Source organism: Streptomyces sp. NPDC059003 (assembly GCF_042740445.1).
In the GTDB taxonomy this organism is placed as follows: domain Bacteria; phylum Actinomycetota; class Actinomycetes; order Streptomycetales; family Streptomycetaceae; genus Streptomyces.
Window position 1 is genome coordinate 15,355 of the sequence record NZ_JBHYJH010000025.1, and the last position, 55,242, is coordinate 70,596.

The 55,242-nt window shown below is 71.9% G+C and carries 54 protein-coding genes (1 of these 54 only partly in view); 22 read left to right on the top strand and 32 right to left on the bottom strand.

Annotated features, from left to right (window positions below; genetic code table 11):
* Positions 1-115 precede the first annotated feature (115 nt).
* Positions 116-442 carry a rhodanese-like domain-containing protein gene (locus ACFWZ5_RS12600; RefSeq protein WP_384785267.1) on the bottom strand — a complete coding sequence of 109 codons (327 nt, stop codon included), beginning with the start codon at positions 440-442 and terminating at the stop codon, positions 116-118.
* Positions 443-480: 38 nt separating this feature from the next.
* Here ACFWZ5_RS12600 and ACFWZ5_RS12605 point away from each other — a divergent pair, with 38 nt between their 5' ends.
* The gene (locus ACFWZ5_RS12605; protein WP_384785270.1) at positions 481-1,116 is read left to right on the top strand and encodes a TetR/AcrR family transcriptional regulator; all 636 of its coding nucleotides are present in this window, start codon (positions 481-483) and stop codon (positions 1,114-1,116) included.
* Between the two features lie 24 nt (positions 1,117-1,140).
* Here ACFWZ5_RS12605 and ACFWZ5_RS12610 read toward each other — a convergent pair whose 3' ends face one another.
* The 4 genes from ACFWZ5_RS12610 to ACFWZ5_RS12625 form a co-directional block, all read right to left on the bottom strand.
* A complete protein-coding gene (locus ACFWZ5_RS12610) occupies positions 1,141-2,376 on the bottom strand; it encodes a maleylpyruvate isomerase family mycothiol-dependent enzyme (protein ID WP_384785273.1) in 1,236 nt (411 codons plus the stop codon).
* On the bottom strand, positions 2,373-2,972 hold the full coding sequence (locus ACFWZ5_RS12615; RefSeq protein WP_384785275.1) for a sigma-70 family RNA polymerase sigma factor: 600 nt from the start codon (positions 2,970-2,972) through the stop codon (positions 2,373-2,375). The genes ACFWZ5_RS12610 and ACFWZ5_RS12615 overlap by 4 nt, the downstream gene beginning before the upstream one ends.
* A 197-nt stretch (positions 2,973-3,169) precedes the next feature.
* The gene (locus ACFWZ5_RS12620; RefSeq protein ID WP_384785278.1) at positions 3,170-3,454 is read right to left on the bottom strand and encodes a winged helix-turn-helix transcriptional regulator; all 285 of its coding nucleotides are present in this window, start codon (positions 3,452-3,454) and stop codon (positions 3,170-3,172) included.
* A gap of 145 nt (positions 3,455-3,599) precedes the next feature.
* On the bottom strand, positions 3,600-4,295 hold the full coding sequence (locus ACFWZ5_RS12625) for a class I SAM-dependent methyltransferase (RefSeq protein ID WP_384785281.1): 696 nt from the start codon (positions 4,293-4,295) through the stop codon (positions 3,600-3,602).
* A gap of 116 nt (positions 4,296-4,411) precedes the next feature.
* Between ACFWZ5_RS12625 and ACFWZ5_RS12630 the strand changes: the two genes are divergently transcribed.
* The 4 genes from ACFWZ5_RS12630 (at position 4,412) to ACFWZ5_RS12645 (ending at position 7,821) form a co-directional block, all read left to right on the top strand.
* Positions 4,412-4,984 (top strand): carboxymuconolactone decarboxylase family protein, encoded by a 573-nt coding sequence (locus ACFWZ5_RS12630; protein WP_384785284.1) that lies wholly within the window; start codon positions 4,412-4,414, stop codon positions 4,982-4,984.
* Between the two features lie 211 nt (positions 4,985-5,195).
* On the top strand, positions 5,196-5,987 hold the full coding sequence (locus ACFWZ5_RS12635; protein ID WP_384785286.1) for a PhzF family phenazine biosynthesis protein: 792 nt from the start codon (positions 5,196-5,198) through the stop codon (positions 5,985-5,987).
* A 278-nt stretch (positions 5,988-6,265) separates the two neighbouring features.
* Entirely contained in the window at positions 6,266-6,889 is a 624-nt protein-coding gene (locus ACFWZ5_RS12640) for a TetR/AcrR family transcriptional regulator (RefSeq protein ID WP_384785289.1), read from the top strand.
* Positions 6,890-6,957: 68 nt separating this feature from the next.
* Positions 6,958-7,821: an alpha/beta fold hydrolase gene (locus ACFWZ5_RS12645; RefSeq protein ID WP_384785292.1), complete on the top strand. Its 864-nt coding sequence runs from the start codon at positions 6,958-6,960 to the stop codon at positions 7,819-7,821.
* Positions 7,822-7,824: 3 nt separating this feature from the next.
* Here ACFWZ5_RS12645 and ACFWZ5_RS12650 read toward each other — a convergent pair whose 3' ends face one another.
* The 3 genes from ACFWZ5_RS12650 to ACFWZ5_RS12660 all read right to left on the bottom strand — a co-directional run bounded on the left by ACFWZ5_RS12650 (position 7,825) and on the right by ACFWZ5_RS12660 (position 10,188).
* Positions 7,825-9,057, bottom strand: coding sequence for a serine hydrolase domain-containing protein (locus tag ACFWZ5_RS12650; protein ID WP_384785295.1), 1,233 nt, complete (start codon positions 9,055-9,057; stop codon positions 7,825-7,827).
* A 149-nt stretch (positions 9,058-9,206) separates the two neighbouring features.
* On the bottom strand, positions 9,207-9,530 hold the full coding sequence (locus tag ACFWZ5_RS12655) for a hypothetical protein (protein WP_384785298.1): 324 nt from the start codon (positions 9,528-9,530) through the stop codon (positions 9,207-9,209).
* Between the two features lie 85 nt (positions 9,531-9,615).
* Entirely contained in the window at positions 9,616-10,188 is a 573-nt protein-coding gene (locus tag ACFWZ5_RS12660) for a TetR/AcrR family transcriptional regulator (RefSeq protein ID WP_384785301.1), read from the bottom strand.
* Between the two features lie 147 nt (positions 10,189-10,335).
* On the opposite strand from ACFWZ5_RS12660, the gene ACFWZ5_RS12665 reads away from it, so the two are divergent.
* The gene (locus tag ACFWZ5_RS12665) at positions 10,336-10,935 is read left to right on the top strand and encodes a DUF2867 domain-containing protein (protein ID WP_384785449.1); all 600 of its coding nucleotides are present in this window, start codon (positions 10,336-10,338) and stop codon (positions 10,933-10,935) included.
* A 9-nt stretch (positions 10,936-10,944) separates the two neighbouring features.
* Here the strand turns inward: ACFWZ5_RS12665 and ACFWZ5_RS12670 are convergent, their stop codons facing one another.
* Positions 10,945-11,835 (bottom strand): NAD(P)H-binding protein, encoded by an 891-nt coding sequence (locus ACFWZ5_RS12670; RefSeq protein WP_384785304.1) that lies wholly within the window; start codon positions 11,833-11,835, stop codon positions 10,945-10,947.
* 129 nt (positions 11,836-11,964) lie between these two features.
* On the opposite strand from ACFWZ5_RS12670, the gene ACFWZ5_RS12675 reads away from it, so the two are divergent.
* From ACFWZ5_RS12675 to ACFWZ5_RS12685, 3 genes are all read left to right on the top strand, one after another.
* Positions 11,965-12,849 (top strand): LysR family transcriptional regulator, encoded by an 885-nt coding sequence (locus ACFWZ5_RS12675; RefSeq protein ID WP_384785307.1) that lies wholly within the window; start codon positions 11,965-11,967, stop codon positions 12,847-12,849.
* Between the two features lie 89 nt (positions 12,850-12,938).
* Positions 12,939-14,138: a cysteine desulfurase-like protein gene (locus ACFWZ5_RS12680; protein ID WP_384785310.1), complete on the top strand. Its 1,200-nt coding sequence runs from the start codon at positions 12,939-12,941 to the stop codon at positions 14,136-14,138.
* 211 nt (positions 14,139-14,349) lie between these two features.
* Positions 14,350-15,477: a PQQ-dependent sugar dehydrogenase gene (locus ACFWZ5_RS12685; RefSeq protein ID WP_384785313.1), complete on the top strand. Its 1,128-nt coding sequence runs from the start codon at positions 14,350-14,352 to the stop codon at positions 15,475-15,477.
* Positions 15,478-15,612: 135 nt separating this feature from the next.
* On the opposite strand, the gene ACFWZ5_RS12690 is transcribed toward ACFWZ5_RS12685, so the two are convergent.
* Complete coding sequence (locus tag ACFWZ5_RS12690) at positions 15,613-17,151, bottom strand: alpha/beta fold hydrolase (RefSeq protein WP_384785316.1); 1,539 nt, start codon at positions 17,149-17,151, stop codon at positions 15,613-15,615.
* A gap of 232 nt (positions 17,152-17,383) precedes the next feature.
* On the opposite strand from ACFWZ5_RS12690, the gene ACFWZ5_RS12695 reads away from it, so the two are divergent.
* Positions 17,384-17,899, top strand: coding sequence for a lytic polysaccharide monooxygenase auxiliary activity family 9 protein (locus ACFWZ5_RS12695; RefSeq protein ID WP_384785319.1), 516 nt, complete (start codon positions 17,384-17,386; stop codon positions 17,897-17,899).
* Between the two features lie 173 nt (positions 17,900-18,072).
* Here ACFWZ5_RS12695 and ACFWZ5_RS12700 read toward each other — a convergent pair whose 3' ends face one another.
* Positions 18,073-19,050 carry a zinc-binding dehydrogenase gene (locus ACFWZ5_RS12700; RefSeq protein ID WP_384785322.1) on the bottom strand — a complete coding sequence of 326 codons (978 nt, stop codon included), beginning with the start codon at positions 19,048-19,050 and terminating at the stop codon, positions 18,073-18,075.
* 283 nt (positions 19,051-19,333) lie between these two features.
* Between ACFWZ5_RS12700 and ACFWZ5_RS12705 the strand changes: the two genes are divergently transcribed.
* Positions 19,334-19,954 carry a hypothetical protein gene (locus ACFWZ5_RS12705; RefSeq protein ID WP_384785325.1) on the top strand — a complete coding sequence of 207 codons (621 nt, stop codon included), beginning with the start codon at positions 19,334-19,336 and terminating at the stop codon, positions 19,952-19,954.
* A gap of 117 nt (positions 19,955-20,071) precedes the next feature.
* Here ACFWZ5_RS12705 and ACFWZ5_RS12710 read toward each other — a convergent pair whose 3' ends face one another.
* From ACFWZ5_RS12710 to ACFWZ5_RS12725, 4 genes are all read right to left on the bottom strand, one after another.
* A complete protein-coding gene (locus tag ACFWZ5_RS12710; RefSeq protein WP_384785328.1) occupies positions 20,072-20,365 on the bottom strand; it encodes a hypothetical protein in 294 nt (97 codons plus the stop codon).
* Between the two features lie 196 nt (positions 20,366-20,561).
* On the bottom strand, positions 20,562-21,029 hold the full coding sequence (locus ACFWZ5_RS12715) for a cupin domain-containing protein (protein ID WP_384785332.1): 468 nt from the start codon (positions 21,027-21,029) through the stop codon (positions 20,562-20,564).
* Between the two features lie 109 nt (positions 21,030-21,138).
* The gene (locus ACFWZ5_RS12720; RefSeq protein WP_384785335.1) at positions 21,139-23,511 is read right to left on the bottom strand and encodes an FtsX-like permease family protein; all 2,373 of its coding nucleotides are present in this window, start codon (positions 23,509-23,511) and stop codon (positions 21,139-21,141) included.
* The gene (locus tag ACFWZ5_RS12725; RefSeq protein WP_384785338.1) at positions 23,508-24,200 is read right to left on the bottom strand and encodes an ABC transporter ATP-binding protein; all 693 of its coding nucleotides are present in this window, start codon (positions 24,198-24,200) and stop codon (positions 23,508-23,510) included. Before ACFWZ5_RS12725 ends, ACFWZ5_RS12720 begins: the two co-directional genes overlap by 4 nt.
* Positions 24,201-24,419: 219 nt before the next feature.
* On the opposite strand from ACFWZ5_RS12725, the gene ACFWZ5_RS12730 reads away from it, so the two are divergent.
* Complete coding sequence (locus ACFWZ5_RS12730; protein ID WP_384785341.1) at positions 24,420-25,706, top strand: sensor histidine kinase; 1,287 nt, start codon at positions 24,420-24,422, stop codon at positions 25,704-25,706.
* The gene (locus tag ACFWZ5_RS12735; protein WP_384785453.1) at positions 25,691-26,407 is read left to right on the top strand and encodes a response regulator; all 717 of its coding nucleotides are present in this window, start codon (positions 25,691-25,693) and stop codon (positions 26,405-26,407) included. Before ACFWZ5_RS12730 ends, ACFWZ5_RS12735 begins: the two co-directional genes overlap by 16 nt.
* 24 nt (positions 26,408-26,431) lie before the next feature.
* Here the strand turns inward: ACFWZ5_RS12735 and ACFWZ5_RS12740 are convergent, their stop codons facing one another.
* The 8 genes from ACFWZ5_RS12740 to ACFWZ5_RS12775 all read right to left on the bottom strand — a co-directional run bounded on the left by ACFWZ5_RS12740 (position 26,432) and on the right by ACFWZ5_RS12775 (position 35,824).
* Positions 26,432-27,754 carry an alpha-glucosidase/alpha-galactosidase gene (locus tag ACFWZ5_RS12740; protein WP_384785344.1) on the bottom strand — a complete coding sequence of 441 codons (1,323 nt, stop codon included), beginning with the start codon at positions 27,752-27,754 and terminating at the stop codon, positions 26,432-26,434.
* Between the two features lie 29 nt (positions 27,755-27,783).
* A complete protein-coding gene (locus tag ACFWZ5_RS12745) occupies positions 27,784-28,677 on the bottom strand; it encodes a carbohydrate ABC transporter permease (RefSeq protein ID WP_384785347.1) in 894 nt (297 codons plus the stop codon).
* Positions 28,674-29,627, bottom strand: a complete 954-nt coding sequence (locus ACFWZ5_RS12750) for a carbohydrate ABC transporter permease (RefSeq protein WP_384785350.1) — start codon at positions 29,625-29,627, stop codon at positions 28,674-28,676. Before ACFWZ5_RS12750 ends, ACFWZ5_RS12745 begins: the two co-directional genes overlap by 4 nt.
* A gap of 9 nt (positions 29,628-29,636) precedes the next feature.
* Positions 29,637-30,992, bottom strand: a complete 1,356-nt coding sequence (locus ACFWZ5_RS12755) for an ABC transporter substrate-binding protein (RefSeq protein ID WP_384785353.1) — start codon at positions 30,990-30,992, stop codon at positions 29,637-29,639.
* A gap of 256 nt (positions 30,993-31,248) precedes the next feature.
* Positions 31,249-31,872 carry a hypothetical protein gene (locus ACFWZ5_RS12760; protein WP_384785356.1) on the bottom strand — a complete coding sequence of 208 codons (624 nt, stop codon included), beginning with the start codon at positions 31,870-31,872 and terminating at the stop codon, positions 31,249-31,251.
* A gap of 235 nt (positions 31,873-32,107) precedes the next feature.
* Positions 32,108-33,169, bottom strand: coding sequence for a hypothetical protein (locus ACFWZ5_RS12765; RefSeq protein WP_384785359.1), 1,062 nt, complete (start codon positions 33,167-33,169; stop codon positions 32,108-32,110).
* A 49-nt stretch (positions 33,170-33,218) separates the two neighbouring features.
* Positions 33,219-34,655 carry an aspartate ammonia-lyase gene (gene aspA, locus ACFWZ5_RS12770; RefSeq protein ID WP_384785362.1) on the bottom strand — a complete coding sequence of 479 codons (1,437 nt, stop codon included), beginning with the start codon at positions 34,653-34,655 and terminating at the stop codon, positions 33,219-33,221.
* Positions 34,656-34,744: 89 nt separating this feature from the next.
* The gene (locus tag ACFWZ5_RS12775; protein WP_384785365.1) at positions 34,745-35,824 is read right to left on the bottom strand and encodes an asparaginase; all 1,080 of its coding nucleotides are present in this window, start codon (positions 35,822-35,824) and stop codon (positions 34,745-34,747) included.
* 187 nt (positions 35,825-36,011) lie between these two features.
* On the opposite strand from ACFWZ5_RS12775, the gene ACFWZ5_RS12780 reads away from it, so the two are divergent.
* Both ACFWZ5_RS12780 and ACFWZ5_RS12785 read left to right on the top strand, forming a co-directional pair.
* Positions 36,012-36,467, top strand: a complete 456-nt coding sequence (locus tag ACFWZ5_RS12780) for an Lrp/AsnC family transcriptional regulator (RefSeq protein ID WP_384785368.1) — start codon at positions 36,012-36,014, stop codon at positions 36,465-36,467.
* A 216-nt stretch (positions 36,468-36,683) separates the two neighbouring features.
* A complete protein-coding gene (locus ACFWZ5_RS12785; RefSeq protein WP_384785371.1) occupies positions 36,684-37,364 on the top strand; it encodes a pyridoxamine 5'-phosphate oxidase family protein in 681 nt (226 codons plus the stop codon).
* Between the two features lie 175 nt (positions 37,365-37,539).
* Here the strand turns inward: ACFWZ5_RS12785 and ACFWZ5_RS12790 are convergent, their stop codons facing one another.
* From ACFWZ5_RS12790 to ACFWZ5_RS12800, 3 genes are all read right to left on the bottom strand, one after another.
* Entirely contained in the window at positions 37,540-38,670 is a 1,131-nt protein-coding gene (locus ACFWZ5_RS12790) for an NAD(P)/FAD-dependent oxidoreductase (RefSeq protein ID WP_384785374.1), read from the bottom strand.
* Between the two features lie 58 nt (positions 38,671-38,728).
* Positions 38,729-39,601 carry an RNA polymerase sigma factor SigJ gene (sigJ, locus tag ACFWZ5_RS12795; RefSeq protein WP_384785456.1) on the bottom strand — a complete coding sequence of 291 codons (873 nt, stop codon included), beginning with the start codon at positions 39,599-39,601 and terminating at the stop codon, positions 38,729-38,731.
* Between the two features lie 156 nt (positions 39,602-39,757).
* Positions 39,758-40,759 carry a hypothetical protein gene (locus ACFWZ5_RS12800; protein ID WP_384785377.1) on the bottom strand — a complete coding sequence of 334 codons (1,002 nt, stop codon included), beginning with the start codon at positions 40,757-40,759 and terminating at the stop codon, positions 39,758-39,760.
* Between the two features lie 143 nt (positions 40,760-40,902).
* Here ACFWZ5_RS12800 and ACFWZ5_RS12805 point away from each other — a divergent pair, with 143 nt between their 5' ends.
* Positions 40,903-41,826 (top strand): NmrA family NAD(P)-binding protein, encoded by a 924-nt coding sequence (locus ACFWZ5_RS12805; protein ID WP_384785380.1) that lies wholly within the window; start codon positions 40,903-40,905, stop codon positions 41,824-41,826.
* Between the two features lie 272 nt (positions 41,827-42,098).
* Here ACFWZ5_RS12805 and ACFWZ5_RS12810 read toward each other — a convergent pair whose 3' ends face one another.
* Positions 42,099-42,671: an RNA polymerase sigma factor gene (locus tag ACFWZ5_RS12810; protein WP_384785383.1), complete on the bottom strand. Its 573-nt coding sequence runs from the start codon at positions 42,669-42,671 to the stop codon at positions 42,099-42,101.
* 247 nt (positions 42,672-42,918) lie between these two features.
* On the opposite strand from ACFWZ5_RS12810, the gene ACFWZ5_RS12815 reads away from it, so the two are divergent.
* Positions 42,919-44,235, top strand: a complete 1,317-nt coding sequence (locus tag ACFWZ5_RS12815; protein ID WP_384785386.1) for a hypothetical protein — start codon at positions 42,919-42,921, stop codon at positions 44,233-44,235.
* A 34-nt stretch (positions 44,236-44,269) separates the two neighbouring features.
* Entirely contained in the window at positions 44,270-45,118 is an 849-nt protein-coding gene (locus tag ACFWZ5_RS12820; RefSeq protein ID WP_384785389.1) for a GNAT family N-acetyltransferase, read from the top strand.
* A gap of 53 nt (positions 45,119-45,171) precedes the next feature.
* On the opposite strand, the gene ACFWZ5_RS12825 is transcribed toward ACFWZ5_RS12820, so the two are convergent.
* Positions 45,172-46,203, bottom strand: a complete 1,032-nt coding sequence (locus tag ACFWZ5_RS12825; protein WP_384785392.1) for a sulfotransferase — start codon at positions 46,201-46,203, stop codon at positions 45,172-45,174.
* Between the two features lie 47 nt (positions 46,204-46,250).
* On the bottom strand, positions 46,251-47,699 hold the full coding sequence (locus ACFWZ5_RS12830) for a purine-cytosine permease family protein (protein WP_384785395.1): 1,449 nt from the start codon (positions 47,697-47,699) through the stop codon (positions 46,251-46,253).
* Between the two features lie 68 nt (positions 47,700-47,767).
* Here ACFWZ5_RS12830 and ACFWZ5_RS12835 point away from each other — a divergent pair, with 68 nt between their 5' ends.
* The 3 genes from ACFWZ5_RS12835 (at position 47,768) to ACFWZ5_RS12845 (ending at position 50,991) form a co-directional block, all read left to right on the top strand.
* The gene (locus ACFWZ5_RS12835) at positions 47,768-48,409 is read left to right on the top strand and encodes a TetR/AcrR family transcriptional regulator (protein WP_384785398.1); all 642 of its coding nucleotides are present in this window, start codon (positions 47,768-47,770) and stop codon (positions 48,407-48,409) included.
* A gap of 120 nt (positions 48,410-48,529) precedes the next feature.
* Positions 48,530-50,155 carry an amidohydrolase gene (locus ACFWZ5_RS12840; RefSeq protein ID WP_384785401.1) on the top strand — a complete coding sequence of 542 codons (1,626 nt, stop codon included), beginning with the start codon at positions 48,530-48,532 and terminating at the stop codon, positions 50,153-50,155.
* Positions 50,156-50,409: 254 nt separating this feature from the next.
* Positions 50,410-50,991, top strand: coding sequence for a snapalysin family zinc-dependent metalloprotease (locus ACFWZ5_RS12845; protein WP_384785403.1), 582 nt, complete (start codon positions 50,410-50,412; stop codon positions 50,989-50,991).
* Between the two features lie 80 nt (positions 50,992-51,071).
* On the opposite strand, the gene ACFWZ5_RS12850 is transcribed toward ACFWZ5_RS12845, so the two are convergent.
* A complete protein-coding gene (locus ACFWZ5_RS12850; RefSeq protein WP_384785407.1) occupies positions 51,072-51,968 on the bottom strand; it encodes a LysR family transcriptional regulator in 897 nt (298 codons plus the stop codon).
* A gap of 87 nt (positions 51,969-52,055) precedes the next feature.
* Between ACFWZ5_RS12850 and ACFWZ5_RS12855 the strand changes: the two genes are divergently transcribed.
* Positions 52,056-53,384 carry an aspartate aminotransferase family protein gene (locus ACFWZ5_RS12855; protein ID WP_384785410.1) on the top strand — a complete coding sequence of 443 codons (1,329 nt, stop codon included), beginning with the start codon at positions 52,056-52,058 and terminating at the stop codon, positions 53,382-53,384.
* A 15-nt stretch (positions 53,385-53,399) separates the two neighbouring features.
* Here ACFWZ5_RS12855 and ACFWZ5_RS12860 read toward each other — a convergent pair whose 3' ends face one another.
* Positions 53,400-54,542 carry a hypothetical protein gene (locus ACFWZ5_RS12860; RefSeq protein WP_384785413.1) on the bottom strand — a complete coding sequence of 381 codons (1,143 nt, stop codon included), beginning with the start codon at positions 54,540-54,542 and terminating at the stop codon, positions 53,400-53,402.
* A gap of 95 nt (positions 54,543-54,637) precedes the next feature.
* Positions 54,638-55,242, bottom strand: partial view of an MMPL family transporter gene (locus ACFWZ5_RS12865; RefSeq protein WP_384785416.1) — the final stretch only. Its footprint extends 1,636 nt past the window's final position; 605 of the gene's 2,241 nt are visible here — the last part of the coding sequence; its start codon lies off the right edge, out of view; it ends in the stop codon at positions 54,638-54,640.

Here is a 55,242-nt window from a genome sequence, read left to right on the forward strand (position 1 = left end):
CCCCGGGGCGTCGCGGGCACCCGTCCACCACCTTGTGGGGGGCCTCCCGGCGGCTTCACGGGGGGGGTCGGCCTGGTCTCCCGCGTGCCCGTCCCCCGGCGTCGGTCAGTCGGAATCAGGCGGACTCGGTGGGGAGACCTGCCTCCACCCAGTCCTGGATGCCCTCGCGGTACTTGCGGACATTGGTGTAGCCGAGAGCGGTGAGACGGTCGGCGACCTGCCCGCTGTTGGCGCACCCAGGGTTGGAGCAGTACGTGACGATCGCGGCGTCGCGGTCGGGAAGCAGGGCGGGCGCCTGGGCGCCCACGTCGGCCAGGACCAGCTCGACGGCGCCGGGCAGGTGCTGCTTGGCGTAGTACTCGCCGCCCAGGGTGTCGACGACCGTCACGGTGCCCGCGTCGATCGCTGCCTTCAACTCGTCGCGCGTGATGAGTGCAGTCATGCCACTACCTTTCGAGGAAATTGGACTATAGTCCGGTTGTGGCTCATGACAGTAACGGACCGCAGTCCGATTCCGCAATCCCGTTGGAACTCCTGCGCACCCCACCGCCCAAGGAGCGCTCGGACGCGGCACGCAACCGCGCCGCCGTCCTGGACGCCGCGGGCAGGCTCTTCGCCGAACACGGCGTCGAAGCGGTCTCCATGGACCAGGTGGCGGCAGCCGCCGGCGTCGGCAAGGGCACCCTGTTCCGCCGCTTCGGCGACAAGTCCGGGCTTGCCGTCGCGCTCCTGGACTCCCGGGAACGCGTTCTGCAGGAGGCGCTCCTGCACGGCCCGCCGCCCCTCGGCCCCGGCGCACCCGCCGGCGAACGCCTGACCGCGTTCATCGACGCCTACTTCGACTACCTCATGGAACACCTGAGCCTGATCCGGATGTCGGAGACCGCAGCACCCGGCGCCCGGTACCGGATCGGCGCCTACCGCTTCTGGCACCGCCACACGGCGATCCTGCTCAGCGCCACACCCGACCCCGACCACACCGCTCACGCCCTGCTCGCCGCCCTGGGCGCCGAGCACGTGGCCGCGCTCCTGCCGGAACTCGGCGAACAGCGGATGCGAGCGGGCCTCATCCGGCTCGCGCAGTCGGCGCTGCAACCCTCCAGTCCACAGAGCTGAGTCGCCTGCACTTCCCCTGAACGGTCAGGGACCTGCGAAGGCAGGTGCGGCGGCGAGGGCCGCGTCCGCCAGGGCCGTGTCGCCGGTGACACGGGTGTGCGCCGCGGTCTCGGCGGGGGTGCGGCGGGCCGCGGTGAGCAGGCAGAACTCCATGGCTCCCACGACGAGATGGGTGTCGGGTGGGCGCTCGGAGGAGGGGTTTTCAGGATCGGTGAGGTGCCAGGTGTCACCGCCGGGGCCGGTGAGTTCGACGTGCAGCACGCGATGGCCGAGGGGGGTGCCTCGGTGTCGCATGGCGAAGGGGAGCTGGCGGGCGCCGAGGTCGGACATGCGGGTCAGGGACCGGGCGGTGGGTGGCGGCAGCCGACGCCCGGTGTGCAGGGCGAGGTCCCGCGTGTGGATCCAGGTCTCGAACGCGCGGGTGGTGGCGTGGTCAGCGAGGGTCAGACGAGGGCCGTCGGCGAGGCCGAGCCGGTCGCCGGGAGTGTATGGGCCTTCGGCGGCGGGGGTGTTGGGTGCGGCTTCGCGTACGAGGGTGTCGCGCAGGAGGTCCGCCTGTGTACGCCAAGCTGCGTGGACGGACGCCGGGGGCTGATCGACCGCCCAGCTGGTGAAGGCGCGGGTGCGGGCGGGGACGGTGTCGCCCGGCAGGTCCAGGGGGCCGCGGGCCGTGGCGTCGAGGGTCTCGGCCAGGAGGCTGTCGGTCGCGGCGAGGTGGGCGACCAGCTGGGCGACGGTCCAGCCCTCCACGGTTTGGGTGTTCCACTCCTCGGCGGCCAGGTCGCGCAGTACGGCGTCCAGGGTGGCCACTTGGTCCGCGTACGGGCGGATGTGGGGCGGGAGATGGCGGGGGGCCGGGGGGCGGCGGGCGAAGGCGAGGGCGGTGATGTCGCCGTGCGTGGACGAGGCCGAGGACAGCGGCAGGGACAGAGGCTGGGAGCGGTGCGAGCCGTCGTCGGGCGAGGCAAGGTTCTCGTACCCTGCGGGAATCTCGTACGAGACATGATCCTCATACGCGGCGGCATCCTCGTACGCCATGAGATCCGCGTACGGGGCGGGATCCTCGTACTGCGGCTGGCTGGTCAGTGACGTGACCGCGGGGTGCAGGTCGCGCATCTCCGCCGCGCAGAGGGCGCAGTGCTTCACGTGGGCCGCCATGGCGATCCGTTCCTGTGCCGAGCAGGCGTTGAGGAGCCAGGCGCCCAGGAGGGAGCACAGCTCGGGGTGTTCGTCGGGTGCGGGGCGGGGGGCACCGCTCATGGTGTGATCCCTTCCTCCGCGAGTGCCGCGGCCAGTGCGCGCAGTGCGGCCCTCAGCCGAGTCTTGGCAGTCCCTTCGGGGATGCCGAGGTCACAGGCGACTTGACGGTACGTACGGCTTCCGTAGTAGGCGAGGAGCAGCGGGGTGCGCAAGGGTTCCGGCAGCCGGACTGCGGCGGAGCGGACGCCGAGCGCTTCCAGGCGGGCGGTCACGATGTCGGCTGTCTCGTCGTGGGCGGGCGGTGCGGGACGTTCGACGGCCCGGCGGTGGCGTTCCTCGCGGCGGACCCAGTCGACGGCGCGGTGGTGGGCGACCACGCCGAGCCAGGCGCGCAGGGGGCCGCGGGCCGGGTCGTAGGACAGCGGGCGCTCCCACAGCCGCGCGAAGACCTCTTGGACGACGTCTTCGGCGGCGTTGCGGTCGCGCGTGATGCGGGCCGCGAGGGCGCGCACTTGCGGGGCGTACCGCTCGTAGATCTCGCGGAACGCGTCCTCGTCGGCGGCCAGCAGGCGGGCCTGGACCTCCAGGCGGTCCTCCGGGACCGCCGCGGTGAGCTCGGGCCCGCTCTGCGGCCGCGCCTGATGGGAGGCGGCCATGGCCGAAGTGTCCCCCGAAGAAAAGGTTCCGGGACCCCTTGGCACGGTACCGGGGCGGTGACGCCCGTCACGGCCCGTACCTCTGTCGCGGCTTCGTGTCCCAACTGCCCCGAGAAACGGGGCCGGCTTCGGCTGGCGCGTCCCGGAGGGCCTTGCCCTCACGGAGGAGGACCAGTTCCGGGGTGGGCCTCCGCCGACTACTGCTCCTGCTCCTGCTCCTGCTCCTGCTCCCAGGCGATCGCCCATTCGTCGAGCGGGCGCAGGGCGTCCCCAAGAGCCGCCCCCAGCCGGGTGAGTTCGTAGCCGTCGGGCGAGGCGGCGATGATCCCGGTCGACGTGAGTTCGCGGAGCCGCTGGTAGAGGACACTGGACGACAGGCCTTCGCAGCGCGACAGCAGCGCGCGGGCGCCGAGCGGGCCCGCGCGCAGCTCCCAGAGGATGCGCAGCGCCCAGCGTCGGCCGAACAGATCCATCGCGGCCATGATCGGGCGGCCCGTCGTCGAGCCACGGGCCGGTGTTCCTGGGCGCGGTGCCGGTGCTGGTTCTCTTCCGACCTGGCGAGCGGGTGGCTCCGGTGAGCTGGGGCTCGCCATGTGCTGTGAGATCTCCATCGGTTGTCTTTCTCATTCACTGGGGCGGCTTGCGGGGCGGAGCCGTCCAGGACATGGCCAAGGCGAAGCCGAGGTCATCGAACCGGGCCCCCGGGAAGACCTTCCCGTAGAGCTCGCGGAACTGCTCGCGCGAGAGGTAGCGGTCGCTGAGGAGATGCGCCAGCCAGGGACGGCTGTGCCAGAAGCGCAGTTGGAACCATGCGTCGCGAAGCCCCACACGTCGGATCTCACCGGGGAAGCTCCACAGCGCGGGCCAGGTGTACGCCCTGCGCGGCGGCGTCGGATACCGATCGGACACGTTGTCGATCAGTGCGACGGTGCCGCCGGGCCGCACCAGGCTCTTCAAGTGCTCCAAACCGGCCCGGTAGTCCTCCAGGTGGTGCAGCGTCGTGTGGCTGTAGACCAGGTCGAAGCCGTCCTGGTCCTCCAGGTCGAACAGGTCCTTCACCAGGTAGCGCACGTGGGGCCGTGCCCTCTTGGCCCTGGCGATCTCGATCAGGGGGCCGCTCAGGTCCAGGCCGATGACTTCCTCGAAGCCGTCCGCCAGGGCCTCGGCCGCGTGTCCCGAGCCGCAGCCGGCATCCAGCGCACGTTCCCCCTTCAGGCCGAGGCCGAGCAGCCAGGCGGCGTTCTGCCCCGGGAGCAGGCTCACGAAGCGGTCGTAGTCGAGGGCGAACCGGTCAAAGGACTGAGCGTCAGCTCTGTGCGTCACGCCTCTCCCGTACACGGCATGCCCCTCCTTGCCCCTCATCCTTGCGTTTCGTTATTCGAAACACTAGCATTCAGTCGCGTTTCTGATTCCGAAACACCGACGCGACGGGAGCGACGATGCCGCGGATAGCTCTCCTTGAACCGCCCTACACGGAAGAGGCCGGCGCCCAGCTCGCGCGCATGATGCCTGCGGGAGCTCCGCCGATCGGGCTGTTCCGGATGTTCGCCAGGAACCTGCCGCTGGCCGGCGCCATGCACCCGTGGGGCCGCTACGAGTTGGGCCGGCAGCTGACCTTGACCATGCGGGAGCGTGAGATCGTCATCGACCGGACGTGCGCGCTGTGCGGCTGCGAGTACGAGTGGGGCGTCCATGTGATGACGTACGCCGAGCGCGTCGGTCTCACCCGCGAGCAGACGGCGTCGCTGGTCCACGGCGGCCCCGCTGACGCGTGCTGGACGTCCGAGCGGGAACGGCTGCTCATCCTCGCCGTGGACGCGCTGCACGAGCGCTGCGACATCGACGACGCGTTGTGGGCACGGCTCGCATCGGCCTTCGACGAGCTCCAGTTGCTCGACCTGCTGCTGTTGTGCGGCTGGTACCACGCCGTCAGCTTTGCCGCGCGCGCCGCGCGGGTGCCGTACGAGCCGGGCGCGCCTCGCTTCGCCGACGTCCTCCCCCGCACCCGATGAGCCGTCCAGAAAGTCATCCAGGAGGTCGTCCGGGGAGCTGTCCGGGGAGCCACCCCTCCCAGGCCGCAACAGGCCACGGCCACCCGTCCGTCACGATCGTGCACGCGTGCCTGCGCGACGGACGCGGCGGCAGTCCGACCGCAGTCCTGGACGAGACGCCGTCACCGGCCCGGGCCGACAGCCCGTTGACCGATCCCGGGCCGACAGCCCGTTGACCGATGACGAGCGCCGCCGCGTGCCCGGCCTGGCCGGTACCTCGCACGCGGTCTTCCTCTCACGCGACCTCGATTCCCGTGCCGAACGGCCCGTCGTCTCGGTGCGCTTCTTCACCGCAGAGGGGGAGCTGCCCGCGTGCGGCCACGGCACCGTGGCCGCCCTGGCCTTCCTCGCCGCGCACGCGGACGGCGAGGAGTACCGGGCCGCTCTGCGGGTGGCGGGGCGAGTCGCCGAGGGGCGCGTGCGCCGCGGGGCGTTGTCGTCCGCCGAGGTCACCTTCGGGGCCGGGCCGGTGCGTCTGCGCGCGGCCGCGACAGCGGAACTCGCGCTGCTCCTTCCTGCTTTGGGGCTGCCGCCCACAGCGGTGGGGTCCGGAGCCCGTATCGCCACTCTTGGACGGCCACGGCTGCTTGTCCCTGTCGCGACCCCGTCCGCCCTCGCCGCCATGGCCCCGGATCCCGGTCGACTCGCCGCCGCTTGTGACCGGCTGGACCTGCTGGGCTGCTTCGCCCACTCCCCCGTGTCCATCTCCGGCCGGGTCGCGGCCCGTATGTTCGCCCCGTCGATCGGCGTACCGGAGGACATCGCCAACGCGAACAGCTCCGCCTGCCTGGCCGTCGACCTTCTCGCCCGTCAGGGCGTCACCGAGGTCGCCGTCGACATGGGTGACGCCCTGGGCTGTCCTTCCACCGTCACTGCCGGCGCGCGCCCCACCACCGGGGCGGGGCTGCTGGCCGATGTCACCGGCGCCGCGCGGATCGGGCACGTGCTCCGCCTGCCGCGGTGATGCCCCGCCCCGGCCTGGTTGCGACGCGGCCGCGCAGACCCCCGCGGAGACACCAAGGCCCCGAACTCATCGCCGAGTTCGGGGCCGATCGCGCATCCACGGGGGAACGGATGCTGGTGCACGCGATGCCCACTCAACGCGCGCTCGCGCGTACGGTTACGCCACGCACCGCGGCCGACGTACTGGCATCCTCCGATCCCTTCCCGACGGTTGACCAAGCCCAGAGGGGTATCTATTTTTAGATAGCTCTCTAAATTTTGGCGAAGGGATGTGCGCTGATGCAGGTGGGCGAGGGAGGGCTCCGCGAGCGGCACAAGGCCCAGCGACGGATCCGGATCCTTGAAGCGGCGCGCGAACTCCTGCGGGACAGCCCGGAGTCGGCGCTCAGCACCGAGCGGATCGCCGCGCGGGCGGAGGTCGCCCCGGCCACCGTGTACAACCTGATCGGACCGCGCGACAAGATCTGGGAGGCGCTCGCTGTCGGGTTCATGGACGAACTCGAGCGCCGTCTGGCGGTGCTGGGAGCGGATGACCCACGGGAGGTCGTCAGGTCGACCGTCCTGCTGTTCGTGGACGACCCGGTCGTGTCGCGTCGCATGGTGCGCGAGTGGGAGGAGAGCGGCCTCGTGCTCGACCGCAGTCCGCTCACCCAGCTGCGCCGGGCGTTGGCGGACGCGCGGACACGAGGGCTGCTGCGCGCCGACATCGACACGGACGCGCTGGCCTCCGTCGTCGGCACCTCGTGCGTGGGTGCGCTGCATCAGTGGGTCGCCGCGCTGATCGACGACGACCGGTTCCTCGCGCGCGCCCTGTTCGCGTTGGACGTCGCGCTCGCCGCGGCGGCTGCGGATCCCTACCGCGACCAGCTGCTTGCGCCGCTGCGGATCCGAGGCGCGGAATGACGGCCGACCCGGGGCGTGCAAGGACGGCCGACGCGAGGCGCGGAGCCACAGCCGACGCGAGGCGCGGAATGACGGCCGACGCGCTGCCGCAGCCCCGACGGTTCGTGGGCCGCGGCGGCATCCAGCTCACGGCGGACGTGTGGGGCGAGGCGTCCTCGCCCCCTCTTGTCCTGCTGCATGGCGGCGGCCAGACGCGGCACGCCTGGGACCGGACGGGCCCGCGACTGGCCGCCCTGGGATGGCGGGTGATCGCCCCCGACCTACGCGGGCACGGCACCAGCGCATGGTCGGCCGACGGTGACTACGACGTCGACCTCTTCGCCGGGGACGTCCGGGCGCTCGTCGCCGAACTCGGCGGCCGACCGGTGCTCGTCGGTGCCTCGCTCGGCGGCCTGAGTTCGCTGCTCGCCGCCGGAGAGGCGCCCGGGGCGGCGGTTCGCGCCCTGGTGCTCGTCGACGTCGCCCATCGACCGGATCCGCGTGGGGTCGACCGGATCGTCGAGTTCATGCGCCGGCGGCCCGACGGATTCGCCAGCGTCGGGGAAGCGGCCGCGGCGGTCGCCGCCTACCTTCCGCACCGCCCGCGTCCGGACGACCCGGAGAGGATACGGAACAACCTGCGGCGCCATGGCGATCGCTGGGTCTGGCACTGGGACCCCCGCCTGCTGGCAAGCTTCGAGGGCCGGATCGATCCGCCCGGCATGGCGGCGCGCCTTCTCGACGCCGCGCGCCACGCCGACGTGCCGATCCTGCTCGTCCGCGGCGGCGTCAGCGACATCGTGCGCGAGGACATCGCCGAGGAGTTCTGCGACGAGGTCCCCCACGCGCGGCGCGTCGACGTGACCGGCGCGGGGCACATGGTGGTCGGCGACCGGAACGAGCACTTCGTCGACGCGATCGTCCCGTTCCTGGAGGAGATCCGGCGGGCGTGAGGCTCAGCCGGTACCGCCCGGTGCCTGAGCGGAGCGAACGGTGGTCGTCGAGGGCGGGACCGTTCCGCAGAATTCCGCGAGGAGCACATACCCGGCCGCGTCGGTGTCCCCGGCCCAGTCGGTGTTGAAGTTGGCCACCAGGCGGTGCCGCCCGTCCCGGGTGGTGTACGCCATGCTCTGCGAACCGGGCATGAAGCCGGTGTGCCCCCAGATTTCCTTGCCGCAGGGCAGTTTGGCGCGGAAGATCCCCAGGCCGTCGTCCTGGCCGTCGCCGAAGTCGGGAGAGGGGACCGTGGTGGTCATCTCCTTGAGCTGGGCTGCGGGGAGCAGCTTTCCGCGCATCAGGGCGGCGAGGAAGCGGTCGAGGTCGGCAGTGCTGGTGATGATTTCACCGGCGGACCAGCCCCAGGAGGGGTTGAACTCGGTGATGTCGTAGATCTTGTGCTGCGGGTCGTCCGGGAACCTGGTGTACATCCGCCCGCTCGGCTGGGGAATTCTGGTGTGGGTGCCGGGCAGCCTGGTGGCGTGCAGCCCGAGCGGCTTGAAGATCCGCCGCTCGGCCTCCGAGGCGTAGGTGTGGCCCGTCACCCGTTCGACGACCATCGCGGCGAGGACGTACTCGGTGGTGGTGTAGTTCCAGCTGGTTCCGGGCGCGAAGTTCGGCTCGTGGTCCATGGCGAGGGCCACGAGCTGCTCGGGCTTCCAGGTGTCGTAGCGGTGGGTCAGGTACTCCTTGCCCTGGATGTGCAGGCGGGGGTCTTCGGTGTAGTCGTAGATGCCACTGGTGTGGTTGAGGAGCTGTCGCAGGCTGATCCCGCGGCCGTCGTGGCCGTGGCCGCGGACCACGCCCGGCAGCCACTTGTCCACCGTGTCCGACAGGCTCAACTCGCCCTCCGCCTCCAACTGGAGGAGGACCGTCGCGATGAACGTCTTGGAGATGCTGCCCGCCCGGAACCGGTCGACCGGCAGGGGCGGACGCCGTGTGGTGAGGTCCGCGACCCCGGCGGCGCCGTGCCACGTGCCGTGCGCGTCGTGCGCCCGCGCCAGGGCGCCCGGGACTCCTGCCCCGACTGCCCCGACGGCGGCGTCCAAGGCGGCCTGGGTCTGCCCATGTCCCCGGGCCGGTACGGCGGGTGCGCCTGCCGCCGTCGACGGGGCGGCCAGTCCGGTCGCGGCGGTCATCGAGGCCGCCGCGATCACGGCGGCCAGCGCGGTCCGTACGGTACGCGTTGCCATGGGAACCTCCCTCTCGCCGGAAAGCCCCATGCTGCCTGGGCGACGGCGGGATCACCGGCGCGGTGCGCGTCCGTGTCGAGGCCGCCCGGCGCACCAGGACACGGCGCACGCGCCGGGCGCGCGATGCGAGTACTCGGATCGGTAGCGGCTCACCATGTTTCGCGGCCCAGGTGCACCAGCCCTTCGATGGCGCACAGGCGAGCGCGCACGCTGGGCTCCGGGGTCGGGGCGGTGCTGAGCAAGAGCACCTGGATCGTTGGGGGTTCCGGGGCGTAGAGATCGTGCCGGCCGTCGTCGCCGGGGATGGCGTTGGGCTGGATCTCTATGCTTCCGCCGCCGAGATCGGCGAGGTAGTACACGCCCCGGTAGCCGCTGTCACGTTCGGCGAAGGCCACATCGAGATGGCCGGTGACGAGCCGGGCGAGTTCGCTCGGAGTGTGCGTGTTCGTGCCGTAGGTGTCGCAGTCGGTCATCGCGGCCTGGCCCTTTCGCCGTTGCGGGTCTTTCCGTGCGCGGCCTTGGCGTCCTCGTCCAGCGGCGGTGGATCCCCTCGCTCCGTCAAGAGGCTGGGTCCTCGCTCGGGCCGTTGATGATGAGGTCCGCGGCGCGGGCGACGACCTCGTCGCGGGTGCGGTCGGGGTGGTCGGCGGCGAGCAGGTGCCTGCCGATCGCCAGGCAGAAGGCGAGCAGGCAGCGGGCCTCGACCTCGTCCGGGTCGGCGCAGACGCTGCTGAGCGCGTCGCGCGAGAGCTGCATGCGCCGGTTGTCCACGCGGCGCAGGCGTTCGGCGACGTCCGGGTCGTGGCGGGCCCAGTCGCGGATCGCCAGGTCGATGGGGAGCACGCGGTCGCCGGAGAAGGTGAGTTGGCCGGCCAGCCGGAACTGGTCGAGGATGCCCCCGCCCTCCCGCTCGATCCGGTCGAGGACGTCGTCGACGCTCTCGCGCTCCCAGGTGTCCAGCATCTCCGTCAGGAGCGCGTCACGGTCGGCGAAGTAGCCGTAGAAGCCGCCCTTGGTCACCCCGAGTGCCTTGGCCAGGGCCTCGACGCGCACCGCGTGCACACCGCCCTCGGCAAGGACCCGCAGCCCCTCCTCGACCCACTTTTCACGCGGTGTGCGCAACGCCCCCATCAGGTGGTCGACCTCACTCTCACGACCGGTTGTACGGCGACGTACAACCGCTCTATGTTCGACTTGTACGGGATCGTATAACGCTAGAGGGGACAGCGTCATGATTCGGTTTCGGCACCTTCCACTGACGGAACGGCTGTGATGTCGATGCGGCTTCCCGACACCGAGCACACCGCCCGCCCGTGGCGGATCCACGAACTCACCCCCGACTTCCGGCTCGAGGACGTATGGGCCTACCGCACGCCCGGCGCCGGGCCGGACGACTTCCCCGCCATGCTGGCCGCGCTGCGGGCCGCCGGCGGGCTCAACGAGAACCCGCCGGTGGTCCGGTTCCTGTTCGCCGTGCGCTGGAAGCTCGGCGCCCTGTTCGGCTGGGACAAGCCGAAGCAGGGGCTCGCGGGGCGGGTGGGGTCGCTGTGCGACCGGCTGCCCCACGACCTGTGCCAGGACACGACCGGTTCGGCGGTGCCCAACACCCCGTTCACCATGATGTACGAGCTGCACGACGAGTGCGCCATGGAGCTGGCCAACAAGACCGTCCACACCGTCTGCCACCTGGGCTGGGTACCGACCGACAGCGGCGAGTACCAACTGCGGATGGCCGCCCTGGTCAAGCCCAACAACCTGTTCGGACGGCTGTACATGGCGGCGATCAAGCCGTTCCGGTACCTGATCGTCTACCCGGCGATGACCCGGAAATGGGAACGCGCGTGGCGGAACCGGGACAGGTACGCGGAACCGGCATGAACGCGCCGCCTACGCCAGGACGGCAGGCCTGAGTACCTCCTCGCACCACTGCCGGAAGCCCGTGGGCGCGGACTCCGGAGTGCTCGGCTCGACGGCACCGTAGAAGCCCTGGTCGTTCATGGCATCCACCATGTCGGCCAGTCCCTGCGCCCAGGGCTCGCTCGCCCCGAAGCGCAGCTCGGACGCCTTGTAGTCCGTGCTGTTGACGGTCTTGAGCCCGACCGGACGGTTCAGGACCTCGGAGACGACCCGCGCCATGTCCTCGGGGGTCAGGCCGTCGGGTCCGACCAGGGGGACGTCCTCCTGCCCGGTCCACGATCCGTCGAGCAGGAGCCGGGCGGCCGTGGCGGCGACGTCGCGGGTGGCACACGTGCGCAGGACGCGGTCCTGCGCCAGCGCAAGGAAGAACACTCCCGCGTCGCGGATCGACGCGGCCTGGCCCAGCAGGTTCTCCATCAGGAACGGCGGGCACAGGGCCCGGTAGTGCACGCCCGTGGCCGCGATCGCCTCGTCCAGGGCGAGCGACGCCGAGACCTGTCCGGCGTTCTTCGCCACGCCACGGCCCAAGGTCGAGACGTTGACGACCCGCTTGAGGCCCTGGCGCCCGATCACCTCGCGCAGGGGGTCGGTGAAGTCACGGAAGTGGCCCTCGACGCTGTCGGCCTGTCGTGTCGGCGGCACCAGCCAGAACAGACGGTCGGCACCCGCGCACGCCTCGTGCAGCACCGCGGGGTCGGCGTGCGATCCCCGTATGACCTCCGCCCGTTCACGCACACGCGGGGAGAGGCGGGCGGGGTCGCGGGCGATCACTCGGATCGGTCCCGTGGTGTCCGGGGCGTCGAGGAGGTGGTCAAGGACCTGCCGGCCGATCTGGCCGGTCGGGGTGGTGACGACGATCATGAGCTGCTCCCAGGTGGATGCCGTGGCTGATGTCGTCGAGCCTGCTGGGTGCCGGTCCGGAACTGAAGGACCGGTCCGATCCCGCTTGTTACCCTCACGGCAATACCGAAGCAGAGAGGGAGGGAGCGCGTGGAGTCCCGCCCGCTGCGCTACTTCGTCGCCGTCGCCGACGAGCTCAACTTCGCCCGTGCCGCCGAGCGGTTGGGCATCTCCTCACCGCCCCTGTCCCGCGCGATCCGCCAGTTGGAGTCGGACCTGGGCGTCACCCTTTTCGAGCGGACCACCCACAGCGTGGCGCTGACCCCGGCCGGAAGAGTGCTCCTCACGGAGGCGAGGATCGCCCTCGACGCCCTGCAGGCCGCCGGCCGGCGGGCCCAGCGCGCGGCCGCACCGGACCCGAAGCTGGTCCTGGCCGTCAAGGCCGACGGCGACGCGGGGCTCCTCGAGCCGATCCTGGCGCGCTACACGGGTGAACCGGCATCCGTGCCGGTGGCCGTCCGGCTGTGCGGCCGGTACGAACACCCTCGGCTCCTGCGCCAGGGGGAAGCCGATGCGGCCCTGCTCCACGAGCCCTTCGACCGCACCGGCCTGGACAGCGAGGCGCTGACCTCCGAACCGCGCGTCGCGGCCCTCGCCGCCACCCACCCGCTCGCCGCCAGGGACCGCCTGACCCTTGCGGACCTCGGTATGCGCCCCGACGATCTGCACCGGCGCCCCACCGAAAGCCCCGACGGGAGCCCCGGCAGGAGCCCCGGCGGGACCCGTGGGGAGAGCCCCGGGGAGGGCCGCGACCTCGCCCAACTGCTCACGCTCGTGGCCCTGGGCGGCCCCACTCCCCTGCTGCCCGCCTCCGTGGCGGCGCGCTACCCCCGCCCGGGCGTCGTCTTCCGGCTGGTCCCGGACGCTCCGCCCGCGGTCCTCGCCATCGCCTGGCCGCAGCAGTCCCGTTCCACGGCCACGGCGGCACTCGTCCGAGCCGCCGTGGCCGCGGCCGAAGCCGCGCAGGAACGGTAGGCGAGTCCGGCGCTTTACGTGCCGTGATCGCGACGTCAGAGTAAAGGCGCCCCGACACCTGGCAGTTCGCCCGACAGAAAGCCGAGACCATGGCCCTCGACCTCCCCGCCCTGCGGGCCCACTTCCCTTCCCTCGACAGCGGCCTCGCCTTCTTCGACGGTCCTGCCGGAACGCAGACCCCTCGTTCCGTCGCCGACGCCATCGCCGCGACGCTGACAAGCCCGCTGTCCAACCGGGGCACCGTCGACCCGTCCGCGCGCAACGCCGAGCGCACCGTCACGGACTTCCGCGCCGCGTACGCCGACCTGCTGCACGTACCCGCGAGCGGCATCGTCCACGGGCGCAGCGCCACGCAGCTCACGTACGACTTCTCCCACCACCTGGCCAAGGACTGGAACGCGGGCGACGAGATCGTCCTCAGCCGCCTGGAACACGACTCCAACGTCCGCCCCTGGATACAGGCCGCCCGGCGCGCCGGAGTGACGGTCCGTTGGATCGAGATCGACGCCGACACCACGGAGCTCGACCTCGCCTCGTACGAGCGAGCCCTGTCGCCGCGCACCCGCCTTGTCGCGGTCACGGCGGCCTCCAACGTCCTCGGCACCAAGCCGCCCGTCCGCGCCCTCGCCGACCTCGCCCATGACGTCGGCGCCCTGATGTACGTGGACGGCGTCCACTACGCCTCGCACCACCTCGTGGACGTACCCGCCCTGGGAGCCGACCTCTTCGTCTGCTCGCCGTACAAGCTCCTCGGGCCGCACTGCGGGGTACTTGCGGCGGCGCCCGAGTTCCTCGCGACCGTGCGCCCGGACAAGCTCCTGCCGTCGCCCGACACCGTGCCGGAGCGCTTCGAGTTCGGCACGCTCCCCTACGAGACCCTGGCGGGCGCCACGGCGGCCGTCGACTTCCTCGCCTCGCTGGACCCGGGGACGGGCGCCTCGCGCAGGGAGCGTCTTGCGCGGTCGCTGGGCTCCGTGCACGAGCACGAGCAGTCGCTGCGGGCGAGACTGCAGGAGGGCTTGCGGGCCTTCGGCGACGCGCTCACCCTCCACTCGAAGGCGCCCGACCGCACTCCGACGCTCCTGATGACCCTCGAAGGCCGCGACGCACGCGACGCCCAGGCCCACCTGGCCGCGCGCGACGTGGTGGCCGTGGCCGGGTCGTTCTACGCGTACGAGCCGTTCACCGCGCTGAAGCTCGAGGATCCGGCGCTGCGGGTGGGGCTTGCGCCGTACAACACCGCCGATGACGTGGACCGGCTCCTGGAGGGTCTCGGCGCCTTTCTCTGACCTGACTCAGCGCCTTTCTCCGACCTGAGGGGACAGGGCTGAGCCTCGGGGCTCAGCCGGGCAGCCCCCAGAAAGGCAGCTCGGCGGCGGCCAGAACGGCCGACCGCATGCGTTGACAGGTGCACCACGCGCTCCTACGGTGCCCCACCCCACCTGAAATGTGTTGTCACCGCCAGGGCATCGACTCCCCCCACTCCCCCTGGAGGACACCGTGTCATCCACCCGACCCCATCCGTCCCGGGCGCTCGGCGTCCTGGTGGCCGCGGCCACCGCCGCCTCGCTCTGCGCGGCCGCCCCCACGGCCGACGCGGCCGCCGACGCCCAGCCGGGCACCCCCGACCCGGGCACCGTCACGACCCTCGTCAGCGGCACTGACGTCCCCTGGGGCGTGGCGCTGCTGCCGGACGGCTCGGGGATCTACACCGAGCGCAACACCTTCAACGTCTTCCGCCTGACCAAATCCGGCCAGCGGACGCTGCTCGGCAAGGTGCCCAACTCCCAGACCACGGGCCTCGAAGGCGGCCTGATGGGCCTGGAGATCTCGCCGACGTTCGCCACCGACCACTACCTGTACTTCCTGCACACCTCGACCGACGGCAACCGCATCGCCCGCATGACCCTGGAGAACAACACCCTCAGCGGCTATACGGTGCTGCTCCGCGGCATGGCCAAGAACCGCGCCCACAACGGCGGACGCCTGCGCTTCGGCCCCGACGGCAAGCTGTACGCCACCATGGGCGACGCGCAGAACAGCGCCCTGGCGCAGAACCGGAACTCCCTCAACGGCAAGATCCTGCGCATCAACCCGGACGGCTCGATCCCGTCGGACAACCCGTTCGGCAACGCTGTGTGGTCCCTCGGCCACCGCAACCCCCAAGGCCTGGACTTCGACTCCCAGGGCCGGCTGTGGCAGTCGGAGTTCGGCAACAACGTCATGGACGAGGTCAACCTGGTCCAGAAGGGCGGCAACTACGGCTGGCCCAACTGCGAGGGGACGAGCGGCAGTTGCTCCGGCTTCATCCCGCCGAAGAAGACCTGGCCGGTGGCCTCCGGCTCGCCCAGCGGCCTGACCATCATCAACGACCACGTCTTCGTGGCCACCACCCGGGGCCAGCGGGTGTACCGGATGCGCATCGACGCCAACGCCAACCTGGTGGAGGACAGGACGTACTTCCAAGGCACGTACGGCCGACTGCGCACGGTGGAGGTGGACGGCGACGGCGACATCTGGCTGACCACGTCCGACGACCGGGACAACGCCCCGGGCGACGACCGCGTCCTGCTGGTCGACGTCGTGTATTCGGGCAGCGGCCACGGCTCCCCCGCCGCACGACGGTAGGCACCCCGCGGGAGCCTGACCGCGTCGGCACACACAACACACGCGATACACGCACACACGCACCTGGCCTGGCGCGGCAGCCGTTGCCGTTGGCTGCCGCGCCAGGCTCGCAGGGACGGCGGAACGCCGGGCGCGTCAGCCGCGTACCGGAGCGACAGTGATCGGCGGCAGGGCCCGCAGGCAGGACGTGTCTCCCGGTGCGCCAGTGCGGATGAAGTGCGTGGAGACGCCGAAGGCGCAGCGGCTCAGCTCGAGCTCGGGCACGTGTCCCATGTTGCGGACCGAGAAGAACCGGCTGTCGCGGAACTGCCGGGCCGCCTTCCTTCCGTTCGTGTCGGGCGTGTTGGCGTCCAGGTCGCCCGAGAGCACGAGGACCGGGACGTCGGGCAGCGTGAGCTTCGTGGGCTGGGGGCCGGGGGTGTTCTTGCGCGGCCAGCCGATGCAGGTGTCGCCGCCGTCCATGGTCCCCTCGGTGAAGCCCTTCGTGCTGAACGCCCCGTGCTCACCGGGGCGCACGGCCGCGAGCGCGGCGCGGTACTGCCGCCACCGCTCGGCCGGCGGCGCGTCCTTCGACCAGGCCTTGCGGTAGTCGTTGCAGGTGACCGCGATGTACGGCGCCTGGTCGACCTTGCTGCCCGTCTTCCCCTCCTCCTGGACCAGCTTGCGCAGCGGCGCGGCGTCGCCCTTGACGAAGCGGTTCAGGGCGCGGGGCAGCTGCCCGAGCAGCGAGGGCTTGTCCGGCTTGAAGCCGACGCCGCTGCTGGCCGCCTCGAACAGCAGGTTGGCGAGCTTGTCCTCGCCGAACCGCTTCTCGTACACGCCGTGTCCCGTGGTGATCGACACCGTGAGGGGCCGGTCCCGCAGCCGTGCCGCCGTAGTGGCCAGGTCCTTCACGGCTTGCTTCCCGTCGCAGGCGACCGGGACGCTGCGCTCGCACACGCGGCGCAGGGACTGCGAGACCGCCTGGGCGCTGGGCCGCGCCAGCGGGTCGAACTTGAGGGGGTAGGCGCCGGACAGCACGAGGGAGCGCACGTGCTCGGGGTGGCGGGCGGCGTACACCGGCATCAGGTACGTGCCGTACGACAGGCCGTACAAACTGAGTTTGCGCACGCCGAGCCGGGCGCGGATCGCATCGATGTCGTCGGCGGTGGCCGCCGAGGTGTAGCCCGCGACCTTGGGCCCGAGGTTCTTCGCGCACCGCTGCACCGCGGCCCGCTGCTGGGCGCGCGTGCCGAACCGGTACGCGGCGTCGGTCACACCGCACGGGATGCGCTGCGACCTTCCGGTGCCGCGCGGGTCCACGAGCAGCAGGTCGTGGTCCTTCAGGAGCTTGCTCATGCCCCAGGCGAACGGCTCCGCCTTGTCGATGGCGACTTCGCCGGGGCCGCCCGGATTGACGGCGACGGTGCCCTTGGCCGGGCCGGGCGCGCGGTGGCGTACCACCGCGTAACTCACCTTGACCTCGCCCAGCTCCGGCTTGCCCGCCACCAGCGGGCGGGCGATCGAGCCGCAGTCGACCCGGTGCCCTTCGACGGTCGGACACCAGGCGGGGCCCGCCGTGGCGCCGCCCACCGGCGCGGCGGCGGCCGTCGCCGTCGCCGGTAGCACCGAAGCCAGCACCGCCAGCATGCTCACCGTCAGCCCCGCGCGCCGCGCCGTGCTTTTGTACGTCATCGCCCTCTCCTCTGCCTCGGGCCCCTCGACCCCCGTGCGGCCCCGGTGTTTCCCGGGGCGCGGACGCAACGTTGCCGCGCGCACTTCACAGCGACGGCAGAGCAACGGCAAAAGCACGTAAGAAGCGACAACCCTTGACGGGTCCCCGTCAAGCAGCATGGTCTAGGCCAATGGGTCGGCCTCGGCGCCGGGCCGACTCGCCCCTCATCCCCCCACCTCAGAGGGAGCAGTGATGAACACCAAGCGGAAGCTGGCCGCCGGCCTGGGTGCGGCGTGTGCGCCCCTCCTGGTCCTCGCGTCGGTCACACCGGCCGGCGCGCACGGCTACATCAACTCGCCGCCGAGCCGTCAGGCGCAGTGCGCGGCGGGCACCGTCCCGTGCGGCGAGATCAAGTGGGAGCCGCAGAGCGTCGAGGGCCCCAAGGGCCTCAGGAGCTGCAGCGGAGGCAACGCGCGGTTCCGTGAACTGGACGACGACAGCAGGGGCTGGAAGGTCTCCGACGTCAATCGCTCGCAGCAGTTCACCTGGCGTCTGACGGCCCCGCACCGCACCAGCACCTGGCAGTACTTCGTCGACGGACAGAAGATCAAGGAGATCAACGACGGCGGCGCCCAGCCGCCCACGACCGTGACGCACACCGTCGACTTCGGCGGCATCACCGGCCGGCACAAGGTGCTCGCGGTGTGGAACATCTACGACACCGCGAACGCCTTCTACGTCTGCGTCGACGTCAACATCAGGGGCTGACGCGGCACCACGGCCCCGCACGGGGCCCGGTCGGCCCGCCCACCCGCCGCCTGTGCGGGGCTCCGCTCGGGACGGAGCAGGGCGGGCCGACCCGGGCCGCACTCCCCGCACTCCCCGCACTCCCCGCACTCCCCGACACGAGCCTCTCCCCTCGCCCCTCGCCTTCGACATGGCTACGTCACCCTCAACACCACCCGCCGGCCGTGCAGTTCACCGGCCTCCAGCATGCGGTGGACCTCGGCGGTGGCGCTCAGCGGCAGCGTGAGCACCTCGCGCGACCGCAGTCGGCCGTCGGCGAGCAGGCCGTTGACGTGCTCGGCCGCCGCCGCGAGCTCCGCCACCGTGGCCCGGGTGATGGCAAAGCCGACGACGGACCCGTCCCGCACGTACAGCTCCCCCGCGGGCAGCGTCGGCGTGGTGTGCAGCCCCGCGAGCAGCACGATCCGGCCGCGCCAGGCCAGCAGGCCGACCGCGCAGGACAGGTCGTTGACTCCGGCCGCGTCCAGGTAGAGGTCGACCCCGCCGGGGCAGGCACGGGACAGCCGGTCCGTGAGGTCCTCGGCCGTGCGGTCCACCACGGTGTCGGCGCCGAGCTCGCGGCAGTACGCCTCGTCGCGGGGGTGGGCGACGGCCACGACGCGGGCGCCTGCCGCCGCCGCGACGACGACCGCCGCGGCGCCGACGTTGCCCGCCGCGCCGATCACCACGACGGTCGCCCCGGGCCGCAGCCCGCCGTGCGTGACCAGGCCCAAGTAGGCGGTCGCGGCGGGGTGCAGCAGAGTCACCGCCGTGGCGGGGCCGACGCCGTCCGGCAGCCGGTAGAGCCGCTCCGCCGGGACGCACACCCGCTCGGCCGCCGCGCCCTGACGCCCGCCGTGCCCCAGGCTGTTGCACCACACCCGCTCCCCCACCGCGAACCCCGCCACCGCGTCGCCGACAGTGGCCACCCGGCCGACGAGGTCGCGCCCGACCACGAAGGGAAACTCCACGGGTGGGTCCACGGCACCGGCCCGGACGAAGGTGTCCACGTGATTGGCGGTCGTCACCTCGACGTCCACGACGACGTCGTACGCGCCCGGCCGTGGCGGGGGCAGTTCGCCGCACCGGATGGAACCCGCGGGACCGCATTCGTCGATGTACGCAGCACGCATGCCCGACATTCTGCCGGGCAGCCCAGTCCGTGCACCGCGGGGGACGTGGCGGATGCCGCAGGGTACGTTGCCCACCATGTCCATACCGCCGCAGCAGCCGCCGAATCCCTATCAGCAGAACCCGTATACGCAGCCTCAGCCCCCTCAGGCAGCGGTGCCTCCGCAACCGAGTCCGCAGCCCTACCCCTACGGGCAGCCCCCGGCCCCGCCGGCCCCGCCCGGTGCGCCTCCGGGCGTCCCGCGGGCGGGCACGTCGGGATGGCTGTGGGGTCTTGGAGGCGCGGTGGTCGCCTCCGCAGTGTGGGCGGGGGTGCTCTTCGGCACGGGCGCGCTCGGGGGCGACGACGCCGAGGCCGATCTCGCCGGCTACCGGTTCCAGCGGAATCTGTGCGACGCCGTCACCATCAAGGCGTTCAAGGAGCGCTACGAGTCCCGGGACACCGCGAGCCCGAACACGCACTACGCCTCGCGGCAGCGGGGACTCGACGCGGGCAACTGCAGCTACAGCCTCAAGGACCGCGACGCGGGCACGACCGACTACTCCAGCATCTTCGTGAACAGCACCGCGCAGTGGCACAAGAAGACCAGCCCCAAGGGCGAGTTCGCCTCCCTGTACAAGGGGTTCGAGGACCGGTCGCAGGACACGTACTCCTACCGGACCAAGGCGGTCGGCGGCATCGGGGACGAGGCCTACCTCGTCACCGAGAGACGCGGCACGAGCGGCGACAAGGACCTCTCCAGCATGACGCTCGGCGTGCGGGACGGCTGGTTCACGTTCGAGTTGCAGTGGAGCTTCTACGGCACCTCGTCGACCGGTGCCGTCAAGCCGCCGTCCGAGGGGGAGGCCGAGGACATGCTCACCTCCGACACGCGGGACGCCCTGGCCGCGCTCAAGAAGGCGTGACGCGCCCACGGGACGAGCCGAGCGGCGCGGCGGACCACCGGGCGACGACGGGACCGACGCGCCGCGCCGGTCGTACCCGATGTCCTGAACCCGCCGCGCCGCCGGCTCACTTGTCGGTCAGCTCGTGACGACGTTGTGCGCAGGGATGATCTGCGGTTCGGCGTCGGCGTGGCCCAGGTCGGCGAGGATCGGCTGGAGCACCTTCGAGAAGCTCTCCAGCGCTTCCTCGGACTCCCACACGTCGACGACCCGCCAGCCGTCGCTGGTCGGTCCGGCCGCGTGGGCGATGAGCCCGGGTGCGGGAACGTCGGCGAGCGAGGTGAACTCGCCGCCGTCGGTGAGACGGCTGATGACGGCGTCGTAGAGCTCCTGTCCGACGCCGGACATCTCGAACGTGACGATGATGGCCATGTGGTCCCCCCACTGTTCGCTCACGGTGTGGCGCGATCGCACCGGTCGGTGCGACCCCCCTTATGCCTACCTGGCCGCCGTCCGCGCGTCGACGGTCGGCGAGGGCCGGGCGTGGGGAGCTGAGGCATGGCGGGGGCGCCCGCGCCCTTGGTGGCGCCGCAAGCACCCCGGCGCACGCCGCGCGGTAGTCGGCGCGTCAGCGCGGCGGGCCGACGGTGATCTGGCCGTAGCGGTCGGCGGCCTCGGCCAGGAGCTCGGGGGTGATCTCGAAGTCGGCCGGACGGGGCCCGGAGCGGTCGCGGCCCGCGTGCCGGAACATGCCCTCGATGCCGGCGGGCGTGCACATCATCAGCAGGTCGGCGCGCTCGGACGTGATGCGGTACGCGTGCGGGACGCCGCGCGGCAGATACACGATGCCGCCCTCCCCCAGCTCGTACTCCTCCTCCCCGTACCAGACCAGGGCCGAGCCGCTGAGCAGGAGGAACACCTCGTCCTCGCGGGTGTGCAGATGGAACGGCGGGGCCTCGCCCTTCTCGACGTCGAACCGGCCGACGGTCAGCTGACCGTCGGTGGCGGCGCCGTCGAGCAGCAGGGACAGGGTGCTGCCGGACAGCCACTCCAACCGCTGGTGCTGGTCCCCCTGGGCCAGGTACGCCATGCTCATGGGTTTCCCCTCCGGATCGCCTCACCATCGCCTCACCGTGCAGCTGGAGCCAACGCTACGTCAGTTCCCCTTCATCCAGGCGTAGTTCACGGTTCTTGCCCTCTGGGCGCTACTCGGTGCGCAGTGCCGTGGCCGTACGGGTTCTCGCGGCCCAGGTGGCGGGGAGCAGTGCGCCGAGTGCGGCGATCGCGATGCCGGACAGGGCCAGGAGCGCCAGCTGCGGTGCGGCGTACACCTCGAGGACCGACGGGGGCAGGTTGGTGCCCGCGGCGTGGCCCATCTTCGGGAGGACGAAGCGGTGCAGGGCGTAGCCGGTCGGTACGCCGATCAGGCCGCCGAGCACGCCGATTCCGGCCACGGAGGCGAGTACGAGGCTCACGGTCTGCCGCGGCGACATGCCGAGCGCCTTGCAGACGCCCAGGTCGTGGACGCGCTCGCGGGTGTCCAGGACGACGGAGTTGAGGACGCCGAGGCCCGCCACGGAGACCAGCATGAGCGTGAGCAGTGCCGCCATCGCGTCCAGGACGAGGATCATGTTGTCCTGTTGCGAGGGCGCGTTGGCCATCGCGTCGCCGCCGAGCGGCTGCAGTGCCTCGGCGAGCTCGCCGGCGTACGCGGCCGGGGAGATCCCCGGTTCCACCTCGATCTGGAAGACCTCGGGCTGTGCCGCGGCGAAGGTGTCGAGGTCCGCGTGGATCGACAGGCCGTCGTCGGAGGTGTCGAAGGCCTCGCCCACGATCCGCAGGGTCTGCGTGTCCTTCCCGAGGGTCACGCGGACCGTGTCGCCGATCCTGGTGCCGGTCCTTTCCAGGAAACCTGTGGGCACGACGGCCTGTCCGGCACCGGTGAGCCAGTGCCCCGAGATCATCTCGTAGCTGCCGGAGCGTGCGTCGCCCTGGTAGAGGCTGGCTCTGACCGGCTTGGAGAGGCCGGTCACGGTGGCGTCCTTCCTGGCCATGCCGTAGTACGTGGCGGTGCCGTTCTGGGCCTCGATGGCGGCGCGGACCTTCGCCGGGTCGGCGGACCGGGGCCGCCCGCCGGCTTCGCCGGGGCGCGGTCCGCCGGGCGCGCCGTCCGGGATGCCGCTGATGGCCGTGACGGCGGCGCGCTCCTCGGGGTCCGACGCGTCGCCGACCGCGTTCAGGGACGAGGTGAGGCCCAGTGCGAAGGTCGCCGCGACCGTGCCGAAGACCACCGCGAGCAGCATGGCGGCGGTACGGACCGGGTGCGTGAAGGGGCTGGCGAGCCCATAGGTCACCGCCCTGGGCAGCGGCAGCCGTCCCAGCGAGCGGTGTGCCCACTGGCCGCGTCCGGTGCGGGGCGCCCGGCCGACCGCGATGGCCTCGACGGTGCGCAGCCGCCCGGCCCGCAGCGCGGGCACCAGCGCCGCGATCGCGACGACGAGCAGCGCCGCGGCGGGCACGACGAGGTCCACCCACCAGGCGACGGCCAGGGACGGGCTGCCGTAGACCTGCTCGGTGTCCTTCAGCAGCGGCACAGCGAGGAGATTGCCGAGGACGGTCCCGAGTGCCACGCCGATGCCTGCGGGGATCAGTGCCTGGGCCACGTAGGCCCGCACGACGTCGCGCGGTGTGCAGCCGATGGCTTTGAGGATGCCGATCCGGCGCAGGCTGTTGCCGACCACGCCGCTGATCACGCTGCTGACGATGATCACGGACATGACGATGCCGAGCACGCCGAAGGCGACCAGGAAGGGGATCGTCACGGCGGTGCCCTGGTCGGCGGCGCGTTTGGTGTCCAGATAGGACTGGGTGGCAAGGAGTGCCCCGGACGGCACGGCCGCGGTGAGGGTTTTCCGGTCGGCGGTGATCTGTCGGGGCGTGCCCGCGGAGTCGAAGCGGTAGAGCATCTGGCTCGTGACGGGGCCGGCTTTCGAGGCCAGTGCGCCGACCTGGTCCGGGGTCGCCCAGGCGTCGGCACTCTGGCCGGCCGACACCGCGAAGCCGACGATCTTCAGGGGCGGGCTGTCCGGCGCGTCCGAAGCCTTCAGTGTGGTGTCGAGTTCGAGCATGGGTCCGGCGAACGACGCGGACAGGACGACCTCGCCCGGCTTCGCCGCCCACCGCCCGGACTTGAGGTCCAGGTCGTCCACGTCGCCGTGCGGGTCGGACCGGCCGACCAGGGTCAGCGTGGGCAGATGTCCGCCGCGTGCGTCCACGGGGCGGATCGTCGTGGCCGGGAAGGGCCCCGCGCTCGCGGTGACGCCGGCGAGCTCCCCGGTGCCCTTCAGCTGTGCCGTGCTCGTCCTGGCCGGATCGAACTGGGCGGTGAGGTGCGCGCCGCGCTGCCGGGCGAAGGCGTGGTCGAACGGCGCGTCCGACGCGACGATGAGCGCCCCAGCGACCACGGCGGAGGCGACCGCCATCATGGTGGCCAGGGCGATCACCACGGTCTGCACGCGCCGTCGGCCGACGCCGGACCGCACCACCCGGCCGAGCCCGCCGGTACCGAAGACGCTCATCGGACGGCCTCCGCCCGGGAGTCGTGTGCGAGGTGGCCGTCGACAAGCTGGATCGTGCGGCTCGCGCAGGCCTCCGCCAGGGCGAGGTCATGTGTGACCAGGACGATGGTCTGGCCGCCTCGGTGCAGATCGACCAGCAGCTCCCGTACGTCGAGGCCCGAAGCCGTGTCGAGCGCGCCCGTCGGCTCGTCGGCGAGCAGCAGCGCGGGCCGGTTCACCAGCGCACGGGCGACCGCGACCCGCTGGCGTTCGCCGCCGGACAGCCGCCCCGGATAGGCGCGGGCGTGTCGGCCGATCCCCAGTACGTCCATGAGCTCTGCCGCACGGGCCGCGGCCTTGCGCCTGGGGGTGCCGGTCAGTTGGGCGGGGAGCTGGATGTTGTCGGCGACGGTCAGGTCGTCGAGGAGGTTGAAGAACTGGAAGACCATGCCGATCCGCTCGCGACGGAATCGCGCCGACGCGTGCTCGTGCAGCTGGTCGACGCGCCGCCCGGCCACGGTCACGGCGCCGTCGCTCGGCTTGTCCAGGCCGGCGACGAGGTTCAGCAGGGTGGACTTGCCGCTGCCGGACGGACCGGTGACGGCGAGCGCTTCGCCCTGAGCGACGCGGAGGTCGATCGGGCCGAGTGCGGGGGCGCCGACGCTGCCGTAGCGCTTGGTCACACCCTCCAGTTGGATCACCTGGGTCATGGGAGCATCCGTCCTTCGCATCAGGGCTTCTCGGCCGGTGGCAGGCTTCAGCGAAGGTAGGCGCGGCGTCCGTCGGCCGCGTCGGCCACGGCAACGACTTCGGGCCCTTCCCGCGGAGGACCGGGCCGCGGGGTCCTCCGCGCGACGTACTCCTGAGGGACAGGACCCTCAGCTCTCCCGCTGATGTGGGCTGGAGAGGGCAGGCCGCACAATGAGCCGGTGAATGCGGTGATTTCGGAGCTCCGGCGCGGATGGCGTCAGCTGCTGCACGACGTGCTGCATACGGAAGGGAAACCTCCCCTTCCTTCGCGCAGGGCGCTGCGCGTCGACGGGGCGCTTGCGGTGGTGCTGACCGGCGTCAGCTTGTTCGTGGCGATGCGCTATCCCGACAGCGGGCCGGTCAAGGTCGGTCAGGACGTGCCGATGCCGCCCGAGCCCCCTGCGCCCGGCCACCACGCGGTGGTCGAGGAGCCGTCGCTCGTCTGGCCGTTCGTCATGCTCTCGGCCCTCCCGCTTGCGGCCCGGCGCCGCTGGCCGCTGGCCGTGTTCGCGGTGGTGCTCGGCGCGACGCTCGTCATGGTCGACGACGCCACCTGGATGAACGTGGTGACCTGCGTCATCGGGGCCTACAGCGCCGTCGTCCACAGCCGCCACCGGATACGGGCGACGACCGGGCTCGCCGTCGCTTCCGTGCTTGCGGGCGTCGCGTTCCGCGAGACGGAACCCATCCTTCCCGGCTGGTCGAGCCCGGCGGTCGTGTTGCTGGTCACCGGGGTGCTCGCCACCCTGATCCGCTTCTGGCAGCGGCAGTTGGCGGTGAGCCGGGACCGGTACCGGCAGCTCCAGAGGGAGCAGGAGGACAGCACGCGCCGTGCCGTCGCCGAGGAGCGGTCCCGCATCGCCGCGGAGCTGCACGACGTCGTGACCCACAATGTGAGCGTGATGGTCATCCAAGCGGGTGCGGCGCGCAAGGTGATGGACGCGGCGCCCGATCAGTCGAAGGCGGCGCTGCTCGCGGTCGAGGCCGGCGGGCGGGCCGCCATGGCCGAGCTGCGCCATGTGATGGGGCTGCTCGCCGCCCCGGACCACGAGAGCCCCGACGGCCTGGAGCCCCAGCCCGGCCTCGGGCAGCTCGACGCCCTGGTCGAGCGGGTGCGTGCTGCCGGGACATCGGTGCGTTGCGCCGTGTCGCTGCCGCCGGACCCGCCGCCACCCGGCGTCGACCTCGCCGCCTACCGGGTCGTCCAGGAGGCGCTCACCAACACGATCAAGCACGCGCCCGGCGCCGACGCCTCCGTCACGGTCCGCTGCTCCGAGGACGCGCTGGAGATCGAGGTCACCGACACCGGCGGCAGCGCGCGGGACTCCGTGCCCGCGGACGGCAGCGGCCGGGGACTCATCGGGCTGCGCGAGCGCCTCGCGGTCTACGGCGGCGAGCTGACGGCCGGGCCGACCCTCACCGGAGGCTTCCAGGTCACGGCCCGAGTCCCCTGGCGGACCGCGTGAGCCGACCGCCCCTGCGGGTTCTCATCGCCGACGACCAGGCCCTGGTGCGTACGGGCTTCGGGATGATCCTCGCCGCCGACGGGATCGAGGTGACGGCCGCGGCGGCCGACGGGAACGAGGCGGTCGCCGCGTGCCGCCGCACCCGGCCCGACGTCGTCCTCATGGACATCAGGATGCCCCGGATGGACGGGATCGAGGCGACCCGCCGCATCCTCACCGACCACGAGGCGGACGGCGTCAGAGTCATCATCCTGACCACCTACGACCTCGATCACTACGTCTACGCCGCGCTCACCGCCGGCGCCAGCGGGTTCCTGCTCAAGGACGTCACCCCCGAACACCTGGTGGCGGCCGTACGCCTGGTGCAGACCGGCGACGCGCTGCTCGCACCGGCCATCACCCGCCGGCTGATCGAGCGCTTCGCCCAGCGCGACGCGTCACACCCCGCACAACCCCCCGCCCTGCACCGCGACCTGTCCCACCTGACCCCACGCGAGCTGGAGGTGCTCCGCCTCCTCGCGACGGGCCTCACCAACACCGAACTCGCGGACCGCCTGCACCTCAGCCCGACCACGGTCAAGACCCACATCAGTCGCATCCTGCAGAAACTGGACCTGCGCGACCGCGTCCAGGCCGTGGTCCTCGCCTACGAAACGGGGCTGGTCTCCCCAGGAGGCGGCGGCTCCCCGAACGCGTCGTAGACCTATGTACGGAGAGCAGCCCGGTCAGCCGTCGACCGTGTCGGCGAGCGGCACGCGCAACGACGGCTGGAGCAGGTCCCCGTGGGCGCGGACCATGTCGTCGCACAGCTGCCAGATCCGTGCCACGGTCAGCGTGGCGGCGGTGGCCGGGTCGGTCATGGCCGCGTGCCGGATGTGCCGTGGCGCGTCGTCGAGGGCGGCGCGCACGACCAGGTCGTTCATGCTGAGGTACGTGCGGTTGAGGGCGGCGAGCTGCGGCGGCAGGGACCCGGCGCGGGTGGGCTGGACGCCGGACGCGTCGACGAGGCAGGGCACCTCGACGACACCGTGGGCCGGGAGGTTGTCGATCAGGCCGTGGTTGGGGACGTTCCCGTAGAGCGTGCGCGGGGTGCCGGTGACCATGCTGTGGATGACCTGCGGGGCGTACTCCATGGTGCCCTCGACGGCGAGCGGGGCGCCCTCGGCCAGGGCGTCGCGGGTCCGGTGGTAGGTGGCGACGTTCTCGTCGACCATGCCGAGGTAGGCGCCGACCGGCAGCCGCAGCCGGTCGACCTCGCTGTCGTGGTGCAGGTACCAGGGCACGTACTCGCAGGAGTGCTCGCTGGTCTCGGTGGGGTAGTAGCCGAGCCGTCGGTACATGTCGATGCGGACCCGGCGCCGCAACTGCGCGTCCTGGGCGATCAGTTCGTCGAGGCGCGGGTAGAGGTCGCTGCCGCGGTGCTCGAAGCGCAGCACCCAGGCCTGGTGGTTGACTCCGGCGGCCCGGTAGGTGATCTCGTCGTACGGGACGCCCACGAGGTCGGCCAGGTCCCGCATGGTCCAGTACACCGAGTGGCACAGGCCGACGACCCGCGTGAGGCCGGTGGCCCGGGTCAGGTACTGGATGTTCATGGCCATCGGGTTGGTGTAGTTGAGCAGCCAGGCGTCGGGGCAGAGCGCGGCGATGTCCTCGCCGAGCTGTTTGAGGAACGGGAAGGTGCGCAGGGCGCGGAAGATGCCGCCGACGCCGAGGGTGTCGGCGATGGTCTGGCGCAGTCCGTAGCGGGCGGGGACGGCGAAGTCGGTGCGGGTGGCCTCGGCCATGCCGATGTTCACGGTGTTGATGACGAAGTCGGCGCCGTGCAAGCAGGCGCGGCGGTCGGGGTGGGCGGTGATGCGGGCGTCGGCGCCGCGTTCCCGCGCGATGTAGCGGGCGGCGGCTTCGGCGGTGGCGAGCCGTTCGGCGTCGATGTCGTGCAGGGCGATACGGGCGCCCTTGAGCTCGGGGAAGGCGAAGAGGTCGGCGAGCAGGCCCTGGGTGAACTCCACGCTGCCGGCGCCGACGAAGGCGATCTGGGGACGGGTCATGGGACGGGCACTCCGAATCTCGGGGGCGGTCAGCTCTTGAGGCCGCTGGAGGTGACCGAGCGGATGAAGGCCTTCTGCGCGAGGAGGAACGCGATGAGGACCGGCACCACCGTGATCACATTGCCCGCCATCACCGCGGACCACCGGGTCTGGTGCTGCCCCTGGAACGTGGTCAGGCCCAGTTGCAGCGTGTACTGGGTGTCGTGGTTGATGGCGATCAGCGGCCAGGTCAGGTCGTTCCACGTGGTCAGGAACGTCAGCACGGCCACGGTGGCGAGGGCGGGACGGGCGAGGGGCAGCACGATCGCCCACAGCACCCGCAGCCGTGAACAGCCGTCGATCCAGGCGGCCTCCTCCAGCTCCCTCGGCAGGGACAGGAAGAACTGCCGCAGCAGGAACACCGCGAACGGCGTGACCAGCGACGGCACGATCAGCGCGCCGAGGGTGTCGATGAGCCCGAACTTCTTCATCACCAGGAAGGTGGGGATCATCGTCAGCTGGAACGGGACCGCCATCGTCGCCAGCATCAGGACGAGGAGCAGCCGCGAGCCGGCGAACCGCATCCGGGCGAACGCGTAGCCGCCGAGCGCGCCGAACACCAGGTTCGAGGCGACCGCGGCACCGGAGACGACGACCGAGTTGAGCAGCCACCGCGGGAACATGGCGTTGCCGAGGACGTACCGGTATCCGCCCAGGTCGACCCGGGACGGCCACAGGGCCGGCGGGAAGCGGTTGATCTCGGCGTTGCTCATGACCGAGCTGAGCAGGAGCCACAGCAGCGGCACCCCGAACAGCGCGGCCAGCGGTACGAGCAGCAGGTGCCAGGCGCTGAAGGGCAGGCGCGGGCGGCGCCGCGGGGCGGCGGGCGCCGCGGCCGGAGGGGAGGTGACGCGGGAGGGGCCACCGGTCGTGGTCGCGGTCATGGGGCGGCTGCTTTCGTACGAGGGGTGTGCTCGCGGCCGCGTACGACGCGCAGCGCGACGGTCACGACGAGCAGCGCCAGGGCGAGGACGCAGGCGGCCGCGGCGCCGTACCCGGCGGTGAACTCCTTGAAGGCCTGCTCCCAGATGAAGTAGACGATCACGGTGGTGGAGCCGAGGGGGCCGCCCCTGGTGGTGACGTAGACGAGGTCGAAGACCTGGAGCGCCTGGATGGTCTGCCACAGGAGCAGGAACACGCTGACCGGTGCGAGCGCGGGCAGCGTCACGTGCCGCAGGATGTGCAGCGGCCCCGCCCCGTCCAGGCGGGCGGCCTCGATGAGCGACTGCTGTACGTCCTGGAGGGCGGCCAGGTAGACGACGGTGCACAGGCCCGTGCCGCTCCACAGGGTGATGGCGACCAGGACGATCAGCGCCTGTGACGGGTCCGTGAGGAATCCTTGCGGTGAGATGCCCAGGTGGTGCAGGACGGAGTTGGCCGCGCCGAACTCCGGGTCGAGGATGAAGGAGAACAGCACGCCTTGTGCCGTGGCGGAGATGACGAACGGCACGAAGAACAGGGTGCGGTAGAGGCCGACGAAGCGGATGCGCCGGTCCAGGGCCAGGGCGAGGGCAAGGCCGATGGCGATGCTCAGCGGGACGTAGAGGACGGTGTAGACCGCGGTGTTCCGCACGGCCTGGTGGAAGTCGGGGTCCTGGCGCAGTGCGCGGTAGTTGTCCAGGCCCACCCAGCGGCTGGGGGTGACGAGGTCGTTGGCCTGGAAGGACAGCAGCAGCGACCAGACGATGGGCAGGATGCTCAGGCCGAGGATGACGAGGACCGCGGGAGAGACGAACGCCCAGGCGGTGGCGGTCTCTTTGCGGCGGCGCCGGCGCCGGGCGTGGGCTGCCGACCGGTCCGGAGGCAGGGTGAGCGGAGTGGGGAGTCGGGGCATGTCAGGTCCTCAACGCGGGATCCGCAGGGCGGCGTTGGACTTCTCGGCGCACGAGCGCACCGCGTCGGCGGGGCTCGCACGGCCGAGCAGCACGGAGACGATGGCCTGCCCCAGGGAGCGGGAGACGCGCGGGTAGGCGGGATGCACGGGGCGTACGCGTGCGGAGGTGACCGCTTCGGTGAACACCGTCAGGCCCGGGGTCGCGCTGGCGTGCTCGCGCCAGGCCGGGAGTTGTTCGCTGCGGCGGCTCAGCGGCAGGCTGCCCGCCCGCAGGTCCCAGCGGTTGTCCTGGGCGGGCTGGATCAGCCAGGTGACGAAGGTCCGCGCGGCCTGCGCGCGGGCCTCGCCGTTGTCGAAGAGCACCCAGGTGTCGGGGCCGGAGATGGTGACGGGGCGGCGGCTGAAGCTGGGCAGCGGGACGGTGTGGTAGGCGAGCCCGGCCTGCTTGAGGTCGGGCAGCTGCCAGGGCCCCGCGATCAGCATGCCCATGCGCCCGGCGAGGAAGACCTGGTTCATCTGCTCGCTGCCCGGCTTGGGATCGAGGTAGACGCTCTTGTGCCGCGCCAGGTCCTGGACGACCTCCAGGGCACGGACGCCCTCCTGTGCGAAGCCGATGCTCCGCCCGTCGTCGGCGATCACGTCGCCGCCCAGGTCCCACACCAGGGGCCACAGGCGCCACACGGTGTCCTCGTCCCCGGTGCCGGGCCAGCCGGTGCCGAACCGCCCCTTGGCCGCGTCGGTGAGACGGCGGGCGGTGTCGGTGAACTCCCGCCAGGTCCAGCCCGCCCGGGGCAGGCCGAGGCCGGCGTCGGCGAACAGCTTCTTGTTGCACACCACGGCCAGGCAGTCCAGGAGCGCGGGCGCCGCCCGGACCCGGCCGTTGACGGTGACGGCGTCCCTGGCGGGCGCCCAGTAGGTGTGCCAGGGGGTCGGGCCCTTGCGGACGTGGTCGGTCAGGTCGACGACCTTGGGGCTGCGGGCCACGCTGGCCAGGTCGGAGCCGAAGACGTAGGCGACGTCGGGGTAGGAACCGGCGGCGAGGGCCGCGGTGACCTTCTGGAGCATCGCGTCCGCGATGACGCCGCCGCCCAGGTCCACGCGGATGTCCGGATGCTGCCGCTGGAACGCGGCGACCAGGCTCTTGACGGCCTGTGCGGCGATGTCGGTCTGCCCGTGCCACAGCTGGAGGGTGACGCGCCCGTCGGGGCCGACCCCGTCGGCGGCCCCCGCGGCGCAGCCGAACGCCCCGGCACCGGCCGCGACGAGCGCCCCAGCACCCCCGGCCCGCAGCAGTCCGCGCCGCGACAGCAGATCGCGCGGGCCGGGCGCACCGGACGCACCGGACGCGCCGGGTACAGCCGTCATCGCTACCTCCCGAGGGATCGGGCGCCGCCCGCCGACCGTCGAGCCGTCGAGCCGTCGAGCCGTCGAGTCCGCAGGGAAGGTACGAGGGGATGGCCGGTGGGAGAAAGGGGCGTGAAGCGATGCGCGCCGGGTTCCGGCCGTCCGGAACCCGGCGCTTCCGCGGCGGGGTGGGTACCGCCGGGTGGTGCTACCGCACGGCGCGTGCGGCTGCTACGGCACTGCGAGCGGGGCCGTCACGGCTTGTCGAGCCGGACAGTCACTGCACTTCGAGCCCGACGACGATGCCGTCGAAGTCGTAGCTGTTGGTGTCCACGGCCAGCGGGCTGCGTCCACCGCCCTGGCTCGCCCACGGCGTGACGGCGGGGACGCTGTAGCGGCCCCGGTCCACCGTGCTGATGGAGAGCCGGAAGTCGACCAGGGTCGCGGTCGACGGCCAGCGGCGGGTGTCGAGGAAGATCCGGTACTTGTCGGGGTCGTAGCCGTTGTCGTCCGTGGCGAGCGGCGAGTCGCCGCCGCCCTCGCTCGCCCACGGGCTGTACTGCACCGGTCCGTAGTGGCCACTGCCGTCCATGGCCTGGGCGCCGATCCGGAAGTCCAGCTGGTTCAGCAGGTCTCCGGGAACGGTGCTGAGGTCGATGAGGGCGGCGTCCGGGTCGTAGCCGTTGGCGTCGCCGGCCCAGGGTGAGCTGCTGTTGCCGAACTTCACGTTCTTGGTGAACTGCTCGGCGCCGAACTGCGACGTACCCCCCGCGTCGGCCAGTTGGATCCCCACCCTGAAGGTGGGCAGATCCGCGGCGTGTGCGGGCAGGGCGCCCGAGAACAACGATGCCGCGGCCGCGACTGCGACCGCGGCGGACAGGACACCAGCTCGTCTTCGCACGGTGAAAATCCTCCCCTGTGGGCCCACCTTGATGCGGGCGCCATCACCGTATGAACGACACATCCATCACACCAGCTGGACTTTCCAGCCACATCTCTCCACAACTCACACACGAATCACACGACCTCGACCGATCACCAGGCCGGTTTCAACAATCACCCCACGGACGATCTTGAAGTTTTCGGCTGAATCACAGCTCAGTCACAGCGGATTCGGGCGGCGGCGCCCGGGGTGGCTAGTCGCCACCACCGCCGCCGTCACCGCCCCCGCTGTCACCCCCGCCGCCGTCTCCGCCGTCGCCACCGTCCGCGCCCCAGCCGTCGCCGCCACCGCCGCCGGGCTCGTTGTCGTCGCCGCCCTGCCCGAGGTTGCTGAACCAGGGACGGTCCCAGCTGTCGTCCGGACCGACCGAGTCGCCCGCTCTCGCCGACGACCGCTCCATCCGGAACCGGGCCAGGCCCGTCGCGTCCCCGAGCCCGAAGGCGACGGCGAAGACCTGCGCCATCACGGCATCCAGCGGGTCCGCGCCCTCGTACCGCACCGGGGCGAGCGGCAGCAGCACCGTGCCCGGTTCGAGCACCGGCCGGCGCGGGGGACGTGTCATCAGTGCGACGCGCCGGTCGTCACGCAGCAGCCAGGAGCTCACCGCGTTCTCGCGCCGCAGCTCCCAGCGCTGCCCGGGCATTCGCACCTCCACGGAACTCTTGGACTTGCGCAGCTTCTTCGTGAGGGCGAGCTCCGCCGTCGCCTCGCCGACCGTCACCCACAGGCCCTTGGACGGTCCGCCGACATCGCCGACGAAGCCGTGCGGCGCCCGGATCCGTACGACAGGGGCGCCCGGGCCCCAGACGTCCACGCGCACCAGGCGCCGGTCCACGGCGACGGTGACCGGTCCGGCGGGCCCCGGCGCGCTGCGCCGCGCGATCCACAGCGGTACGCCCTCGGCTCGGGCCTGCTCCGCGAGGGCGGTCACCCGGTCGGGCCCGCCGCTCTGCCGTACCGCCAACTCCCCCAACGCGCGGGCGAATGCGGCGGCCTGCCGCACCTTCACCACCGTGGCGGTGCCGGTGACGCGGGTCACCGGGACGACTCCCGGCCCCTCCGCGAGGCGCTCCAGCGACCGCTCCGCCCCGCCGCCCCCGAGCCAGCACCCGCGCTGGAAGGCCTCGGCCATGGCGCCGAGGTTCAGCTCGCTCAGCGGCGTGGTCCTGCCGCCCCTCCGCAGCCGGTCCTCGGTCAGTTCCACGGTCCGCGCCAACGGATTCCACGACCGCTCGCCATAGAGCACCTGGCTCACGCCTCCCCCATACCTGCTGCTTACGCCACCGATTGAGCAGGTCCCACTCTCACACAGCGCGTCCCGTCAGGCCCTGGCGGCCCACGGTGCCCGCCACCCGCTCGGGAGTGAGGAGCTCGGCGAGGCGGTCGGCGGGCAGCAGGCCCCTCTCCAGGACGAGTTCGGCCACACCGCGCCCGGTGGCCAGGGCCTCCTGGGCGATGGCGGTGGCCGCCGTGTACCCGATGTGCGGGTTGAGGGCGGTGACCAGGCCGATGGAGTTCTCCACGGTGGCGCGCAGCACCTCGGTGTTGGCGGTGATGCCGGACACGCAGCGCTCGGCGAGCGTGAGGCAGGCCGCGCGCAGCGACGTCATGCTCTTGGACAGCGTGTGGAAGATGACCGGCTCGAAGGCGTTGAGCTGGAGCTGACCGGCCTCGGCGGCCATGGTGATGGTGACGTCGTTGCCGATCACCTCGAAGGCGACCTGGTTGACGACCTCGGGAATCACCGGGTTGACCTTGCCCGGCATGATGCTCGAACCGGCCTGTACGGGCGGCAGGTTGATCTCGTTGAGCCCGGCGCGCGGCCCGGAGGACAGCAGCCGCAGGTCGTTGCAGCTCTTGGAGAGCTTGACGGCGACGCGCTTGAGGACGCCGGAGACGTGCACGAACGCGCCGCAGTCCTGGGTGGCTTCGACGAGGTTCGCGGCGGTGACCAGCGGCAGCCCGGTGATCTCGGCGAGGTGGCGGCGGGCGGTCTCGGCGTATCCGGGCGGCGCGTTCAGACCGGTGCCGATGGCGGTGGCGCCCAGGTTGATCTCGTGGATGAGCTCGGCGGCCTCGGTGAGGCGGCTGCGGTCCTCGTCGAGCATGACGGCGTACGCGGAGAACTCCTGGCCCAGCGTCATGGGCACCGCGTCCTGGAGCTGCGTGCGGCCCATCTTCAGGATGTCCCGGAACTCCAGGGCCTTCTCGGCGAACGCGTCCTGGACGACGGTCATGGCGCGCAGGAGTCCGTGCACGGCGGTGATCGTCGCGATCTTCACGGCCGTCGGGTAGACGTCGTTGGTGGACTGGCTGAGGTTGACGTCCTCGTTGGGGTGCAGGTGCTGGTACTCACCCTTGGCGTGGCCGAGGAGTTCGAGGGCGCGGTTGGCCACGACCTCGTTGGCGTTCATGTTCGTCGAGGTCCCGGCGCCGCCCTGGACGACATCCACGACGAACTGGTCGTGCAGCTTCCCGGAGCGGATCTCCCGGCAGGCGGCGGCGATGGCGTCGGCCTTCTCGGCGGGCAGCAGCCCCAGCTCCTGGTTGGCGCGCGCGGCGGCCTCCTTGACGGCGGCCAGCGCGTCGATCAGCTGCGGGTAGACGGAGATGGGCGTCCCGGTGATCGGGAAGTTCTCCATGGCGCGCAGGGAGTGGATGCCCCAGTACGCGTCGGCCGGGACATCGCGGTCGCCGAGGAGGTCGTGTTCGCGGCGGTGGCTGGGGCTGGGGGCGAGCATCTGAGGGGGTCCTTCGCTGCGGTACGCGGTACGCGGGTCTGCCGTACGAGGTCTGCGGTACGGGAGGGTGGGGTGGCGGGAGAGGGAGGTCAGGCAGGTACGCCCGCGAGCTCCGCGCTCTCGTGGGCGGGCCGGTCGAGCAGGCGGCGCAGCAGGTCGGCGCGCCCGGACCCGCCCGCTCCCAGGTCGGCGTGCGCGACCGCGTCGGGGTCCGCGAGGAGTGCGGCAAGGACCGCGATCCGGGCCTGCCCGGCGCGCAGCGTTCCGGTGGGCACGGCGCCCGCGGCGACGAGGTCCACGGCCCCGCCCTGCGTGTAGATCTCGGTCACCGGCCCGGCCGGCACGCGCGTGGTGAGGGCGACGAGCACGCCCCGGGCCACGGCGGCGGCGACCGCGTCGACGAACTCCGGGGTGGCGTTGCCCGCGCCGGTCGCGATCAGGACGATGCCCTGCGCACCGGCGTCCACGGCGGCGTTCAGCAGCAGGGGGTCACCGTCGACGTGGTGCATGACCATGTCTATGCGGGGCAGCCGGGCCGTCGCGCCCGGCAGGTCCAGGGGTTCGGGCCGCTCGACGTGCCGCTGGTGCAGGACGACCTTGCCGAAGCCGACGTCGCCGAGCCGGACGCCGGAAGGGTCGGCGAAGGCGTCCGCGGCGAGGGTCTGCGTCTTCACGGTGCCGCGGGCCGCGTGCACCTTGCCGTCGAAGACGACCAGGACACCGGCGTTGCGTACGGAGGCCGCGGTGAGCAGGGCGTCGTACAGGTTGCCGGGGCCGTCGCCGTCGGCGGTGCCGAGCGGACGCTGGGCCCCGGTGAGGACCACCGGACGGGCGTCGCGGTGGTGGAGGTCCAGGAGGAAGGCGGTCTCCTCGAGGGTGTCGGTGCCGTGGGTCACCACGATGCCGTCCACACCGGGGTCGGCGAGCACCTCGTGCACGGTGCGCAGGAGGGTCAGCTGCTGGGCGGTGGTCAGACGCGGGCTGTTCACGTTGAACAGGTCGATGACCTCGGTCGTGACTCCCTCGGGGAGTGCGGCCGTGGCCAGTACGTCGCTGCCGGGGGCGTCGGCGGCGTAGCCGGTGCCCTGCCAGCGGCTGGCGATGGTGCCGCCGGTGCTGATGACGACGATGCGCCGGTCCCGCGTGTCTGCCACTGCCGCCTGTCCCACTCCGCGTACTCCTTGTGCTGCTTGTGCTGCCTGTTGTGCTTGTGTCGCTTGTGCGCTGCTTGTGTCGCGTGTTGCTGCATGGGGCTTCCGCTCCCGTTTTTGCGCAGGGCAACGATAGGTCGATTCACGCGCAATGTGGTTGCCAATATCCGCGGCTTTCGTTTCGGATGGGGTGGATAATTGCGCCATGGACCAGATTGATCTAGATATCTTGCGCGAGCTCCAGAAGGACGGTCGGCTCACCAACCAGGAGCTGGCCCAGCGCGTGGGCCTGAGCGCGTCGCCGTGCATGCGGCGGGTGCGGCAGCTGGAGAAGGACGGGGTGATCCAGGGCTACCGGGCGATCGTGAACCCGGAGGCGGTCGGCCGGGGCTTCGAGGTGCTCGTCTCGGTCGAGGTGAAGCGGGACCGCGAGACGGTCGAGGCCTTCGAGGCGGCGCTGCAGGACATCCCGGACGTGATCGAGGCCCACCGGCTCTTCGGCACCCCCGGCTGCCTGCTCCGCATCGCCGTCGCGGACCTCAGTGCGTACGAACGCCTCTGGATCGAGCGGCTGACGGCACTGGCGGGAGTCACGGAGGTGAACTCGCAGATCATCATGAAGCGCGTGAAGGAGCCGCGGGGACTGCCACTGGATCACTGATGAGCCCCCGGTTCGACTCCGGGGCGGACCGCGCCAGCGATGCTTTCCGCATCCGATCAGGCTTTCCGAAACTGATTCCGTTGCCTACTAGCGCCCTGACAGCAGATCTCGTTACCGTACATCTGTGCGAGAGCAGTGATCCGTCCGCTCCACGCGTCGCCGGCCGCTGCCCGCCCCGTGTCGCCCCTGACGTTCCAGACCTGCGAAAGAGCCGACGTGAACAACGATCACCTCCCCTCCGAGCTCCCGGATACGGCCCGTACGCGCCATCGCCGCCTGCGTGAGCAGGGAAGTCTCGACCGGGCACAGCTCGACGCCATCCTGGAGGCGGGATTCCTGTGCCACCTGGGAGTCGTCGTCGACGGGGTCCCCATGGTCGTGCCGACCGTCTACGGCAGTGACGGCCGGTACCTGTACTTCCACGGCTCCGTCGCCAGCCGCAGCCTGGTCGCCTCGCCCGAGGCGGCGGTGTGCGTGACCGTCACGCACATGGACGGCCTGGTCCTGGCCCGCTCGGTGTTCGAGCACGGCGTGAACTACCGCAGCGCGATGGTCTACGGCGTCCCGCGCCTCGTCACGGACCCGGAGGAGAAGCTGGCCGGCCTGCGCCGCCTGACCGAGCATGCGACACCGGGACAGTGGGACTACGCACGGCAGCCGAACCGCAAGGAGCTGGCGGCGACATCCCTGCTCGCGCTCTCCCTGGAGGAGGCGTCGGTGAAGATACGCACCGGTGCGCCCGACGACGGGGACGGGCCCGACGCCGCCCTCGGCATCTGGGCGGGCGTCCTGCCCCTGACGGCCACGTGGGGTGAGCCCGAAGCCGACCCCCTCCTCCCCGACGGCATCGCGCCGCCCCCGCACATCGCCGCTCGCGGCAACACCCGAGCCGGATAATCCGGACAGGACGACGAGCGGCCGGGAGCAACCGGGCTGTCGGCGACCGGCCGCTCCCACCGCGCGTCCACTTCCCCGCGCGTCCACTTCCCCGCGCGTCCACTTCCCCGCGCGTCCACTTCCCCGCGTGTCCGCCCCACCGTGCGTCGACTCAAGCGCGCGTCGGCTCATCCGCTCACAGCTCGTGGGCGCCCGGAATCTCCACGTAGATGTAGTCCGCCGCGTTCAGGATCTCCTCGGCGTCGTCGACGGGCGGGTGGATCTTGTCCATGATCCACTGCTTGACCAGCTTCCCGTCCACCCCGGTGGACTCGACCTGGCGGTCCCAGCCCCGGGTGAAGACCGCGCCGGCGCCGCCGAGGTCGATGTCGGTGACGTACGGGCCGGGGGCGAAGTCGATGAGCGGCAGGCCGAGCAGGTCGGCGGCGGCGTTGTGGCCCGCCGTCTTCCCCAGGGGGACCGCGTGCTGGCAGCTCTGCACGGTGAGGTGGTCGGCGTCGAAGCGCGCGGCGGCGGTGTCGCCCGCCGCGAAGACGTCCCCGGAGACCCGCAGTTGAGGGTCGACCTCAAGGCGCCCGAGGCGGTCCCGGGCGCCCTCGATCTGCGCGGTGAGCGGGCTGGCCTTCATGCCCGCGGTCCAGATCACCGTGTCCGTCTCGATCACGGTGCCGTCCGCGAGGCGCGCGGTGCCGTCCTCGACGGCGGCCACGGTGGTGCCGAGGCGACGTTCCACGCCCAGTCGGTCGAGGGCCGCTTCGATCGCCGGGCGCGGTCCCGCGCCGAGCTCCGGGCCGACGACGGTGTTCAGGTCGAGCAGGATCACGCGGCCCCGTCCTGCCAGCTCGGTGGCGATCTCCAGACCGGTGAATCCGGCGCCGACGACGACCGCCGTGAAGTCCGTCCGGCCGCGCAGGTGGTCCTTGAGGGCGAGGGCCCCGTCCAAGGTGTCGATGTCGAAGAGGCGCTCCGCGCCGGGCATCTGCGGGCGGATCAGCCGGCTGCCCGTCGCGAGCACCAGACGGTCGTACCCGATGACGTCGCCGTCGCCGGTGACCACCCGGTGCGCCGCCGTGTCGATCTCCGTCACCGTGGCCCGGACGTGCTCGACGCCGACGGGCTCCAGGATCCGCTTCAGCGGCACCACCGCCCGCTCCGGCTCGGCCTCGTAGAGGCGCGGCCGCAGGACCAGGTCCTCGTTGGGCGATACGAGCGTGATCCGTATGTCGGCGTCGCCGCGCACCCGTGCGGCCGACGCCGCGCTCCAGACGCCTGCGAAACCACCGCCGACGATCACGATGTGGTTCATGTCTCTCTCCTTGGCTCGGTTCCCTCGGTGGGTCCGCCAGGGAGACAAGACAGGAGCGTCAGTTGTGACCGGGGCGCGGAAGTTTTTCCGGATTGGCCACCCGCCAGACCTTCGTGATCCGCCCGTCGACGACGTCGAAGCAGTCGATCCAGCGCAGCGCGCCGTCGTGGTACGTCGCAAGGGCCTGCTCGCCGCCCACTTCGACGAGCTCGATCCGGACGCCGACCAGCTGGCGGGCGAGGTGGACCGACAGGTTGGCGATGGTGCCCGCCCCGTGCACCGGCCTGAGCGACGCGAGGACCTTGCCCCCGCCGTCGGCCACGTACACGGCGTCGGGGTGGAGGAGCCGTACCAGCTCCGCCAGGTCGCCGCTCTCCGAGGCGGCGCGGAAGGCGGTGAGCACCCGCGCGCGCTCGGCCCGGGGCGCCCGCGGACGCTCCCGCACCGTCGCAAGGCGCCGCCGGGCCCGGGAGGCCAGCTGGCGGCTGGCCGCGGGGGACCGGTCGATGACCTCCGCGATCCGGCCGAACGGCACGTCGAACACGTCGTGCAGCACGAACGCCACGCGCTCCGCCGGGGCCAGTTCGTCCATCATCCGGAGCATGGCGGTCTCGACCGACTCGTCGATCAGCACGGGCTCGGCGGCGTCAGGACCGGTCAGCAGCGGCTCCGGCAGCCAGGGGCCGACGTAGTTCTCCCGGCGCACGCGCGCCGACTTGAGGACGTTGTAGGCGGTGCGTGCGGCGACCGTGACCAGCCACGCCCGCAGGTCCCGCACCTCGGACAGGTCGGCCGCCGCCGCGCGCAGCCACACGTCCTGCGTGACGTCCTCGGCGTCGGCGACCGAGCCGAGCACCCGGTAGGCCACGCCGAACACCGCGGGCTGATGCTCCTTCCAGTCCGCCTCGGCGAGGGTGCTGCTGCCCACGATGTCTCCCCTATGACCGCGACGAGGCGGGGTCGGCCGCTGGGGGACGCCCGCACCTGGCGGAGATCAATCCTAGAGCGTGCCGTGCGAGGGCGTGATCGGGCCCACGGCCTCGCCTCTGCGGTACGACGGGTACGGCAGGTACGGCGGGTATGTGCTTCAGTCGGCCCGCGCCGCGTTGTCGCCCGCGTTGTCGGCCGCCTTGTCGAAGAACGTGATGATCCGCGGCAGGGCCTGACCCACCGACGCGCTGTAGTCGTGGTCGCCGACGTCGGTGAGCCGGTGGGCGGCGCCGTTCTTCGTCAACTGCCCGGCGCAGTACCGCGAGTGGGAGATGTCGACGTCCTGGTCGCCACGGCCGTGGAAGATCTCCACCGGTAACAGGTCCTTGGAGGCCGACGGCAGCGCGCCGGCGATCTTGTCGTCGGCCGCGTCGGCCTCGAAGGCGGAGAGGTGGAAAGGGCCGCCGACCGGGGCGAGCGCGCCGAGCCGGAAGGAGCGGTCGGCGCCTTCCTGTTGCAGCGCCCGGCCCACCGTCATGGTCGCGGGCCCGCCCTGCGAGAAGCCGCTGACCTGCACCTTGCGTTTCAGCTCCCGGCCGTTGCGGTGGTCGAGGGTCCGGGCCGCGCGCAGCCCGTCGACGGAGGCCGCGACGGTGGCCCGCGGGTCGCCGTAGGGGTGGAAGCCTTCGCCCGAGCCCAGGCCCACGCAGTCGGGGGCCGAGACCGCCCGCCCGGTCGACGCGAAGAGGAAGGCGGCGAGCCGGTCGTCCGACGCGGGGTTCTCCGAGGCGACATCCTTGCGGTAGACGGTGGTGCCGTGCAGCCAGGAGACGGTGGACAGGCGGTGCGTCCTGTTCCTCGGCAGGACGACGAGCTGGCTCGCGGTGGTGGGGGCGCCCGCGCTGTTGGTGGTGCGGTAGGCGACCCGGTACGCCGTCACGCCATGGCGGACCTGGGACGAGTCGATCTTGTCGTGGAGCTCCCTGACCACGTCCTCGGCCGACAGGTCGGCCACGCGCTCGACGGAGACGATGGCTCCGCCTCCCTGCGCCTGCCGGTCGCGGGCGTCGGCCGCCGATGCCGGAGCGACGAGGGTGCACGCGCTGCCGAGCAGGGCCGCACCGGCCAGGACCCGGACGGGACGCGCGTGTGAAGTCATGGGTGGATCTTGTCCGTTGACGTACCCGCCACGACATGGGGTCCCTGGTGCGGAGCGGGTGGGGAAGTGACGTCGTCCGCCGTATCGTTCGAAGCAGCAACGGCGGGGTCCGCCACTGACTGGCCGCGTACCCGAGGAGCAGCATGCCCACAGATTCCGCGCCCGTCCTGGTCACCGGCGCCACCGGCAAACAAGGGGGCGCCACCGCCCGTGCGCTGCTCGCGGCGGGCGTTCCCGTCCGTGCCCTGGTGCGCGACCCGGGCACCGAACGGGCCAAGGCCGTCGCGGCGCTCGGCGTCGAGCTGGTCACCGGCGATCTCCGGGACCGCGATTCCGTGGTCCGGGCCGCCGCGGGTGCCCGGGCCGTCTTCTCCGTTCAGCTGCCCGGGGTGACGGCGGAAGGCCGCGATTTCGACGGGGAGGTGGTCCAGGGCGTCAACCTCATCGAGGGGGCGAAGGCCGCCGGGGTGCCGCAGTTCGTGCACACGTCCGTCAGCGGCGCGGGCCAGCATACGCAAGCTCCCGGCTGGGCCGAGGGCCGCTGGGCCGCGATGGAGCCCTACTTCGCCGCCAAGACCACGGTCCAGGAGGGGGTCCGCACGGCCGGTTTCCCCCACTGGACGCTGCTCAAGCCGGGATTCTTCATGGAGAACTTCCTCCCGGCCGCGGCGTTCCTGTTCCCGCGCGGCATCGAGGGCGGCCTGATCAGCGCCCTCAAGCCCGGGACCCGGCTCTCCCTGGTCGCGGTGGACGACATCGGCAGGGCGGCCGCCGCGGCCATCGCCGAGCCCGAGCGGTTCCACGGGGTCGAGTTGGAACTCGCGAGCGACTACCTGTCGATGACGGAGGTCGCCGAGGTCCTCTCCCGCGCCCTGGGCACCCATCTGTCCGCGCCCGACATGACCGTGGCGCAAGCCGTCGCCGCGGGCATGCCGGCGGCGGGCGCCGCCCACGAGTGGATGAACGTGGCCGGCCAGCCCGCGCGCCCGGAGTACGCGCGGGACCTCGGCATCCCCCTCACCCGCTTCGAGGACTGGGCCCGGGAGCAGATGCCGACCGGGGCCTGACACGACCGGGGCCCGGCGCGTCGTCGGCGACCGTCAATCTGCACTGCCCGTCCGTGCAGGACCGCCGCAGCCGTCCCCTCGAAACGGTCTGTATCAGCCCGATCGTCCAGCACATCGGGCAGCCGCGCAGCGCCAGCAGGCCGACCGGAAGGAGCAGCAGGCTCACCGGCCCGACCACCGAGATCAGCGCCACGGACCCGATCAATCCGCCGAACCCCGCCACGCCCCGGGCCAGGTGCCGGGGCAGGGACGCACTCGCGAAGTCGGGGCCGTCAGTCTTCGTTCCCATCAGTGCTCCCTGCGCGGGTCGAGTCGGGGGTGGTACGCAGCGTGTGCCGCACGGCCGCGCGGGCGCGGTGCAGGCGCGACTTCATCGCTGCCGTACTCAGGCCGAGCGCATCGGCGACCATCCGTCCACTGAGGCCCTGGATGTCCCGCATGATCAGGACGCGTCGCTGGTCGGCGGGCAGAGCGGCGACGGCCGCCGCCACCGTGCCGGCTTCCAGGTGCTGCAGCACCTCCTCCTCCGCCGAGAGGACGGCGGTGTCCCGCAGCGGCGCGGGTGCCCGCAGCACCGTCCGCGCGCGCCGCAGGCACTCGTTGCGGACGATGCGGAACATCCAGGACGCCAGTGCGCCGGAGGCCCGCAGCATCCCGATCTTCCGGTACAGGATGATCAACGCCTCCTGTGCCGCGTCCTCGGCGTCCTCGGGCGTGGCGCAGAGGGAGCGGGCGAACCGCACCACGTTCGGGTGCGCCCCCGACACCAACGCGGTGATCGCGTCGACATCACCGCGCTGTGCGGCGACGATCAGCCCTTCACCGGGCCAGGACGACTCAGCCACGCGCGCGCCCCCGCTTGCGCAGCACGGCGACACTGCACGCGCAGACCAGCACGGCTCCGACGACTACGGCGATTCCCACGATCACGATGACCTCCCGTTTCCGTACCGGCGTTCTGCCGGACGCGTATAAGAGGCGCGAGGTCCCCGAAAGGATTCAGGCCGTCCCGACGGCAGCCGTCCCGATGACCGCCGATGCCCCTCACCGGTGTGATCGAACATGCGGCCGGAACAGCCTATTGTCCGTCGCATGACTCATGCACGCAGTACGCGATGGAGCACGCGCCTGGCGGTCGCCGGAGCCTCGGCGGCCGCGGTCGCCGCGACGCTCGTGAACGCGCACCCGGCCGCCGCCGCCATGCCGTTCGGTCCGGTGGACCCCGCGACCGTCTCCCAGTTCAAGCTCAACCAAGTCCTCGCCGGTGGCGGCGCCGACGGCACGGACGCCGCGGTCCAAGCCGTGGAGCGGACCGGCGCCGTCAAGAACGTCGACGTCAGCACGCTCCTCACCACGGGCGGCAACACCGGTGTCGCGGGCCTCTGTCACGACACGGGTCTGTCCGCGAGCCTCAAGCCCAGCGGCTACTGCTGGAAGAAGGAGGACGACCGGTCGAGCAGCTGGAACGCGACGGACGGCGGCTGGACTCCGCAGGGCCTCTCGCTGCCGTACAGCGACACCGGCACCCCCTCCGACGGCACGTGGAAGGGCACTCCCGCCCAGGCCGTGACCTGGCATCACGGCACCGACATGGGCAACCCCGACCCGGCCGAGCGGCGCGGCGACGAGTACGCCCGGCTCACGCTGGTGAACACCAAGAGCGGCACGCCCAACTATCACAACCTGCTCCTGGTCAAGCCCGTCAAGAACGCCGACGGCAAGGGAAACTTCCAGGTCGTCCCGGGCAATCACGTCGACGGTGTCGTCTGGTACGGCGACCGGGCCTTCGTCGCCAACGGCCGCTACCTCCAGGTCTACGACCTGCGGCACATCTGGAAACTCAACAAGCAGGCCAAGGAGGTGGGCATATCCGGCACCACCTCGTCGGGCCTCTGGCACAACTACGCCGTCCCGATGGTCGCGATGTACCAGACGACCACCGGCAACACCCCCTGCTCCGTCACCGCGGGCACCACGCCCTGCCTGAACTCCCTCAGCCTCGACCGCACCGGCGGCCAGGACTCCCTCGTCTCGGCCGAGTACAAGAAGGACGCGGCAGGCGGTCGCGTCGTACGGTGGCCGCTCGACGCCACGACCAAGCTCCCCAAGGGCACCGCGTCGGCGGCGTACTCCTCCCCCGTCTGGTCCATGCAGGGAGCGGCCACCGACGGCACGAACTGGTACATGGCGGGGACCTGCCCGACCGGCGCGGGCGGCGGCACCCCCGACGATCCGTACTCCTGCATCCACAAGGCACAGGCCAACGCCGCACCGCACGTCATGACCGCCGCCCCCGTCTACACCCAGAACCTCAGCTACTCCTGGACCACGGACCGGTTGTGGGGCATCAACGAACGCATCAACTCCACCGTGGGCAAGCGCGTGGTCTTCTCCGTCAACACGCCGTGAGGCCCGCCGACCGCAGCAGTTAAGGTCGGGGCTCATGTGGAACGTTGGAGAACCCCTCTTCTGTGACATCGAGCTCGGCGCGCGGATCGAGCGGGTGGAGGCCGGGCTGATCGCCACCGGCAGTGAAGCCGCCCTGGCCCGGCTCGGCACGGCCGAGGGCTGCGTGATCCCGCTCGCGGGCGGGGTCGCCTGCTGTACGGAGCCGGGCTCGCCCCTCAACAAGGTGGCGGGCCTCGGCTTCGCGGGCGTGCCGGACGCCGGCGAGCTCGACGAGGTCGAGCGGCGGTTCGCGGCCCGGGGTGTGCCGGTGCAGGTCGAGCTGGCGCACCTCGCTGACCCCGGCGTCGGCGAGATGCTCACCGGCCGCGGCTACCGCCTCGTGGGCTTCGAGAACGTCCTCGGCCGACCGCTGCGGGACCGGCCCGAGCAGGTTGAGACGCCCGGCGTCGTGGTGCGCGACAGCGGTGACGCCGAGTTCGACCGGTGGCTGGACACGGTGGTGGGCGGTTTCGCGCACCCCGACACGCAAGGCGTCGCCTCGCACGAGGAGTTCCCACGTGACGTGCTCGAGAGCGCGGTGACCGATCTGACCGCGGCCGCCGGGATGCGGCGCTACCTCGCCCTTGCCGACGGTCAGGTCGCGGGCGGCGCCAGCATGCGCATCGCGGACGGCGTCGCCCAGCTCACCGGCGCCGCGACCCTGCCCGCGTACCGCCGACGCGGCGTACAGACGGCGCTGCTCGCGGCCCGGCTCGCCGAGGCCACGGCGCAGGGATGCGACCTGGCGGTCGTCGTCACCCAGCCCGCGTCCAAGTCCCAGCAGAACGCCGAGCGGCGGGGTTTCACGCTGCTCTATACGCGGGCTGTCCTCGTCAAGGGGTGAGGGGACGGCGCCTTCCGACCGAATGGCGCCTTCCGATCCGACGGTGCCGTCCGCTACGCCCGGCCACCGGCGAGGGCCCGCGTGCCGGGCGCGCAGCACCCCTCCAGCGCGGCGAACTCCTGCGCGGGCAGCCGGCGGGAGGCGCCCCGGCGGCCGGCGTCCAGGCGCGCGCTGCCGGTGTCGAGCCACTGCGGGAGCGGTTCGACGCCGATGAAGTCGGCCAGTCGCGTCAGCTCCCTGCGGGGCTCGTCGAGGAGGTCCTCGTAGACGAGCGTGGTCCGCATGGCTGCGGGCACCTCGTTGAGGTGATCGACGCCCCGGGTGATGAGTTCGGACCACAGTGCCCCGAATCCCGTCACCGGCAGGTCGCGGTCCAGGACCAGTGCGGCGTCGAACCGCTCCGCGAGCAGTTGCGACAGGTCCGGCGGCAAGGAGCGGACCTGGTCCTCGGTGAGGTCCTCGACGCGCTCGGCACCGGTCCGCGCGAGGATCTCCCGCAGCAGGAAGATCAGCCGGTAGCCCGTGTGCCGACTCATCGACAAGGCGCAGTCGGGCCCGTCCCTGAACAGGTGCACGAAGCGTGCCTGAGGGAAGAGCCTGCGCAGCAGCGGCACCCGGTCCAGCGAGTAGCCGGACCGCTCGACGACCGCGGTGTGCACGAACCACCTGCAGAGCAGGGCGAACAGGGCTTCGTGGTGTGCCACGGCCGTGCGGTCAGGCCAGCGGCACACGTGCTCCTCGAGCTCGTCGAAGAGTTCGTCCGGGTCGTCGGTCAGGTGCGGAAGGACCATCAGGGACAGGGCGGGGATGCCGGTCGTCGCGGTGGCGAAGCGTCCGGGACGGCGGGTGTAGAGGAACTCCGGCATCGGCACCCCGCTGCGGATCATGCGCTCGAACGTCGGATTGGGGTCGGCGAGCAGGCGCCAGAACTCCCTTCCCCCGAGGAGGCCTTCCGGGAAGCCCCGGCTCTGCACCGACGCCAGGAACTCGTTGAGGCTGAGCACGTCCGGGTGCGCGTTGACGATGCCGGACAGGGCGGTCGACCCGCTGCGGCCCGTACCGACGACGAACGTCAGAGTGCGCATGCGCTCCATCTCCTTCGACGAGTTTCCGTCACGCGGCTCGCCCTGGTTCATGCCCGTGGGCGGCCGGGCGTATCACCGGACTTCGCGAGGATCGCGTAGAGGCACGAGGCGACGACGATGCCGACGGGCAGGGAGAGGTCCATGCCGCCCAGGGCCCCGGCGATCGGCCCGGTGTAGAGGGTGTCGACGCACAGGGCCGCCGCGGTGACGCCGCCCGTCAGGGCCAGTGCGCCCGCCGGGTTGATGCCCGCGGTGTACCAGAAGGGGCTGCCCGGGGTCTCGTCGGTGAGGGTGGGGCCGTCGTAGCGGTTGCGGCGCAGCAGGATGTCCGTGGCGTAGACGGCGGTGGCGGGGCCGAGCAGGGCGACGGTGAGCTGGAGGACGTTGCTGACGGTGTCGAGGAAGTCGGAGACGAGCAGCGCGTACAGGGTGAGGGAGACGGCGGCGGCCCCGTCGGCGATCACGCTGAGGGAGCGGCGGATGCGGACGCCGACGGCCTGGAGGGCGAGTCCCGCGCTGTAGGAGGTCAGGGCGTTGAGGGCGATCGTGCCGAGGACGAGGGCGAGCAGGAAGACGGGGTCGAACCAGCCCGGCAGGAGCTGTTGGAGCCCGGACTGCGGGTCCGTCATGTCGACCGCGGTCGCGGCGAACGCCCCGAGGGAGCAGACGGCCACGCTCGGCAGGAAGCCGCCCAGGGCGGTCCATCCCAGGACGGCCCTCGCGGGCGTCGTCCGGGGCAGGTAGCGGGAGAAGTCGGCGCTGGTGGTGTACGAGAGCGGGGCGGCGCCGATGAGGGTGACGCCGGAGATGAGGGCCGTCCACAGGCCGGTTCCGGTCAGCGGCTCGGCCGGTGCGTACGCGAAGTCGGTGTGCCGGAACACGCCGATCGCGACGACGGTGAAGACGGCGGTGAGGGCCAGGGTGATCGGAAGGTAGAGCTTCATGATCGTGGCGTGTCCGTAGACGCCGATGGTCAGGGTGAGTGCGGCGATCACCAGGACCACGACGACCTTGACGCCGGTGCTCGCGGTGATGCCGGTCTTCTCCACGAGGGAGAAGGCGGCCGTCGCGGCGGCGGCCAGGTTCAGGGCGAAGTAGGAGACGGAGATCATCCAGCCGACGACCGCGTTGTTGACCCGGTTGCCGCGGATTCCGTACATCGCCCGCGTGATGACCTCGCTCGGCGCGCCCGCGGCCGGGCCGGATATCGCGAGCACTCCGGTGAGCAGCCAGAACAGGTTGCCCACGACGATCACGCCGAGGGCCTGCCACAGGGTCAGGCCCATGAGGACCAGGGTGCCGCCGATCACGAGGCTCAGATAGTTCACGTTCGCCGCCGCCCAGACGGAGAAGAGGCGTCGTGGGTGGCCGTGGCGTTCCCGGTCGGGGATGGGGTCGATGCCGTGGGTCTCCACGCGGCCGGTCCCGCCCGACGGGGGCGGCTGCTGCGGTGCGGTGCGGGGGCCTTGCTGCGGGTCGGGAATCGTGGACGCCATACGGCCCCTCCGGATGCTGGTTGCCCACCTGCTTGTTTATTGGTCGCACACTCAATAGCATGGATTCCATGACGTCAACCCTCCCGAACAAGCGAATCCGCAAGTCTCCGGCGGCCAGACGTGCGGAAATCGTTGCCGCTGCGGCGGGCGTCGCACTTCGCGAAGGGTTGGAGTGCATCACCTTGCGGCGCATCGCCGAGGAGCTCGACGTCCGGCCGGGCCTGATCAGCCACTACTTCCCGGCCGTCGAGGACCTGGTGGCCGAGGCCTACGGCACCGCCGCCGGCCGCGAACTCGACGAACTCCTCCCGGCGGACCGGGCCGGGGCCGGCGCCACCGAGCACCTGGCGCGGTTCTTCGCCCGGGCGACCGGCGACGCGTACGACGACCTCAGCAGGCTCTGGCTCAACGCCCGCCACCTCAGCCGCTACCGCCCCACGCTGCGCGCCCGGGTCACCGTCCAGGAGGCCGCCTGGCGCGACCGGTTCGAAGGCCTCATCCGTGACGGCGTCGAGCGGGGCGAGTTCCACACCGACGACCCGGTCCTGACGGCCGTGCAGATCCTGGTCGTCCTCGACGGCCTCGGCATGCTCGTCAACAGCGGTGACACCGCCGACGATCCGCCCGAGATCCGCAGCCTGCCCATCATCACCGCAGAGCGCGAACTGGGTCTGCCTCCCGGCACGTTGAGCGCCGCCGCCGCCGACTGACGCCCCACGGCGAGCGCGCCACCGACACCACCCACCTCACCGAGCGCCGCTTCCCGCGGCTGACGCCTCGTATCCCACCGAGTGCCGCCACCCCGCCCGACGACCCCCCAAGGAGCCCCCGTGCGTACCTCGCTCATCCTGCTCTCGGCCCGTCTGCTCGACCCGGTCACCGGTGAGTTCCTGCCGCAGACGGCGCTCGCCGCGGCCGCCGGGCGCATCACCGCCCTCGGTGACGACGCGGAGGTCCGCGCGCTCGCGGACGCCTCGACCGAGGTGGTCGATCTCAAGGGCGCCGTGGTGACGCCCGGCCTGGTCGACGGGCACATCCACCCCGTCTCGGGCGCCGAACTCACCGACGGGCTCGACCTGTCGGGCTGCACCGACGTGGCACAGGTGCGCGAGGCGCTCGCCGGCGCGGTGCGGGACCTCGACCCGGGTGATTGGCTGCGCGGCTGGGGCCTCGACCCCAACGTGTTCGCGGGCGGCCCCGTCGAGACCGCGCCGTTCGACGCCGTACTCGACGGGGTGCCCGCCCTGTTGCTGCTCTTCGACGCCCACTCGACGCTGGCCAGCCGCCGGGCGCTCGAACTCGCCGGTGTCGACGGGCCACGGACCTTCGACCAGGCCACCGCCGAGGTGGTGTGCGACGCCGACGGCCGGCCCACCGGTCTGCTCCTGGAGGAGGCCGCCTGCGAGCTCGTGGAGCGCGTCGCCCCGCGGCTCACCCACGAGGAGCGCCGCGAGCGCGTCGCCGCCGCACTGCGCTCCATGGCCGCCGCGGGCCTCACCGGCGGCCACGCCATGGACGCGAACGGCGACAGCCTCGCCTTCTACGCCGAACTCGACGCCGCCGGGCAGCTGCCGCTGCGGCTGCGGGTCGCCCCTTGGTGTCAGCCCGGCACCGACGCCGACGGCGTGCGCGCGCTCGTCGAGCAGCAGGGCGTCGGCGGCAGGCTGTGGCGGACCGACGGCGTCAAGATCTTCATGGACGGCACCATCGACAACGGCACCGCCTGGCTGGAACACCCCGACTGCCACGGCGAGTCCCGGCACGCCTTCTGGCCGGACCCGGAGGAGTACACCCGGGTCATCGGCGCCCTCCACGCCGCCGGGGTGCCCACCGCCACGCACGCCATCGGCGACGCCGCCGTACGCCACGTCCTCGACGCCGTCGAGAAGGCCCAGGCCGACGACCGCCGGCCCGTACGGCACCGGGTCGAGCACATCGAGACCGTCCCCGACGACACGCTGCGCCGGTTCGCCGAGCTCGGCGTCGTCGCCTCCATGCAGCCGACCCACTGCTGCGACTTCACGCGGGCCGACCACACCGACAACTGGTCGCGCCGCCTCGGCGAGGAGCGTGCCGCACGCGCCTGGCGCTGCCGCGACCTGTACGACTCCGGCGCCGTCGTCGTCCTCGGCTCCGACTGGCCCATCGCGCCGTCCTCGCCGCTCGGCGTCATGGCGGGAGCCCGTCACCGCCGTCCCTCACGCGACCTCACCCAGGCCCCGCACGGCCCGGAGCAGGCGCTCACGGCGCTGGAGGCGCTCCAGGGCATGACCGTCAACGCCGCCTACGCGGCGGGCGAGGAGCACGAGGCCGGCCGCATCGCGATCGGCCACCGCGCCGACCTGACCGCCTTCGCCTCCGACCCGCTCACCACCGCCGCCACCGAACTGCCGGACCTGCCGGTGCTGCTCACCGCCGTCGACGGCGAACTGACCCACCGCGACGGGCGTCTGTGACCGGCCGCCGCGGCACGCGCGTGCGGGCGGCGGCTCACTGAGGAGGAGGGTGGCTGCCGACCACCGGGTCAACCCTTCGCGCTCCGGCGATTGTTGGCCGTGAGGCCGCTGTTCGTGCAGAGGTGCGGCGCTGTACCGTCTGGCACGACGTCAATTGACGTGGACACGTCCGTCGTTGATGAGGACTTGAGCGGCGGATGCCCGACCTTTCGGCCCCTGACGGAGCCGGGCCCCCCACAAGTGAAGGGACAGCAATGCTGCATCACATACGGTTCGGAGCAGTGTGCACCGCGGCAGTGGTCGCCCTGGTCACGGCACCGGCGGCGCACGCCGTGTCCGCGCCGGAGCCGGACACGGCGAAGAAGGCGTCGGCTGTGGTGACGCTCCGCTATGACGACAGCCGGGCCGCCGGCTGGGAGGCGGCGATCGCGGCCGGAGTCGCCTCGTGGAACACGAACGTCGAGAACGTCAAGCTGGTCGAGGCCCCGCCCGGCACCCGGGCGGAGATCCAGATCGTGGCCACCACCGGCTGGCCGCAGGCCACCCTCGGCCCGGTCCGCCCGGGCGGCCGCGGCGTCGTCCAACTCGGCAGCCAGGCGGTCACGCAAGGGCACGACAAGACCCGCATCGCCGCCCACGAGCTCGGCCACAACCTGGGCCTGCCGGACACCAAGCCCGGTCCGTGCTCCCAGCTGATGTCGGGCTCGAGCGCCGGTACCAGCTGCAAGAACGCGGTGCCCGACGCGGCTGAGCAGGCACGGGTCGAGGCCGCGTACGCCAATGGCGCCGCGTCGCGGATCCCGGCCGACGGCCGGATGCTGGTGGACGCGCGGTAACGACCGGCAGCTGTAAGGACGACCGGAGTGCAGAAGGTGCCCGGCCGTGCTCCGCGCGGTCGGGCACCTCGCCGCGATGCCTACAGCGGCAGGTCCGGATGGTGGCGCAGCGCGTCAAGAACGGCGCGCACCGCCGCGCTGGGCGGTGAGCCCCGGCGGATCGCCGCCGTGATCGTGCGGGTCACGGGAGTCGCGAGTTCGCTGGTGGCGACGCGGTAGCGGCGGTCGACCGCGAGGCTGGGCAGCAGGGCGATCGACAGGCCGGCCTCGACGTGCTGCAGCGTCATCATGTAGTTGCTGAACCGGCACACCACGCGCGGCTCGAACCGCGCCTGGCGGCAGAGCCGTCGCGCGAGGTTCGCCATGTACGACTGGGGCATGTCGAACGCCCATGGCTCGTCCGCGTAGGCCGCGAGGTCCACGGCGCCGCGCTCGGCCGCGGGGTGGCCGGGCGGGACCACGAGCACGATCGAGTCCGTGGTCAGCGGCACGAGGTCGAGGTCGGGCCCCAGGGGCAGTTCGTCGAAGTCCGTGGTCGTGATGATGATGTCCGCGTCGCCTCCCCGCAGGGCGGGCATGCTCTCGTGCGGTTCCAGCTGCAGCAGCTCGACGTCCAGGTGCGGGTGCTCGCGCGCGAGCCGGGTCACCGCGGGCACGGCCAGGGTGTGGATCGCGCTCTGGAACGCCCCGAGGCGCACCAGGCCCGCCGGTTCCTCCCCGAACCCGCGCAGCTCCGCCTCGACGTTGTCCATGTGGTCGAGGATCGCCCGCGCCCGCCGCGCGAGGATCAGACCGGCCGGGGTGAGCCGCACCCGGCGCCCCGTCCGTTCGAGGAGCCGGGTGCGCGTCTCGGTCTCGAGCACGGCGAGCTGCTGGGAGACGCTCGACGGGCTCAGGTTGGCGGCTTGGGCGACCGCCCGGATGGTGCCGAGCGTGTCCAGCTGGCTCAGCAGGCGCAGCCTCCAGGGATTCATCACGCCCTCATTCTTGTGCGGCTACACCGAACAGGAAAGCCGGAATTGTGAGATGGACGTGTCGCTCGGGCGCGACCTACCGTCGGGGACATGACTGCTTCGACCACCCCCCTGCCGTCGGCCGACGCCTTCTGGGCCGATGCCGACGCGCATCTCGTGCGCTACGGCGGCGAGTTCACCCACGAGATCATCGACCGTGCCACCGGGAGCTTCGTGTTCACCGCGGGCGGCCGGAAGATCCTCGACTTCACCTCCGGCCAGATGAGCGCGATCCTCGGCCACTCGCACCCGCGGATCGTCGCGACCGTCCAGGAGCAGGTCGCGACCCTCGACCACCTCTTCAGCGGCATGCTCAGCCGCCCGGTGGTCGACCTCGCCCGGCGGCTCGCCGACACCCTGCCCGCTCCGCTGGACAAGACACTGCTCCTGACGACCGGCGCCGAGTCGAACGAGGCCGCGATCCGGATGGCCAAGCTCGTCACCGGAAAGCACGAGATCGTCTCGTTCGCGCGGTCCTGGCACGGCATGACGCAGGCCGCCGCGTCCGCCACCTACAGCGCGGGCCGCAAGGGCTACGGCCCGGGTGCGCCAGGCAACTTCGCCATCCCCGTGCCGAACCCCTACCGCCCCGACTTCACCGCGGCCGACGGCTCCCTCGACTGGCGCCGCCAGCTGGACTTCGCCTTCGACCTGATCGACGCCCAGTCGACGGGCAGCCTGGCCGCGTGTCTCGTCGAGCCGATCCTCAGCTCCGGCGGCATCGTCGAGCCGCCGCCCGGGTACTTCGCGGCCCTGCGGGACAAGTGCCGGGAGCGCGGCATGCTGCTGATCCTCGACGAGGCCCAGACGGGCCTGTGCCGCACCGGGACCTGGTACGCCTTCGAACGCGACGGGGTCGTACCCGACATCCTCACGCTGTCCAAGACGCTCGGTGCGGGCCTCCCCCTCGCGGCCGTGGTGACCAGCGCCGCGATCGAGCAGGAGGCGCACGAGCGCGGGTTCCTGTTCTTCACCACGCACGTCGCCGATCCGCTGGTGGCCGCGGTCGGCAACACCGTTCTCGACGTCCTGATCGAGGACGGGCTCGACGAGCGCGCCCGGTCGCTCGGCGCGTTCCTCCGCCGGGGCCTGGAGGAGATCGCCGGGCGGCACGCGGCCGTCGGCGACATCCGCGGCCGCGGCCTGCTCGCCGGGCTCGAACTCGTCGCCGACCGCGAGACCAAGCGGGGCTCGGACGAGCTGGGCGCGCGAGTCACCCGGCGCTGCCTCGAACTGGGCCTGCACCTGAACATCGTCCAGCTCCCCGGGATGGGCGGCGTCCTGCGGATGGCGCCGCCGCTGACGTCCACCGAGGACGAGCTCTCGCTCGGCCTTGCGATGCTCGACGAGGCGATCGGCGACGCCGTCGGCCTCCGCTGAGCCTCCTGCCTCAGCTCAGCGCCAGACCACGGGAACGCCGTAGGCGCTCCACGTGTCGACGTACCCGAGGACCTGGCCGGGGCCGTTGATGACCAGACCGTAGCTGGACTGCACGTCAGGGGCGACCGGCAGCTTGCTGGGCCGGCCGTCGGCGTCCCAGGTCACGGCGTACTTCCCGGAGGAGCCGGTGGCCGTACCGGCGTCGTTGAGGGCATCCCTGAGGGACCTCACCTGAGTGGTCGTGGCGTCGGGCAGGGGCCGCAGGCGGACCATCTCGCCGCCCTCCCAGCGGGTGGCGGTGCCGTTGACATAGCCGAGGGCCGCGTCGGCGTTGTTGACGTCCATCACCGCGCTCTGGTGCTGCGCGCCGGGCAGCGGTGCGAAGGTGCGGCCGGGCAGGGCCAGGGCGGCCAGCCAGGTGTCGCCGGTGACGCTCGTGCCTGCGGCGGTGCCGCGGTCGTTGACGTCGCGGAGCTCGGAGAGGCGGGAGCCGGGGGCGTCGAGCCTGGTGATGTTCCCCGACCGGTCCCAGCGCACGGTGATCCGGTCGGTCGCGTCGTAGCCCATCCAGCCGTACGCGTTGCCCTGCCTGTCGACGAACCGCGCCTGGCTGTACCGCATGTTCGCTTCCACCGGGAGCAGTTCGGGCTGCCCCTCGCGGTTCCAGCGGACGGCGCGGCTGACCCGGTTGTCGCTGACCGTGCCGACCGCGACGCCGTCGTCGTTGAGGTCCTCCGCGGAGCCGTTGACGTATCCGGCGGGCTCCCGCAGCTGGCGTATCGCGGCCGTCGGCCCCCAGGTGACCGGGTGCCACGTGCTGTCGGCGGCCTCGGCCTCACCCGCGATGGAGCCGTCCGCGACGATCGTCCTGGGGTTGGCCTGCGTCCCGCCCTCCAGCAGGCCGAGCCGCGTCGGCGTGAGGTCGGGCTCCCACCGCACCGGGCGGGAGCCGTCCCTGTTGCGGCTGAAGCCGACGACCTGACCGGCGTCGTTCATCAGGCTGGCGCCGGCCCCCGTATCACCCGGCAGCGGAGGCAGCACCTGAGCCACAGAACCCGCCGCCCGCGGCGCCGCGGCCGCCGGCCCGGCCACCACGGCCGTCGGCACCACGACCGCGCCGATGGCCCCTGCCACCATCCACACCTTGTACGGCTTCACGAAATCCACCCCGTTCCCCCATGATTTCTCCAGCCGCGGTCATCCTGGCATCAACTACCGCTTCTGGAACAGGCGTTGCACAGCCAACGGCGTGATCATGGCCTGTTCCGGACGGAGACGGACACAGGGGCCGCAGTGCGGTGGGGTGCGGCGGCCGCGGGCTCCGGGTCGCCCTCGCTGAGGCCGAACCGCTCGTGGAGCCTGCGCAGGAGTCCCGGCGCGTACCAGGCGGAGCGGCCGAGCAGGCGCATCGCGGCGGGCAGCAGGATGCCGCGTACGGCGACGGCGTCGATGAGGATGGCGAGCCCGGTGCCCAGGCCGAACATCTTCATGAAGCTGACCTCGGCCGTGCCGAAGGCGAAGAAGCTCACCGCAAGCAGGCAGGCCGCGGCGCTGACGATGCGTCCGGTGTGCCCGAGCCCGTCGGCCACGGCCCCTTCAGTGCCCTCACCCAGGTCGTGGAGCTCCTTGATCCGGCTGGTGACGAACACCTCGTAGTCCATCGACAGGCCGAAGGCGATGCAGAACATCAGGACGGTCATCGAGGTGTCCATCGGCTGTGGTGTGACGCCGAGCAGGGAGGCGAGGTGGCCGTCCTGGAAGATCCACGTCATGACGCCGAGGGCCGCTCCCAGGCTGATCCCGTTCAGGAGGAGGGCACGCAGCGGCTGCACGACGCTGCCGGTGAACAGGAAGAGCA

Excerpts from the sequence above, each read along its gene's own strand:
- ACFWZ5_RS12725 (WP_384785338.1), bottom strand. The coding sequence starts at position 24,200 with ATGACCCAGGTGATCCAACTGGAGGGTGTGACCAAGCGCTACGGCAGC.
- ACFWZ5_RS12805 (WP_384785380.1), top strand. The coding sequence starts at position 40,903 with ATGCCCACAGATTCCGCGCCCGTCCTGGTCACCGGCGCCACCGGCAAA.
- ACFWZ5_RS12750 (WP_384785350.1), bottom strand. The coding sequence starts at position 29,627 with ATGCCCCGACTCCCCACTCCGCTCACCCTGCCTCCGGACCGGTCGGCA.
- ACFWZ5_RS12715 (WP_384785332.1), bottom strand. The coding sequence starts at position 21,029 with ATGAGCATGGCGTACCTGGCCCAGGGGGACCAGCACCAGCGGTTGGAG.
- ACFWZ5_RS12745 (WP_384785347.1), bottom strand. The coding sequence starts at position 28,677 with ATGACCGCGACCACGACCGGTGGCCCCTCCCGCGTCACCTCCCCTCCG.
- ACFWZ5_RS12680 (WP_384785310.1), top strand. The coding sequence starts at position 12,939 with ATGGCCCTCGACCTCCCCGCCCTGCGGGCCCACTTCCCTTCCCTCGAC.
- aspA (WP_384785362.1), bottom strand. The coding sequence starts at position 34,655 with ATGCTCGCCCCCAGCCCCAGCCACCGCCGCGAACACGACCTCCTCGGC.
- ACFWZ5_RS12700 (WP_384785322.1), bottom strand. The coding sequence starts at position 19,050 with ATGCGTGCTGCGTACATCGACGAATGCGGTCCCGCGGGTTCCATCCGG.
- ACFWZ5_RS12720 (WP_384785335.1), bottom strand. The coding sequence starts at position 23,511 with ATGAGCGTCTTCGGTACCGGCGGGCTCGGCCGGGTGGTGCGGTCCGGC.
- ACFWZ5_RS12600 (WP_384785267.1), bottom strand. The coding sequence starts at position 442 with ATGACTGCACTCATCACGCGCGACGAGTTGAAGGCAGCGATCGACGCG.
- ACFWZ5_RS12695 (WP_384785319.1), top strand. The coding sequence starts at position 17,384 with ATGAACACCAAGCGGAAGCTGGCCGCCGGCCTGGGTGCGGCGTGTGCG.
- ACFWZ5_RS12740 (WP_384785344.1), bottom strand. The coding sequence starts at position 27,754 with ATGACCCGTCCCCAGATCGCCTTCGTCGGCGCCGGCAGCGTGGAGTTC.
- ACFWZ5_RS12660 (WP_384785301.1), bottom strand. The coding sequence starts at position 10,188 with ATGGGGGCGTTGCGCACACCGCGTGAAAAGTGGGTCGAGGAGGGGCTG.
- ACFWZ5_RS12780 (WP_384785368.1), top strand. The coding sequence starts at position 36,012 with ATGGACCAGATTGATCTAGATATCTTGCGCGAGCTCCAGAAGGACGGT.
- ACFWZ5_RS12645 (WP_384785292.1), top strand. The coding sequence starts at position 6,958 with ATGACGGCCGACGCGCTGCCGCAGCCCCGACGGTTCGTGGGCCGCGGC.
- ACFWZ5_RS12690 (WP_384785316.1), bottom strand. The coding sequence starts at position 17,151 with ATGACGTACAAAAGCACGGCGCGGCGCGCGGGGCTGACGGTGAGCATG.
- ACFWZ5_RS12710 (WP_384785328.1), bottom strand. The coding sequence starts at position 20,365 with ATGGCCATCATCGTCACGTTCGAGATGTCCGGCGTCGGACAGGAGCTC.
- ACFWZ5_RS12640 (WP_384785289.1), top strand. The coding sequence starts at position 6,266 with ATGCAGGTGGGCGAGGGAGGGCTCCGCGAGCGGCACAAGGCCCAGCGA.
- ACFWZ5_RS12655 (WP_384785298.1), bottom strand. The coding sequence starts at position 9,530 with ATGACCGACTGCGACACCTACGGCACGAACACGCACACTCCGAGCGAA.
- ACFWZ5_RS12790 (WP_384785374.1), bottom strand. The coding sequence starts at position 38,670 with ATGAACCACATCGTGATCGTCGGCGGTGGTTTCGCAGGCGTCTGGAGC.
- ACFWZ5_RS12800 (WP_384785377.1), bottom strand. The coding sequence starts at position 40,759 with ATGACTTCACACGCGCGTCCCGTCCGGGTCCTGGCCGGTGCGGCCCTG.
- ACFWZ5_RS12815 (WP_384785386.1), top strand. The coding sequence starts at position 42,919 with ATGACTCATGCACGCAGTACGCGATGGAGCACGCGCCTGGCGGTCGCC.
- ACFWZ5_RS12620 (WP_384785278.1), bottom strand. The coding sequence starts at position 3,454 with ATGGCCGCGATGGATCTGTTCGGCCGACGCTGGGCGCTGCGCATCCTC.
- ACFWZ5_RS12845 (WP_384785403.1), top strand. The coding sequence starts at position 50,410 with ATGCTGCATCACATACGGTTCGGAGCAGTGTGCACCGCGGCAGTGGTC.
- ACFWZ5_RS12670 (WP_384785304.1), bottom strand. The coding sequence starts at position 11,835 with ATGATCGTCGTCACCACCCCGACCGGCCAGATCGGCCGGCAGGTCCTT.
- ACFWZ5_RS12610 (WP_384785273.1), bottom strand. The coding sequence starts at position 2,376 with ATGAGCGGTGCCCCCCGCCCCGCACCCGACGAACACCCCGAGCTGTGC.
- ACFWZ5_RS12630 (WP_384785284.1), top strand. The coding sequence starts at position 4,412 with ATGCCGCGGATAGCTCTCCTTGAACCGCCCTACACGGAAGAGGCCGGC.
- ACFWZ5_RS12615 (WP_384785275.1), bottom strand. The coding sequence starts at position 2,972 with ATGGCCGCCTCCCATCAGGCGCGGCCGCAGAGCGGGCCCGAGCTCACC.
- ACFWZ5_RS12755 (WP_384785353.1), bottom strand. The coding sequence starts at position 30,992 with ATGACGGCTGTACCCGGCGCGTCCGGTGCGTCCGGTGCGCCCGGCCCG.
- ACFWZ5_RS12665 (WP_384785449.1), top strand. The coding sequence starts at position 10,336 with ATGCGGCTTCCCGACACCGAGCACACCGCCCGCCCGTGGCGGATCCAC.
- ACFWZ5_RS12820 (WP_384785389.1), top strand. The coding sequence starts at position 44,270 with ATGTGGAACGTTGGAGAACCCCTCTTCTGTGACATCGAGCTCGGCGCG.
- ACFWZ5_RS12835 (WP_384785398.1), top strand. The coding sequence starts at position 47,768 with ATGACGTCAACCCTCCCGAACAAGCGAATCCGCAAGTCTCCGGCGGCC.
- ACFWZ5_RS12830 (WP_384785395.1), bottom strand. The coding sequence starts at position 47,699 with ATGGCGTCCACGATTCCCGACCCGCAGCAAGGCCCCCGCACCGCACCG.
- ACFWZ5_RS12855 (WP_384785410.1), top strand. The coding sequence starts at position 52,056 with ATGACTGCTTCGACCACCCCCCTGCCGTCGGCCGACGCCTTCTGGGCC.
- ACFWZ5_RS12825 (WP_384785392.1), bottom strand. The coding sequence starts at position 46,203 with ATGCGCACTCTGACGTTCGTCGTCGGTACGGGCCGCAGCGGGTCGACC.
- ACFWZ5_RS12650 (WP_384785295.1), bottom strand. The coding sequence starts at position 9,057 with ATGGCAACGCGTACCGTACGGACCGCGCTGGCCGCCGTGATCGCGGCG.